At 72.7% G+C, this 57,671-nt stretch carries 47 protein-coding genes (1 of these 47 running past the window's edge); 25 read left to right on the top strand and 22 right to left on the bottom strand.

Annotation, left to right across the window (positions count from 1 at the left end):
• From ACZ4O3_RS26475 to ACZ4O3_RS26465, 3 genes are all read left to right on the top strand, one after another.
• On the top strand, positions 1–580 hold the 3' portion of the coding sequence (locus ACZ4O3_RS26475; RefSeq protein ID WP_362721998.1) for an acyl-CoA dehydrogenase family protein. Its footprint begins 593 nt before the window's first position; the window shows 580 of its 1,173 coding nt (coding positions 594–1,173); its start codon lies off the left edge, out of view; it ends in the stop codon at positions 578–580.
• Between the two features lie 358 nt (positions 581–938).
• A complete protein-coding gene (locus ACZ4O3_RS26470) occupies positions 939–2,036 on the top strand; it encodes an Rv3169 family protein (RefSeq protein WP_467724600.1) in 1,098 nt (365 codons plus the stop codon).
• A 14-nt stretch (positions 2,037–2,050) separates the two neighbouring features.
• Entirely contained in the window at positions 2,051–3,154 is a 1,104-nt protein-coding gene (locus tag ACZ4O3_RS26465; RefSeq protein ID WP_467724598.1) for a phosphotransferase family protein, read from the top strand.
• A 1-nt stretch (position 3,155) separates the two neighbouring features.
• On the opposite strand, the gene ACZ4O3_RS26460 is transcribed toward ACZ4O3_RS26465, so the two are convergent.
• Positions 3,156–3,617 (bottom strand): uroporphyrinogen-III synthase, encoded by a 462-nt coding sequence (locus ACZ4O3_RS26460; protein WP_362722006.1) that lies wholly within the window; start codon positions 3,615–3,617, stop codon positions 3,156–3,158.
• 266 nt (positions 3,618–3,883) lie between these two features.
• On the opposite strand from ACZ4O3_RS26460, the gene ACZ4O3_RS26455 reads away from it, so the two are divergent.
• From ACZ4O3_RS26455 to fxsA, 4 genes are all read left to right on the top strand, one after another.
• Positions 3,884–4,324 (top strand): Lrp/AsnC family transcriptional regulator, encoded by a 441-nt coding sequence (locus tag ACZ4O3_RS26455; RefSeq protein ID WP_053759891.1) that lies wholly within the window; start codon positions 3,884–3,886, stop codon positions 4,322–4,324.
• Positions 4,325–4,452: 128 nt separating this feature from the next.
• On the top strand, positions 4,453–6,060 hold the full coding sequence (locus tag ACZ4O3_RS26450) for an amidohydrolase (protein ID WP_467724596.1): 1,608 nt from the start codon (positions 4,453–4,455) through the stop codon (positions 6,058–6,060).
• Between the two features lie 557 nt (positions 6,061–6,617).
• Positions 6,618–7,433: a polyprenol monophosphomannose synthase gene (locus ACZ4O3_RS26445; RefSeq protein WP_362731643.1), complete on the top strand. Its 816-nt coding sequence runs from the start codon at positions 6,618–6,620 to the stop codon at positions 7,431–7,433.
• A gap of 47 nt (positions 7,434–7,480) precedes the next feature.
• Positions 7,481–8,050, top strand: a complete 570-nt coding sequence (gene fxsA / locus ACZ4O3_RS26440; RefSeq protein ID WP_467724593.1) for an FxsA family membrane protein — start codon at positions 7,481–7,483, stop codon at positions 8,048–8,050.
• Between the two features lie 97 nt (positions 8,051–8,147).
• Here fxsA and ACZ4O3_RS26435 read toward each other — a convergent pair whose 3' ends face one another.
• The 4 genes from ACZ4O3_RS26435 to yczE all read right to left on the bottom strand — a co-directional run bounded on the left by ACZ4O3_RS26435 (position 8,148) and on the right by yczE (position 11,665).
• Entirely contained in the window at positions 8,148–8,522 is a 375-nt protein-coding gene (locus ACZ4O3_RS26435; protein ID WP_010046329.1) for an RNA polymerase-binding protein RbpA, read from the bottom strand.
• Positions 8,523–8,815: 293 nt separating this feature from the next.
• Positions 8,816–10,171 (bottom strand): MFS transporter, encoded by a 1,356-nt coding sequence (locus ACZ4O3_RS26430; RefSeq protein ID WP_384993989.1) that lies wholly within the window; start codon positions 10,169–10,171, stop codon positions 8,816–8,818.
• Between the two features lie 40 nt (positions 10,172–10,211).
• A complete protein-coding gene (locus ACZ4O3_RS26425; RefSeq protein WP_467724591.1) occupies positions 10,212–10,979 on the bottom strand; it encodes a glycerophosphodiester phosphodiesterase in 768 nt (255 codons plus the stop codon).
• Complete coding sequence (gene yczE, locus ACZ4O3_RS26420; protein WP_467724589.1) at positions 10,976–11,665, bottom strand: membrane protein YczE; 690 nt, start codon at positions 11,663–11,665, stop codon at positions 10,976–10,978. The genes ACZ4O3_RS26425 and yczE overlap by 4 nt, the downstream gene beginning before the upstream one ends.
• Positions 11,666–11,729: 64 nt before the next feature.
• Between yczE and ACZ4O3_RS26415 the strand changes: the two genes are divergently transcribed.
• Positions 11,730–13,229: an SCO1417 family PLP biosynthesis transcription factor gene (locus ACZ4O3_RS26415; RefSeq protein WP_467724587.1), complete on the top strand. Its 1,500-nt coding sequence runs from the start codon at positions 11,730–11,732 to the stop codon at positions 13,227–13,229.
• 160 nt (positions 13,230–13,389) lie between these two features.
• On the opposite strand, the gene ACZ4O3_RS26410 is transcribed toward ACZ4O3_RS26415, so the two are convergent.
• A complete protein-coding gene (locus ACZ4O3_RS26410; protein WP_467724586.1) occupies positions 13,390–14,970 on the bottom strand; it encodes an ATP-binding protein in 1,581 nt (526 codons plus the stop codon).
• A 37-nt stretch (positions 14,971–15,007) separates the two neighbouring features.
• On the bottom strand, positions 15,008–15,202 hold the full coding sequence (locus ACZ4O3_RS26405) for a hypothetical protein (RefSeq protein WP_046731976.1): 195 nt from the start codon (positions 15,200–15,202) through the stop codon (positions 15,008–15,010).
• 310 nt (positions 15,203–15,512) lie between these two features.
• On the opposite strand from ACZ4O3_RS26405, the gene ACZ4O3_RS26400 reads away from it, so the two are divergent.
• Together ACZ4O3_RS26400 and ACZ4O3_RS26395 are read left to right on the top strand one after the other, a co-directional pair.
• Positions 15,513–15,905 (top strand): ankyrin repeat domain-containing protein, encoded by a 393-nt coding sequence (locus tag ACZ4O3_RS26400; RefSeq protein ID WP_467724584.1) that lies wholly within the window; start codon positions 15,513–15,515, stop codon positions 15,903–15,905.
• A 301-nt stretch (positions 15,906–16,206) separates the two neighbouring features.
• Positions 16,207–17,625, top strand: a complete 1,419-nt coding sequence (locus ACZ4O3_RS26395) for a HEAT repeat domain-containing protein (RefSeq protein ID WP_467724583.1) — start codon at positions 16,207–16,209, stop codon at positions 17,623–17,625.
• A gap of 63 nt (positions 17,626–17,688) precedes the next feature.
• On the opposite strand, the gene ACZ4O3_RS26390 is transcribed toward ACZ4O3_RS26395, so the two are convergent.
• Positions 17,689–18,009 carry a hypothetical protein gene (locus tag ACZ4O3_RS26390; protein WP_467724745.1) on the bottom strand — a complete coding sequence of 107 codons (321 nt, stop codon included), beginning with the start codon at positions 18,007–18,009 and terminating at the stop codon, positions 17,689–17,691.
• Between ACZ4O3_RS26390 and ACZ4O3_RS26385 the strand changes: the two genes are divergently transcribed.
• From ACZ4O3_RS26385 to ACZ4O3_RS26375, 3 genes are read left to right on the top strand one after another with little or no spacing between them, the layout of a single operon-like run.
• Positions 17,911–19,041: a glycosyltransferase family 4 protein gene (locus ACZ4O3_RS26385; RefSeq protein ID WP_467724582.1), complete on the top strand. Its 1,131-nt coding sequence runs from the start codon at positions 17,911–17,913 to the stop codon at positions 19,039–19,041. The two genes, ACZ4O3_RS26390 and ACZ4O3_RS26385, sit on opposite strands and share 99 nt — an antisense overlap.
• A complete protein-coding gene (locus tag ACZ4O3_RS26380; protein WP_467724580.1) occupies positions 19,038–20,243 on the top strand; it encodes a glycosyltransferase in 1,206 nt (401 codons plus the stop codon). Before ACZ4O3_RS26385 ends, ACZ4O3_RS26380 begins: the two co-directional genes overlap by 4 nt.
• Positions 20,240–21,091, top strand: a complete 852-nt coding sequence (locus ACZ4O3_RS26375) for an SGNH/GDSL hydrolase family protein (RefSeq protein ID WP_362732682.1) — start codon at positions 20,240–20,242, stop codon at positions 21,089–21,091. The genes ACZ4O3_RS26380 and ACZ4O3_RS26375 overlap by 4 nt, the downstream gene beginning before the upstream one ends.
• A 53-nt stretch (positions 21,092–21,144) precedes the next feature.
• Here the strand turns inward: ACZ4O3_RS26375 and ACZ4O3_RS26370 are convergent, their stop codons facing one another.
• From ACZ4O3_RS26370 to ACZ4O3_RS26350, 5 genes are read right to left on the bottom strand one after another with little or no spacing between them, the layout of a single operon-like run.
• Positions 21,145–22,014 (bottom strand): 5-oxoprolinase subunit C family protein, encoded by an 870-nt coding sequence (locus tag ACZ4O3_RS26370; RefSeq protein WP_467724578.1) that lies wholly within the window; start codon positions 22,012–22,014, stop codon positions 21,145–21,147.
• Entirely contained in the window at positions 22,011–22,628 is a 618-nt protein-coding gene (locus ACZ4O3_RS26365) for a 5-oxoprolinase subunit B family protein (RefSeq protein WP_467724576.1), read from the bottom strand. The genes ACZ4O3_RS26370 and ACZ4O3_RS26365 overlap by 4 nt, the downstream gene beginning before the upstream one ends.
• Positions 22,629–22,660: 32 nt before the next feature.
• Complete coding sequence (locus tag ACZ4O3_RS26360) at positions 22,661–23,419, bottom strand: LamB/YcsF family protein (protein ID WP_467724575.1); 759 nt, start codon at positions 23,417–23,419, stop codon at positions 22,661–22,663.
• A gap of 19 nt (positions 23,420–23,438) precedes the next feature.
• On the bottom strand, positions 23,439–24,260 hold the full coding sequence (locus ACZ4O3_RS26355) for a putative hydro-lyase (protein ID WP_362729761.1): 822 nt from the start codon (positions 24,258–24,260) through the stop codon (positions 23,439–23,441).
• Entirely contained in the window at positions 24,257–25,576 is a 1,320-nt protein-coding gene (locus ACZ4O3_RS26350) for an MFS transporter (RefSeq protein ID WP_467724574.1), read from the bottom strand. Before ACZ4O3_RS26350 ends, ACZ4O3_RS26355 begins: the two co-directional genes overlap by 4 nt.
• Positions 25,577–25,730: 154 nt before the next feature.
• Here ACZ4O3_RS26350 and ACZ4O3_RS26345 point away from each other — a divergent pair, with 154 nt between their 5' ends.
• The 4 genes from ACZ4O3_RS26345 (at position 25,731) to ACZ4O3_RS26330 (ending at position 33,729) form a co-directional block, all read left to right on the top strand.
• Positions 25,731–26,432, top strand: coding sequence for a GntR family transcriptional regulator (locus ACZ4O3_RS26345; RefSeq protein ID WP_384994025.1), 702 nt, complete (start codon positions 25,731–25,733; stop codon positions 26,430–26,432).
• Positions 26,433–26,582: 150 nt separating this feature from the next.
• Complete coding sequence (locus ACZ4O3_RS26340; RefSeq protein WP_467724572.1) at positions 26,583–28,109, top strand: hypothetical protein; 1,527 nt, start codon at positions 26,583–26,585, stop codon at positions 28,107–28,109.
• 106 nt (positions 28,110–28,215) lie between these two features.
• The gene (locus ACZ4O3_RS26335) at positions 28,216–29,079 is read left to right on the top strand and encodes a hypothetical protein (protein ID WP_384994029.1); all 864 of its coding nucleotides are present in this window, start codon (positions 28,216–28,218) and stop codon (positions 29,077–29,079) included.
• Between the two features lie 54 nt (positions 29,080–29,133).
• Positions 29,134–33,729 (top strand): coiled-coil domain-containing protein, encoded by a 4,596-nt coding sequence (locus ACZ4O3_RS26330; protein ID WP_467724570.1) that lies wholly within the window; start codon positions 29,134–29,136, stop codon positions 33,727–33,729.
• A gap of 15 nt (positions 33,730–33,744) precedes the next feature.
• Here ACZ4O3_RS26330 and ACZ4O3_RS26325 read toward each other — a convergent pair whose 3' ends face one another.
• Positions 33,745–34,293 carry a hypothetical protein gene (locus ACZ4O3_RS26325; protein WP_467724568.1) on the bottom strand — a complete coding sequence of 183 codons (549 nt, stop codon included), beginning with the start codon at positions 34,291–34,293 and terminating at the stop codon, positions 33,745–33,747.
• A gap of 436 nt (positions 34,294–34,729) precedes the next feature.
• Between ACZ4O3_RS26325 and ACZ4O3_RS26320 the strand changes: the two genes are divergently transcribed.
• The 5 genes from ACZ4O3_RS26320 to ACZ4O3_RS26300 are packed head-to-tail and all read left to right on the top strand — an operon-like array spanning position 34,730 to position 42,628.
• Positions 34,730–37,564 carry a nitrate- and nitrite sensing domain-containing protein gene (locus ACZ4O3_RS26320; protein ID WP_467724567.1) on the top strand — a complete coding sequence of 945 codons (2,835 nt, stop codon included), beginning with the start codon at positions 34,730–34,732 and terminating at the stop codon, positions 37,562–37,564.
• Positions 37,561–37,995, top strand: coding sequence for a roadblock/LC7 domain-containing protein (locus tag ACZ4O3_RS26315; protein WP_362726795.1), 435 nt, complete (start codon positions 37,561–37,563; stop codon positions 37,993–37,995). Before ACZ4O3_RS26320 ends, ACZ4O3_RS26315 begins: the two co-directional genes overlap by 4 nt.
• Positions 37,996–38,004: 9 nt before the next feature.
• A complete protein-coding gene (locus ACZ4O3_RS26310) occupies positions 38,005–38,400 on the top strand; it encodes a DUF742 domain-containing protein (protein ID WP_362726792.1) in 396 nt (131 codons plus the stop codon).
• 24 nt (positions 38,401–38,424) lie between these two features.
• Positions 38,425–42,042, top strand: a complete 3,618-nt coding sequence (locus tag ACZ4O3_RS26305) for a hydantoinase B/oxoprolinase family protein (RefSeq protein WP_467724566.1) — start codon at positions 38,425–38,427, stop codon at positions 42,040–42,042.
• On the top strand, positions 42,023–42,628 hold the full coding sequence (locus ACZ4O3_RS26300; RefSeq protein WP_362726787.1) for a GTP-binding protein: 606 nt from the start codon (positions 42,023–42,025) through the stop codon (positions 42,626–42,628). The genes ACZ4O3_RS26305 and ACZ4O3_RS26300 overlap by 20 nt, the downstream gene beginning before the upstream one ends.
• A 62-nt stretch (positions 42,629–42,690) precedes the next feature.
• On the opposite strand, the gene glpK is transcribed toward ACZ4O3_RS26300, so the two are convergent.
• The 5 genes from glpK to ACZ4O3_RS26275 form a co-directional block, all read right to left on the bottom strand.
• A complete protein-coding gene (gene glpK / locus ACZ4O3_RS26295; protein WP_467724565.1) occupies positions 42,691–44,208 on the bottom strand; it encodes a glycerol kinase GlpK in 1,518 nt (505 codons plus the stop codon).
• Positions 44,209–44,277: 69 nt separating this feature from the next.
• Positions 44,278–45,015: an MIP/aquaporin family protein gene (locus tag ACZ4O3_RS26290; RefSeq protein ID WP_362727319.1), complete on the bottom strand. Its 738-nt coding sequence runs from the start codon at positions 45,013–45,015 to the stop codon at positions 44,278–44,280.
• Between the two features lie 306 nt (positions 45,016–45,321).
• A complete protein-coding gene (locus ACZ4O3_RS26285) occupies positions 45,322–46,965 on the bottom strand; it encodes a GGDEF domain-containing protein (RefSeq protein WP_362727321.1) in 1,644 nt (547 codons plus the stop codon).
• Between the two features lie 112 nt (positions 46,966–47,077).
• Complete coding sequence (locus ACZ4O3_RS26280) at positions 47,078–48,268, bottom strand: lipid-transfer protein (protein ID WP_467724563.1); 1,191 nt, start codon at positions 48,266–48,268, stop codon at positions 47,078–47,080.
• Positions 48,265–48,696 (bottom strand): Zn-ribbon domain-containing OB-fold protein, encoded by a 432-nt coding sequence (locus ACZ4O3_RS26275; protein ID WP_467724561.1) that lies wholly within the window; start codon positions 48,694–48,696, stop codon positions 48,265–48,267. The genes ACZ4O3_RS26280 and ACZ4O3_RS26275 overlap by 4 nt, the downstream gene beginning before the upstream one ends.
• Positions 48,697–48,896: 200 nt before the next feature.
• Here ACZ4O3_RS26275 and ACZ4O3_RS26270 point away from each other — a divergent pair, with 200 nt between their 5' ends.
• On the top strand, positions 48,897–49,430 hold the full coding sequence (locus ACZ4O3_RS26270) for an NUDIX domain-containing protein (protein WP_362732311.1): 534 nt from the start codon (positions 48,897–48,899) through the stop codon (positions 49,428–49,430).
• Between the two features lie 10 nt (positions 49,431–49,440).
• Here the strand turns inward: ACZ4O3_RS26270 and ACZ4O3_RS26265 are convergent, their stop codons facing one another.
• On the bottom strand, positions 49,441–51,801 hold the full coding sequence (locus ACZ4O3_RS26265; protein ID WP_467724560.1) for a glycoside hydrolase family 31 protein: 2,361 nt from the start codon (positions 51,799–51,801) through the stop codon (positions 49,441–49,443).
• A 212-nt stretch (positions 51,802–52,013) separates the two neighbouring features.
• Here ACZ4O3_RS26265 and ACZ4O3_RS26260 point away from each other — a divergent pair, with 212 nt between their 5' ends.
• The gene (locus tag ACZ4O3_RS26260; protein WP_467724558.1) at positions 52,014–53,981 is read left to right on the top strand and encodes an acetoacetate--CoA ligase; all 1,968 of its coding nucleotides are present in this window, start codon (positions 52,014–52,016) and stop codon (positions 53,979–53,981) included.
• Positions 53,982–54,078: 97 nt separating this feature from the next.
• Positions 54,079–54,972 carry a hypothetical protein gene (locus ACZ4O3_RS26255; protein WP_467724557.1) on the top strand — a complete coding sequence of 298 codons (894 nt, stop codon included), beginning with the start codon at positions 54,079–54,081 and terminating at the stop codon, positions 54,970–54,972.
• Positions 54,973–55,043: 71 nt separating this feature from the next.
• On the opposite strand, the gene ptsP is transcribed toward ACZ4O3_RS26255, so the two are convergent.
• Both ptsP and ACZ4O3_RS26245 read right to left on the bottom strand, forming a co-directional pair.
• The gene (ptsP, locus tag ACZ4O3_RS26250) at positions 55,044–56,714 is read right to left on the bottom strand and encodes a phosphoenolpyruvate--protein phosphotransferase (protein WP_467724555.1); all 1,671 of its coding nucleotides are present in this window, start codon (positions 56,712–56,714) and stop codon (positions 55,044–55,046) included.
• A gap of 95 nt (positions 56,715–56,809) precedes the next feature.
• Positions 56,810–57,259, bottom strand: coding sequence for a PTS sugar transporter subunit IIA (locus ACZ4O3_RS26245; protein WP_362720691.1), 450 nt, complete (start codon positions 57,257–57,259; stop codon positions 56,810–56,812).
• Between the last annotated feature and the right edge of the window lie 412 nt (positions 57,260–57,671).

Raw genomic sequence — 57,671 nt, 5'->3', positions numbered from 1 at the left:
GGGCCTGAGCGCCGCGGCGCCCGAGAAGAAGATGGGCATGAAGGGCTCGCCCACCGCCCAGGTGCACTTCGACGACGTCCGGGTCCCGGACGAGCGGCGGCTCGGCGAGGAGGGCCAGGGCTTCGCCATCGCCCTGTCCGCACTGGACTCCGGCCGGCTCGGCATCGCCGCCTGCGCCATCGGCCTCGCCCAGGCGGCCCTGGACGAGGCGGTCGCCTATGCCACCGGACGGCGGCAGTTCGGCCACCCGATCTCCGACTTCCAGGGCCTGCGTTTCATGATCGCCGACATGGCCACCCAGATCGAGGCCGGCCGGGCCCTCTATCTCGCGGCGGCCCGGCTGCGCGACGCCGGCCGGCCGTTCGCCAAACAGGCCGCCATGGCCAAGCTGCACTGCACCGACACCGCGATGAAGGTGACCACCGACGCGGTCCAGATCCTGGGCGGCTACGGCTACACCGCCGACTTCCCGGCCGAGCGCTACATGCGCGAGGCCAAGGTCCTGCAGATCGTCGAGGGCACCAACCAGATCCAGCGGATGGTCATCGCCCGTCATGTGGCGGGGCCGGAAAGCCGCTGAACTGCCCGCGTGAGACCGTCGGAGCCGCCAGCCTGACCCACTCGGGGTCGTGGCGGCCCGGCAGGGTGCGGCCCCGGTCGGCCCAGGTCCGCATCAGATCACGGTAGATCGGCGGATCCTGCGGTGCGGGCGGCGGAGCCGGGGCCGGTGCCGTGGGCGGGGGTACGAAGATACGGCGCTGACGGCCGAGGGCGGTGTAGGTGGTCGTCATGCCCGGCCAACGCGGCGGTGGCCGCCCTGGTCACCGATCGCCCGAATCGTGCGTGAGTTCGTGGACGTCCGGTCCCGGATCTGGCCACTCCCGACTTTCTGACATACCGTCAGCCGGACCGTCTCCAGCCCTCCGGGGAGGCCCGCCATGGCCGACGACCGTCCCGTACCGCTCGACGAGTACCCGGTGCACCAGGTCCCGCTCTCCATGAAGCACGTCGCCAGCGGGGACCGGAACGCCTACGACCGTTGCATCTTCCACGTTCTCGACCACGACGGCCGCGCCCTGCTCATCCTCGGCCTCGGCGTCTACCCGAACGTCGGAGTGATCGACGCCTACGCCACCCTGCGCACCGGGGACACCCTGCACGCGGTACGCGCCTCGGACGCGCTCGGCGACGACCGGATGCGGCTCGTGGTCGGACCCCTGCGCATCGAGGTCGAGGAGCCGCTGCGGCGCTTCCGTCTGACCTGCGACGACTCGATCTCCTGCGACCTGACCTGGACCGCCGGCTTCCCGGCCCTGTGGGAGCCGCACCACCTGCAACGCCGGGGTGACCGGCTGACGTTGGAGGGGCGCAGGTTCGTGCAGGCCGGGGGAGTGTCCGGGGTGATCCGGGCCGGCGGCGAGGAGTTCCGCGTCGACCCCGCCGGCTGGAGCGGCACCCGGGACCGCAGCTGGGGCGTCCGCCCGATACCGGGGGAGGACGGCGGACGGCTCGCCCAGGAGAACCCGGCCGAGGGGTTTCACTGGATCTGGTGCCCGGTCCGCTTCGAGGACCGCTTCCTGATGGTCATCACCCAGGAGGACGCCGACGGCTACCGCACCCTGAACGACGCCACCCTGGTCCGGCCCGGCCATCGCGACCGCCAACTCGGCTGGCCGCGGTCCGAGATCAGCTACCGCTCCGGCACCCGGCACCCGGAGCGCGCCGTCGTCCACCTCGGCGACCCGCGCAAGCCCCTGGAACTCCAGGTGGAGTTCCTCGCCTCCTCGCCGCTGGCGATCGGTGCCGGCTACCCGCCGGCGGACGACTGGCAGCACGGCACCTGGCAGGGCCGCGCCTGGACGGACCGCCGTACCTACGACATGACCGCACCGCACCCGCGCGCGGCCTACGGGGTCACCGACCACTCCGCACGCTTCCGGCTGGACGGCCGGACCGGCCACGGCATCTTCGAGCACGGCTCGTTCGGCAGGCACGATCCGAGCGGCTTCACCGGCTTCGACTCGGTGGCGCCCTGAGGGAGGAGGCCGGGATGACGACGGCACCACGCCCACGCACCACCACACGCGACCCGGAGGAGCTCGGCCGCCGGCTGACCGCCTGGCTGGACGCCCGGCTCCCCGGCGCCCGGGCCGTCGGCATCACGGTCCCCGCCTCCAACGGCATGTCCAGCGAGACCCTGCTGTTCGACATCGAGCACCCTCACCCGCCGCTGCGCGCCTGCGCGTTGAGGCTGGCGGCCGACCCCTCGGCGTACACGGTCTTTCCCACGTACGACCTCACCCGCCAGTACCGCACCATGCGGCTGGTCGCCGAACACACGGACGTGCCGGTGCCCCGGGTCCGGTGGCTGGAGGAGGATCCAGGGCCGCTCGGCGCGCCCTTCTTCGTCATGGAACGGGCCGAGGGCCGTGTCCCACCCGACGTCATGCCCTATACGTACGAGGGGAATTGGCTGCACGCGGCGAGCGATGCCGAACGCGAGCGCCTCGAAGCGGCGTCCGTCGGCCTTCTGGCCAAGCTGCACGACCAAGTCCCCCTCGAAGAGGCGGAGTTCCTGGCGCTGCCCGGGGACGGCGACACCCTGCGCCGGCACGTCGAGTCCCAACGCGCCTACTACGACTGGGTGGTGGACGGACTCGCCCGCTCACCCCTGATCGAGGCCGCGTTCGACCGGCTGGCCGAGCTGTGGCCGGCCGAGCCCGGCACCCCGGTCCTCAACTGGGGAGACGCCCGCATCGGGAACGTGGTCTACGACGGCTTCGACCCCGTTGCCGTACTCGACTGGGAGATGGCCGCGCCGGCCCCGCGCGAGGTGGACCTCGGCTGGACCGTCTACCTGCACCGCTTCTTCCAGGACCTCACGGCCGGCTCCGGACAGCGGGGACTGCCCGGGTTCATGCGCCGTGAGCGGGTCGAGGCCCGCTACGCCCGGCTGACCGGCCACGTCCCGCGGGACATGGACTTCTACACCCTGTACGCCGCCCTGCGGCACGCGATCGTCATGCTGCGCATCGCCTACCGCCAGGTGTACTTCGGTGAGGTCGCCGTCCCGGCGGATCCGGACACACTGATCCTGCACCACGGCAGTCTGCGCGCCATGGTGCAGGGCAGCTACTGGGATGCGGTGCGGTGACTCAGGCGGCCTGACGACCGAGGTCACTGCCGCCGAGGCGGCGCATCGTCGGTACGCGCATCGGGCGCGAGCCCGGGCCGCCGACGTGCGAGAAGGGCTGCGTCCGCCAGTCCAGACCCTGCGGGAGGGTGAGCAGGAGGGCGGTGTCCTGCTCCTGCGGCTCGACCGACTCGTCCGCGGACGAGGCCTCGGCCGAGGCACGGCCCGTCCCGGCACAGACGGTCAGGCCGAACGGGTTCCACGGGGAGGCGCACAGCGCGTGCTCCGGCAGGAACTCCTCGTCCGCCAGCAGGGCGATCGGCTGCGCGCAGTCCGGGCAGATCACCCGGTACATCTCGAAGGTGTCGTACGCGTCCAGTTCGTCGGCCTCGTAGAGGTCGGGTTCGACGCCCTCCGGCTCGGGCTCGACGACCAGCTGCGGGCGCTTGGACGTGGGACGACCAGGGCGCTTAAGACTCTGCATGGGTAACTCCCCCTCGGGCTGGGCCGTATCGGCGCTGCGGCCTCGACCACAGCAAGCACTTCCCGTCCGGTCCTGGCGGTAATCACGAGACCATCACGGAGCCCGCCGAAGAGCTGTGGCGTTCGTCACATGCCGCCCGCAGGTGCCCGGTGCGGTGGTTTTGTCCCTCGGCGGGCCCGCAACCTGCCCTCCGGGACATCACGAACCGGCCGTGAGCCGGGTGGCCGAGGTATCCCAGAGATCAGGTGCACGGTAGCTTTTGCGCCATGGAGGAGCTGGACCGTCAAATCGTGCAGCTGCTCGTCAAGGACGGGCGGATGAGCTACACCGACCTGGGCAAGGCCACGGGCCTTTCCACGTCGGCCGTGCACCAGCGGGTGCGCCGGCTGGAGCAGCGCGGCGTCATCCGCGGCTACGCCGCGGTCGTCGACCCGGAGGCCGTCGGGCTGCCCATGACGGCGTTCATCTCCGTGAAACCCTTCGACCCCAGCGCCCCCGACGACATCGCGGACCGGCTGGCCGGCGTCCCCGAGATCGAGGCCTGCCACAGCGTGGCCGGCGACGAGAACTACATCCTCAAGGTGCGGGTGGCGACCCCGCACGAGCTGGAGGAGCTGCTGGCCCGGCTGCGCGGGCTCGCGGGGGTGTCCACCCGGACGACGGTGGTGCTGTCGACGCCGTACGAGGCACGGCCGCCCCGGATCTGAGCACCGCCGCGCGGTCGGTGGTGCCGTCGATCGCGGTGGGTGGGACTGTGCACCACGCCGCGCCCCTGACGGGCCTCCGGGGCACCCTCTGTCCAGGGGTGCCGGTGGCAGGGGTGAGACTGTTCCTCATGAGTGATCGAGCCTCCCAGCCCCAGACCGTCCTGCTGCGCCGCGGCGAGGTGCACAGTCCCGCCGATCCGTTCGCGACCGCGATGGTCGTGGAGCGCGGACAGGTCGCCTGGGTCGGGTCCGAGGGGGCCGCCGACGCCTTCGCGGACGGGGTCGACGAGGTCGTGGACCTGGACGGGGCCCTGGTCACCCCCGCCTTCACGGACGCCCATGTCCACACCACGTCCACCGGACTGGCGCTGACCGGGCTCGACCTGTCCGGGGCCGGCTCGCTGGACGCGGCGCTCGCGCTGGTACGGGACTTCGCCGCCGCACGCCCGGACGACCGGGTGCTGCTCGGGCACGGCTGGGACGCCTCCCGCTGGCCGGACGGCCGTCCGCCGGCCCGCGCCGAGCTGGACGCGGCCACCGGGGGGCGCCCGCTCTATCTCTCCCGCATCGACGTCCACTCGGCCGCCGTGAGCACGGCCCTGCTGGACCTGGTCCCCGGTGCGGTCCCCCGGGAGGACGCTCCGCTCGCCGGCGACGCCCACCACGCCGTGCGCGCCGCCGCGTTCGCGGCCGTGACGCCCGCCCAGCGCGCCGAGGCCCAGCGCGCCGCCCTCGCGCACGCCGTCTCCCTCGGGATCGGCACCGTCCACGAGTGCGGCGGACCGAAGATCTCCTCCGAGGACGACTTCACCGGCCTCCTGCGGCTGGCCGCGCAGACTCCCGGCCCGCGGGTGGTCGGCTACTGGGCGGAGGAGGACGCCGACAAGGCGCGCGAGCTGGGTGCCCTCGGCGCCGCCGGAGACCTCTTCGTCGACGGGGCGCTCGGCTCGCACACCGCCTGCCTGCACGAGCCCTACGCCGACGCCGGCCACACCACCGGCTCCGCCTACCTGGACGCGGCCGCGGTCGCCGCCCACGTCACCGCGTGCACCGAAGCCGGACTCCAGGCGGGCTTCCACGCCATCGGGGACGCCGCCGTGAGCGCGGTGGTGGAGGGCGTGCGAGCCGCCGCCGAGAAGGTCGGCCCGGCCCGCGTCCGTGCCGCCCGGCACCGTGTCGAGCACGCCGAGATGCTCACCCCCGAGCACATCGCCGCCTTCGCCGAGTTCGGGCTGATCGCCTCCGTGCAGCCCGCCTTCGACGCGCTGTGGGGCGGCGCCGACGGCATGTACGCCCAGCGGCTCGGGGCCGAGCGGGCCCGCACCCTCAACCCCTACGCGGCCCTCCTCAAGGCCGGGGTCCCGCTCGCCTTCGGTTCCGACAGCCCGGTCACCCCGCTCGACCCCTGGGGGACCGTGCGCGCCGCCGCCTTCCACCGCACGCCCGGGCACCGGGTCTCGGTGCGCGCCGCGTTCACCGCGCACACGAGGGGCGGCTGGCGGGCGACCGGCCGGGACGACGCGGGTGTCCTGGTGCCGGGCGCGCCCGCCGACTACGCGGTCTGGCGCACCGAGGAACTGGTGGTGCAGGCCCCGGACGACCGGGTCGCCCGCTGGTCCACCGACCCGCGCTCCGGCACCCCCGGCCTGCCCGATCTGACCCCCGGCCAGGAGCTTCCGGTCTGTCTGCGCACCGTGGTGGGCGGCCGGACCGTGTTCGTACGGCCGGGCGAGTGATCTCCCGGGGTGGCGTGGTCGTCATCGACGGTCGCCGCTCCGTCGCGCGACCTGCGCATCCTCCGCTCTGACCAGGGGTTTGATGTCGTTTGCGCAGGTCAGACGGCTGTTGACAGCCAGCGGCAGCGGGCCGGTAGGTTCGGCCGAGTCCACCACCGGACGCCCGACCGGGGAGCAGTTCGCGCACTCGTCGCAGCGCCGCTGGGTCAGGGACGGGGCCCCGCACCGGGGTGCCGCCACTGGGAGCCAGGCTCAGCGCCCGCGCCGACGAGGGAACGTTCCGGCCGGTCGGGAGGTGTGACCCGGGTGGGGCCCGGACGCTCAGTAGACAACGGCTTTCGGTCGACCCGCAGCCAGCGGGTCCCAGGTCGGCCCGAAGGGCGCCGGGCCCCCATCCGCAGCCGAACGGGCCGGCGGAATCATGGATGAACGGCACCCGAAACGGGCATCCTTACCCCGTTCTTGCGGAATCGACACCACCACACGCTCGAGCTGTCACGTCAGTGCAGGCGGTGGCCACTATGGTGGTCCCCTGCGTACGACATGAAGGGGCAGCAGTGAACGACGGCGACGGGACCCTCGCGGCACAGGCCCAGGAGAGGCGGTTCGGCCCGCTCGGCACGGCCTTGGTGATCATCCCCACGTACAACGAGGCGGAGAACATCAAGTCCATCGTCGGCCGGGTACGCCGGGCCGTCCCCGAGGCGCACGTGCTGGTGGCGGACGACAACAGCCCCGACGGCACCGGAAAGCTCGCCGACGAACTGGCCGCCGAGGACGACCACGTCCAGGTGCTGCACCGCAAGGGCAAGGAGGGCCTCGGGGCCGCCTATCTCGCGGGCTTCCGCTGGGGCATGGACAACGGCTACGGCGTACTCGTCGAGATGGACGCCGACGGCTCCCACCAGCCGGAGGAGCTGCCCCGGCTGCTGACCGCCCTGAAGGGCGCCGACCTGGTGCTCGGCTCCCGCTGGGTGCCCGGCGGCCGGGTGGTGAACTGGCCCAAGTCCCGCGAGTTCATCTCCCGGGGCGGTTCCCTCTACTCCCGTCTCGCGCTCGACCTCCCGCTGCGTGACATCACCGGCGGCTACCGCGCCTTCCGGCGCGAGACCCTCGAGGGCCTGGGACTCGACGAGGTGGCGTCACAGGGCTACTGCTTCCAGGTCGACCTGGCGCGCCGTGCGATCAAGGCCGGCTTCCACGTGGTCGAGGTGCCCATCACCTTCGTCGAGCGGGAGCTGGGCGACTCCAAGATGAGCCGCGACATCATGGTGGAGGCCCTGTGGCGGGTCACGTCGTGGGGTCTCACCGAGCGGATGGGCAAGATCACCGGCAAGGGCAGGCCGGCTTCCCGGACGGACGATTCCCGCTGATCATCCCCCTTATCCCGCACTGAGCCGGGCCCAGGCACACTGGGAGCATGACGACTGGCGCGCAGCCCCCTCCGCAGACCACCACCCGGCCCCGGCGTTCCCGGCTCGGCAGATATCTGCCGCTGGGGCTCGCCGCGTGGCTGGTGCTGGAGATCTGGCTGCTGACGGTCGTCGCGGGCGCGGCGGGCGGCATGGCCGTGCTCCTGCTGCTGGTGGCGGGCTTCGTCGCCGGGGCCGTGGTCATCAAGCGGGCCGGACGCCGCGCCTTCCGGAGTCTGAACGAGGCGATCCAGCGCGGCGGCTCACCGGAGCGGGGCGGCGGCAACGGCCTGATGATGCTGGGCGGCCTGCTCCTCATGATCCCCGGCCTGGTCTCCGACGCACTCGGCCTGCTGCTCCTGCTGCCGCCGGTGCAGAAGGCGGTCTCCCGCCTGACCGGACGCACCCTCGACCGCAGACTCCGCGCGTCCGCCCCCGGCACCCTGGGCGACGCCTTCCAGCAGGCCCGTATGCACCGCCCCGACGGCAAGGTGGTCCAGGGCGAGGTGATCATCCGGAACGACGGTCGGCAGCGGGGCGACGAGCCGACGGGGGAGCGGCCGCCGCTGACGCGCTGAGCCCGCGGACACAGCACCGGAAAACCGAGGGCGCCCTACGTTCACCGAACGTAGGGCGCCCTCGGGTTTTGTTATGTCGGATTCCCGTGACACGGGACTATGCGGACTTACGGCTGTCCCGCGGATGAATCGCGATGTTCATCGCGCCGGAGCGCAGAACCGCCAGACGCTCCTCGAGGACCTCTTCGAGCTCCTCACGGGTGCGCCGCTCCATCAGCATGTCCCAGTGGGTACGCGCGGGCTTGGCCTTCTTCTCTTCAGGGCCGTCGCCGTCCACGAGGAGTGCCTGGGCCCCGCAGACCTTGCACTCCCACTCCGGCGGGATCTCCGCCTCGACCGAGAAGGGCATCTCGAACCGGTGCCCCTTCTCGCATGCGTACTCCACGGCCTGGCGCGGAGCCAGGTCGATACCGCGGTCCGTCTCGTAGCTGGTCACTACGAGGCGTGTACCGCGAAGAGCTCGCTCACTCATGAATCGTGCCTCCCGGGCTTGTCGCCCACAGGACAGGTGTCGCTGTCGTCGTCATCCGGTCAACGTCCGGTCGGCGGTAAAGATTCCCGTTCCGGGCCATGCGTCGCCGTCGTAGCCGCCCCTTGTTGTACCCACCCGCGCCCGGTTTGTCACATCTGCTAGCAGATGTCACCCAGCGTTTCTGCATCTTTGACGCGCAGTAACGGTCCGCCTGGCAGGCCAAACGCGTACACTACCGCTCTTCGGCGTTGAACGCTAAATCTTCCCGCGGGCCCCTCGTGCCGGATCCTCCGCTAGACCTTCTGCGGAACCGGATTGCCGGCCTCGCCGATCGCCTGCCGCACCGGCACCCGCGCGAGCAGCGCGAACCCGATGACGAAGAAGACCACCAGCGAGATGATCGCCGAGCGGTAGCTTCCGGTCAGCTGGAAGGTGATCCCGAACAACAGGGGCCCCAGCCAGCTCATCCCCCGATCGCTCATCTCGTAAGCCGCGAAGTACTCGGCTTCCTTGCCGGGCGGTACCAGATGCGAGAACAGCGAGCGGGACAGCGCCTGGCTGCCGCCGAGGACGAGACCGATGCCGGCCGCGAGGACGAAGAACCACACCGGGGCCCCGGCCGGCAGGAAGTAGCCGGCCGCCAGCGTCACCGTCCACGCCACCAGCGACCCGAGGATCGTGCGCTTCGCGCCGTACGTCCTGGCCAGCCGCCCCATCGTCAGGGCGCCGGCCACCGCCAGCACCTGGACCAGCAGAACGGCCCCGATGAGCGTCGACTGGCCGAGCCCGAGCTCCTCGGAGCCGTAGACGGACGCCTGGGAGATCACGGTCTGGATGCCGTCGTTGTAGACTAGGTACGCCAGCAGGAAGGACAGCGTCAGCGGATGGCGGCGCATGTCCCGGGCGGTCGCCGCGAGTTGACGCAGCCCGGGCGCCGTCGCCCCGGCCGCGCCGCGCCCCCTGCCGCCCCGGTCGCGCAGCCGCCGCAGCGGTACGAGGGTGAAGGCGCCCCACCACAGACCCGCCGCGGCCAGACAGACGCGGACCGCCTCCGTCTCGGAGAGACCGAAGGAGTCGTGGGCGGAGTACAGGACCAGGTCGGCTATCAGCACCAGGGAACCGGCCGCGTAGCCGAAGGCCCAGCCCCGGGAGGAGATCGTGTCGCGTTCCTCGGGCGGGGCGATCTGGGGGAGGTAGGAGTTGTAGAGCATCAGGGCGACCGACTGGGCCGCGTTCGCCACGACCAGCAGCAGCCCGCCGAGCAGGTAGCGGTCGCCGTCGAGGAAGAACATGCCCGTGGTCGCGACGGCCCCGGTGTACGCGGCCGCGCCGAGCAGCTGCTTCTTGCGGCCCGTACGGTCGGCCAGGCTGCCCACCAGGGGCATCAGCACGACCGCCACGATCACCGACAGGGAGACCGAGTAGGCGAAGAAGGAGCCCGAGCGGACCGGGATGCCGAGCGGGTGCACATAGCCGTCCGCGTCGGCCGCGTGGTCGGCGACCGACGTGAGGTACGGGCCGAGGAACACGGTGAGCACGCTCGTCGAGTAGACCGAGCACGCCCAGTCGTAGACGTACCAGCCACGCTGTTCGCGCCGCAGCTCGGTGACCTCGTCCGAGGCCTCCGTCCGCACGGTTTCGGTGCCCACCCGTGCCCTCGCCTTTCCCGCAGCAGTCTCGTCGCGCGTCTCAGACCCAGACGCCGCGGTCCTGCATGACCTCACGCAACGTGTCGATGTGATCGGTCATGATGCCATCGACTCCCAGGTCCAGGAGCCGGTGCATCCGCTCGGGTTCGTTGATGGTCCACACGTGGACGTGCAGCCCGCGCGCGTGGGCGGCGCGGACGAAGCGCCGGTCGACGACCGGGACGCCCGACTGCGACTCGGGTACCTGCGCGGCGACCGCCGACCGGCGCACCGAGGCGGGCAGCCCCCAGGAGCGCAGCCGCAGTCCGACCACACCGCGGGTGCCGAACGAGGTGGCCAGCCGCGGCCCGGCGATGCGCTGCGCCCGCAGCACCCGCGCCTCGGAGAACGAGCCGACGCAGACCCGGTCGTAGGAGTCCGTGCGGTCGATCAGGTCCAGCAGGGGCCGCAGCGCGGGCTCCGCCTTGGCGTCCACGTTCCAGCGGACGTCCGGGAACTCCTCCAGGAGTTCCTCGAAGAGGGGGAGTGGCTCGCGGCCCGCCACGCGCGCGTGCCGTACGTCCTGCCACGGCAGGTCGCCGATCCGGCCCGCCCCGTCGGTGACCCGGTCCAGGGTGTCGTCGTGGAAGGCGACGAGCCTGCCGTCCGCCGTGGCGTGCACATCGGTCTCGATGTACCGGTAGCCCAGCTCGACGGCGCGCCGGAACTGCGCCACGGTGTTCTCCAGGCCGTCGGCGGCCCCGCCGCGGTGGGCGAAGGCGATGGGGCCCGGGTGGTCCAGGTACGGGTGGCGTATCAGCGTGCTCACGGGCGAAGTATGGCCTGCTCCGATGACCCCCTGGCAACGACCGTGCTGCCTGCGGATGCCGGCGGAACGGCGAACACCTTCAGGAACAGCTGGGCCAGGGGCCCGATGGACAGGGCGTACAGCAGGGTCCCGGCACCGATGGTCCCGCCCAGCGCGAAACCCGTGACGACCACCGCGACCTCGATCGCGGTCCGGATCAGCCGGATCGACCGTCCGGTGCGCCGGTGCAGACCCGTCATCAGACCGTCCCGGGGGCCGGGCCCGAAGTCCGCCGCGATGTACAGCCCGGTCGCCGCGCCGTTGACTACGATCCCCGCCGCCATCAGCGGTATCCGCACGGCGAACGTGTGTGCGCCGGGGAGGACGGCGAGCGTGGCGTTCATGGCGAGGCCGATGACGAACACGTTGGAGACCGTGCCGAGGCCCGGGCGCTGGCGCAGCGGTATCCACAGGAGCAGCACGGCCGCGCCCACGATGATCGACACCGTGCCGATGCTCAGCCCGACGTGCTCGGCGAGCCCCTGGTGGAGCACGCCCCAGGGCTCAAGACCCAGGCCCGCCTCGACGAGAAGCCCGGAACTCACGCCGTACAGGGTGAGCCCCGCGTAGAGCTGGAACAGCCGCCGCCGGAACCGGCCTCGTGTGGACAAGAGGTACCCCCTGCTGGTGATGGTGGACTGGCCCATGTCACTCTGTGGCTTGGGAAGAAAAGGCATCCATGGCCAATTCGGGGAAGGTGGACTGATTCTCATGGCGCAGTGGACCTCGGCAGTGGGCGCCGCACAGCTCGCCCGGCTGCTCCACTCGCAGCAGGACCGTCCGGCCGGCCCCGGCACCCGGCGCCCGCCCGCCTACCGCGCGCTCGCCGACGGTGTCCGCCTGCTGGTCCTCGAAGGACGCGTCCCGGTCGCCGCCCGGCTGCCCGCCGAACGCGAACTGGCCCTCGCGCTGTCCGTCAGCCGTACGACCGTCGCGGCGGCGTACGAGGCGTTGCGCGCGGAGGGATTCCTGGAGTCCCGGCGGGGCGCGGGCAGCTGGACCGCCGTCCCGGCGGGCAACCCGCTGCCCGCCCGCGGCCTCGAACCGCTGCCGCCCGAGGCGCTCGGTTCGCTCATCGATCTGGGCACCGCCGCCCTGCCCGCCCCCGAGCCGTGGCTGACCCGCGCGGTCCAGGGCGCCCTGGAGGAACTCCCGCCGTACGCCCGCACGCACGGCGACTACCCGGCCGGACTCCCGGTGCTGCGCGCGATGATCGCGGAGCGCTACACCGCGCGCGGGATCCCCACGATGCCCGAGCAGATCATGGTCACCACCGGTGCGATGGGCGCGATCGACGCGATCTGTCATCTCTTCGGCGGGCGCGGTGAGCGGATCGCCGTCGAGTCACCCTCGTACGCCAACATCCTCCAGCTGATGCGGGAGGCGGGCGCCCGGCTGGTTCCCGTGGCGATGGCGGAGGGCCTCACGGGCTGGGACCTGGACCGCTGGCGCCAGGTGCTGCGGGAGGCGGCGCCCCGGATCGCCTACGTCGTCGCCGACTTCCACAACCCCACCGGGGCCCTGGCCGACGAGGACCAGCGCCGCCGGCTGGTCGACGCGGCCCGCTCGGCGGGCACGGTGCTGGTCGTCGACGAGACGATGAGCGAGCTGTGGCTGGACGAGGGCGTGGAGATGCCGCGCCCGGTCTGCGGCTTCGACCCGGCGGGCTCGACCGTGGTCACCGTCGGCTCCGCCAGCAAGGCGTTCTGGGCGGGCATGCGCATCGGGTGGGTGCGCGCGGCCCCGGACGTCATCCGCAGCCTGGTCGCCGCGCGCGCCTACGCGGACCTGGGGACGCCGGTGCTGGAGCAGCTGGCGGTGAACTGGCTGTTCGGCACGGGGGGCTGGGAGCAGGCGGTCGAGGTGCGCCGCGCACAGGCCCGCCAGAACCGGGACGACCTGCTGGCCGCGGTACGGCGGGAGCTGCCGAGCTGGGAGTTCGAGGTGCCGCGGGGCGGGCTGACGTTGTGGGTCCGGGCGGGCGGGCTGTCCGGGTCGCGGCTGGCGGAGGCGGGGGAGCGGGTGGGGGTGCGCGTCCCGTCCGGGCCACGGTTCGGGGTGGACGGCGCGTTCGAGGGTTATGTGCGGCTTCCGTTCACCGTGGGGGGAGCGGTGGCGGAGGAGGCGGCGAGCCGACTGGCCGCGGCGGCTCGGCTGGTGGAGGCGGGCGCCTCCGGCGGCGGCGAGGCGCCGAGGACGTTCGTGGCGTAGGAGCGGTCGGGCGGTGGTCGGACGGGCCGGTGAGGGCGCCGGGCGCCGCTGGTTCCCCGCGCGCCTTGCGGGGCTCTCGGTGACCGCATCGCGTCTTCAGGGGCGCGGGAACCGCGCGATCAGCCCCCCGCGGCCCGCAGCCGGACGACCGCCTCCTGCCTCAGGCTTCGGAGACGGCCACTTCCATCGGCGCCGCCTCCACCGGGTCCGGCTGCTCCGCCGGCTCGGAGGGGCCGCTCCGCGGCGGCAGCAGGTCCAGTACCGCCTGCCGGTCCGTGTCGCTGGTCGCGTCGTCGTACGGGTCCGGTGTGGAGGGTACCTGGAGCCGCAGCACCGGGCCGTGGCCCAGCCGGGCGTAGCCCCGGCCCGGCGGCATGTGGGCCAGCGGTGTCGTGTGCGGCGGCGCTCCCAGCGCCGCCTCCAGTTCGTCCGGCAGCGCCGGCCCGAGCACGACACGCGCGCGTGTGTGCTGCCGCAACGCCTCGCTCACCGCGTCCGTGCTGTCGAGGTGCTCGGCGACCACCACGGTGACGTTCGCCGCGCGGCCGTGCCGCAGCGGGGTCTGGAGCAGGGTCTGCGGGTCCTTGTGGCCGTTCGCCGAGGCCAGGTGGACGAAGGAACCGGGACGGTCCAGCAGGATCCACAGCGGACGCCGGCAGTCGTCCGGCGGCGGATAGCCGGCCTGCCGCGCGCGGTTGACGGCGATGAGCCGCCGTTCCGTCTCGTGCGCGGCCCATTCGAGGCTGGCGAGAGCCCCCGCGAGGCCGCACTCCACGGCGAGGACACCGTCCCGGCCGGAGAGACACGCGTACTCGCCGGTGCCGCCGCCCTCGATGATCAGCACGTCGCCGTACTGGAGGGCCTGGAGGGCGACCGAGCGCAGCAGGGTCGAGGTGCCGCTGCCGGGGCGGCCCATGACCAGCAGATGAGGTTCGGTGGAGCGGGCGCCGGTACGCCAGACGACCGGCGGGACGTCGCGTTGCTCCTCGCCGTAGGTGAGCGGGAGCGTGCGCTGGACCTCGCTGGGGTCGGTGAAGCCCAGGACCGTCTCGCCCGGCGACGTGACGAACCGCTGGGCGGCGATGTCGGTGGGCAGCGGGGCGAGGACGGTCACCGTGAGCCGGTTGCCCTCCTCGTCCCACGCGAAGTGGTACTCGCGGCCGCGCCCGGACTTCGCGGTGAGCAGGTACTCGATCCGTGCGCGGGCCCCGGGCTCGCCGTCCGGGAAGTACGCGGGGTAGCGGATCAGCAGCTGCCGGACGCGGCCGGCCTCGTCGAACTCGTGGGAGAGGAAGGCCTTCTCCCACTCCCCGCCGTGTGCGTACAGCGGCGCCGGGTCCTCGGCGGCCGAGAAGTACGGCACCAGGGCCTCGTACAGGGACTGGAGCCGCTGGGTCTGCGACTCGTCGGGGCCCTCCGGCGGGGGCGGGGTGCGGTCGCGGCCGTGCCAGGCACTCGCCGCCATCAGGGTGATGACGGCGAGCAGCGGTCCGTACGGCACCAGGGCCACGACCAGGACGACCGAGGCCACCAGGAACAGCAGCGGGCCACGCTTGTCCTTGGGGGTCTCCGTCCACTTGCGCCGGCCGGCCGAGGCCAGCCGGCGCAGCCCACGTGTGACGGTGATGAGCGGATGGAGGACGTCGGTGGCGTTGTCGGCAGCCGTCCGGGCCAGCTCCCTGCTCCGGGCGAGCTGCGCGGTGCCGTTGCTCAGAATGCGGGGGAGAGGGCGCCGGACCACTGCTGCCTCCTGAAGGTGCGTAGGGACGGGAGGGACGTCAGAACTTGATGCCGCCGAGCAGGCTCGCCAGGCTCTCGCCGCCGGCCTTGATGCTCGGTGCGATCGCCGTACTGGCGAGATAGAAGCCGAAGAGCGCCGAGACCGTGGCGTGCGACGGCTTCAGTCCGTCCTTGCGGAAGAAGAGGAAGACGATGATGCCGAGCACGATGACGCCTGAGATGGAGAGGATCATTTGCGATCTCCTGGTGTCGAGGGGGGACAGTCACCATGAGTTCTTCCAGCATCACAGAAGGTATCTATACGATTAAAGGTGCGAATGGGTGAAATCAAGTCGATTTCACTCGACCGGCGGATCGTTCCGGCCTCTGGCGACCGGACGGACGGCGCGGCCGCGGTGATCTTCCCTCGGGCGGTTCCGGTCGTGCGCACCCTGAAGCCAGTACGCTGGCGATTCACTCGTACGGCCGCGCGGCCCGCCCGTTGCCGTACGCTCCCCCCGTCCGCGGAAGTCCCCGCAGCACACAGGAGAGGCGGTCCGTTCGATGAGCGAAGCCCCCGACCCCGAGGTCGTGGAGCTGGCGACCAAGATCTTCGATCTGGCCCGGCAGGGACGGACCGAGGCGCTCGTGGCGTATCTCGACGCGGGCGTTCCGGCCAACCTCACCAACGACCGCGGTGACTCCCTCGTGATGCTCGCCGCCTACCACGGGCACGCCGGCGCGGTGCGCGAGCTGCTCGCCCGCGGTGCCGACGCGGACCGGATCAACGACAGAGGCCAGACCCCGCTCGCCGGCGCGGTCTTCAAAGGTGAGACCGAGGTCGTCGAGGCGCTCATGGCGTTCGGCGCGGACCCCGCCGCGGGTACTCCGTCGGCCGTCGACACCGCTCGGATGTTCGGCAAGGCAGAACTTCTCGAGTTGTTCGGTATCAGCTGAACCATCCCTTCCGACCAGCGAAAACACACAAAACGGGGGAGGCGGTACAGGGCCGCCGAAATTTCGGTCGCGGCAGGTCGAAGTGCCGAGTCATCATGACGTCGTGATTCATGGACGCGATGGCTGGGCAGGTGATGCCGCACCGCGCGGGCCGTGACGCGGCCCGCATGGGCCACTGACGAGAGGCAGAGAGAAATGGTCTACAGCGAGCAAGAGACGGCGGGCGCTCCGACGTTGTGTCACGCGGCCAGGTAGTGCGTGTTCTCCGGTTGCGTCGACGCTTGATGTGAGGCTGTTTCCCATGTTCGATCCGGTCATAGCGCCCAGCGGTACGCTGCTCGGCCTGCTCCAGCGGGGCCGTGGCGACGGCACGCTGCACGCGCTCACCGCCCCGCGCGCCGAAGCGCTCGCGGCACTGAACCACTGCGTGCTCCGCGATCCCCGCCACGACTGGCAGGTGGAGAACCGCTCCCTTTACTACGCCCGCTTGTATCTCGACCTGAACGGCGAGCTGGACGCCATCGAGGCGCATCTCTTCGACCCCGACGACGTCCTCGACACCGAGGAGTCCCGTACCGGCCTGGCGCTGGCCGTGCTCGGGCACCTCGCCTCCTACGGCAGGCGGGACGCCCTCGTGCTGCTGCGCAGGTACGCCGCCACCGGCACCAACTGGGCCTGGGCGCTGGACGAGCTGGCGCTGCGCGACGACGACGCGGGCCTGTGCGCGCTGGCCGCGCCGGTGCTCGCGCGGTTCACCACGGACGCCGAGGGCGAGGCCGAGCTGGCCACCGCCGTACGGGACGCCTTCGAACCACGGCCCTGGCGGCTGTGGGCCGAGGATCCCCGGGAATCGATCGCCACGCGCGTGCGTGCCGCCCAGGAGACCGGCTGTTTCGACCGCTGGCAGCGCCAGATGCGACCTACCGGGCCCCGTCCGGGGTGGAGCGTGCGCGCGGTCTTCGAGTGGGCCCAGCAGGGCGTCGAGCGGGGCGCGGCCCTGCACGTGCCGGCCGCCCGCTGCCTGGTCGCCGTAGCCGGTCCCGAGGACCGGCCGGAGATCCTGCAGGCGGCCAAGGACGGCACCGACGGGGCCCGCTGCACCGCGTTGCGCTACCTCGCCGACAGCAACGACCCCGACGCCCTGCGCCTGATCGAGGCCGCCGTGGCCGACGGCACCGCCGCCGTCGTGGAGGCGGCCGTCGACGCCTTCGAACGCATGCGCAGCATCGCCGCCGTCGACCGCGCCCGGGGCTGGGCCCGCCGGCCCGACGCCCTCGGCGCCGCCGCCGGACGGATGCTCGCCTGCCGGGGCGGCGCCCAGGACGGCGAACTTGTCCTCGCGGCGCTCCGGGAGGCCGTACGCGGCGAAGGCCCGGACGCACCGACCCTGTGGACCCTCGTCGACGGCACCGGACGCCTCGGCATCGCCTGCGCCGCGCCCGTCCTGCGGCACGTCTACCGCGAGACCGCCTCGTCACATCTGCGAGGCCGCGCCGCCCGCGCCCTGGCCGCCACCGATCCCTCCTTCGCCACCGGATTCGCCGTCGAATGCCTCTGGGACTGCGAGGAGACCACCCGCGAGATCGCCGCCCGGCACGCCGAGACCGCTGACGCCCGGGTCGTCGAACAACTCCGCCGGCTCGCCGCGGACCCCGCCGAGGAGGACGAGGTCCAGACGGCCGTCCGCAGCCGTATCGGACCGGACACACCCGCCGTGTGAGGCATCGCCACGGGGGATCACGGCTTCATCCCGGGACCACGGCTTCATCCCGGGACCACGGCTTCATCCCGGAACTACGGCTTCGTCCCGGGAACCACGGAGGGTCCCGCACACGTTCCCTTCACGGAAGTCCGCCCGCCAAGTGAACCAGCGGTGACCGACAGACCAGCCGGGCATGGACACCGGCTGGCCCGCTCTGGTGTGCAGGGCAACGCTCATGGGACGTTTAACATTCGGAAAGATCCACTTTGACGCGGCCACGTCCAGCGCGGCGACAACACCGGTATGCGTGTCGTCATCGTGACCGAATCCTTTCCCCCCGATGTGAACGGCGTGGCCCACTGCGCGCTCCAGACCGCCCGACACCTCGTCGATCGCGGTCACGCGCCCCTCGTCGTCGCTCCGGCTCCCGCCCCCGGAAACAGGCTCGCGGCGGCCGCCGCGCCGTGCCCTGTCGTCCACGTCCCCTCCCTCCCGCTCCCGGGCTATCCCCAGGTCCGCGTGGCTCTCCCCAGCCGCAAACTCGCCGCCGCACTGATCGAGCACCGCGCGGACGTCGTCCACCTGGCCAGCCCCTTCATCCTCGGTGTCCGCGGCATGGCCGCCGCCGCCCGGCTCGGTGTCCCCGCCGTCGCCGTCTACCAGACGGACCTGGCCGGATACGCCCGTACCTACGTGGGCGCCGGGGAGGCGGCCGCCTGGCGGCGGATACGGTCCGTCCACGGCGCGGCCGACCGCACCCTGGCTCCGTCCACCGCCTCGATCAGCGACCTGGAGTCGCACGGGGTGCCCCGGATCCAGCTGTGGCAGCGCGGTGTGGACACCGTCCGCTTCCGCCCCGAGTTCCGCGACGAGGGGCTGCGCCGCGAGATCGCCCCGAACGGCGAGGTCGTCGTCGGCTACGTCGGCCGCCTCGCCCCCGAGAAGCAGATCGAACTCCTCGGCGGGGTCTGCGGCCTGGAAGGCGTCAAGGTCGTGATCGTGGGCGACGGTCCCAGCCAGCCCCATCTCACCGAGGCGCTGCCCGGCGCCGTCTTCCTCGGCCGCCGCACCGGCCACGACCTGGCCCGGATCTTCGCCTCGTTCGACGTCTTCGCGCACACCGGCCCCTTCGAGACGTTCTGCCAGACCGTCCAGGAGGCCATGGCCAGCGGCGTCCCGGTCGTCGCGCCCGCGGCCGGCGGCCCGATCGACCTGGTCGACCACGGCCGCACCGGCTTCCTGGTCCCGCCGCGCGACGCGGGTGCCGTCCGTGAGGCCGTGGCCTCCCTGGTGGCCGACCCCGCGATGCGGGCCGCCTTCGGCGCCGCCGCCCGCGCGACCGTCGAGGGCCGCACCTGGGCCGCGGTCGGCGACCAGCTGATCCAGCACTACGAGGACGTACTCGCGGCACGCCGGCCGGTGGTGGCGGCATGAGCGTCTCCTCGTCCGCGCCCCTGCGCATCGTCCGGCTCGCCAACTTCGTCGCGCCCTCCTCCGGCGGCCTGCGCACCGCCCTGCGCGAACTCGGGAAGGGCTTCGTGGCCGCCGGTCACGACTCGGTCCTGATCGTGCCCGGCGAGCGTTACTCGGACCGGGTCGAGGAGCAGGGCCGGGTCATCACCCTGCCCGGCCCGGTGCTGCCCGGCACCGGCGGCTACCGCGTCCTGGTCGACAAGACCCGCGTGCAGACCCTCCTGGAGCACCTCGCCCCGGACCGCCTGGAGGTGTCCGACCGCACCACCCTGCGCTGGACCGGCCGCTGGGCCCGGCGCGCCCGGATCCCCGCCGTGATGGTCTCCCACGAGACCGCCGACGGTGTCCTGCGCACCTGGGGCATGTCGGAGAACATGTCCCGGCGCACCGCCGACGCGCTCAACATCCGTACGGCGCACACCTACGCGCGCGTGGTGTGCACCACCGAGTTCGCCGAGCGCGAGTTCATCCGTATCGGCGCGCGCAACGTCGTACGCGCCCCCCTGGGCGTCGACCTCACGGGCCGCCACCCCTCGATGCGCGACCTCGACCTGCGGGCCCGGTACGCGAGCGAGGACGAGGCACTGCTCGTGATGTGCTCGCGGCTGTCCGTGGAGAAGCGGCCCGGCACCGCCCTCGACGCCGTGGAGGCGCTGGTCGGACGCGGCCGCCGGGTGGTCCTGGTGGTGGCCGGCGACGGGCCGCTGCGGGCGCGGCTGGAACAGCGCGCGCGGGAGCGCAGGCTGCCGGTGACCTTCCTCGGGCACGTCTCCGACCGGGACACCCTGGGCGCACTGCAGGCGTCCGCCGACGTGGCCATGGCGCCCGGACCCGCCGAGACCTTCGGGCTTGCCGCCCTGGAGGCCATGGCCTGCGGGACGCCCGTGGTCGCCAGCGCCTCCTCCGCGCTGCCCGAGGTGATCGGGTCCGCGGGGGCCACCGCCGCCGACCGCGGCGACGCCTTCGCCGACGCGGTGGAGCTGCTCCTGGAGCGGCCCGGTCCCGAGCGCCGGAAGGTGGCACGCGCGCGTGCGGAGTGCTTCGGCTGGGGGACGGCGGTGGAGGCCTTCCTCGCCGCGCACGACGCGCCGGTGCTGTGCCGTCACCAGGAGAACGCGACGCCGGAGCCGGTCCGTCGTGTCGTGCCGGAGGGCGTGGCATGAGAGCGGTTCGGTTCGTGGCACTGGGCGACTCGCTGACCGAGGGCGTGGGCGACCCCGCCGGCGACGGGTGGCGCGGCTGGGCCGCGCTGCTCGCCGGCGGACTCGCCGCGAAGGACGTGGATTTCACCAATCTCGCGGTCAGCGGGGCGCAGACCCGGGACGTCCTGGAACGTCAGACCCAGGCCGCACTGGACCTGCGCCCCGACATCGTCGCCGTCGTCATCGGCGTCAACGACACCCTGCGCTGCACCTTCGACATCCACGCGGTGGCCGAACGGCTCGACAAGGTCTACGCGGCCCTGACGGCGCAGGGTGCGACCCTGCTCACGGCGTGCCTGCCCGACCCCGGTTCGATGTGGGGACTGCCGGGCGCACTGGCCCGGCCGCTGGCCCGCCGGGGGCGTGCGGTCAACGCGGTGGTGCACGCCCTGTCCGAGCGGTACGGAGCGGTCCATCTGCACGCGGCGGAGGGCGCCTGGCTCACCGACCGGGCGATGTGGAGCGCGGACCGGTTGCACCCGTGCGAGCGGGGGCACCGGCAGCTCGCCGTCCGCTTCCACGCCCTGCTTGCCCCGCTGGGCATGGCGACGGGGACGGCACCGTCCGCCGAGCCCGAGTTCCCGGCGCCGACGAAGAGGGCGAGTCTCCTCTGGCTGGCCACGGCCGGCACCGCCTGGGTGATCAGGCGCTGCCGGGACCTGCTGCCCCAGCTGCTGCGGCTGGCCGTCGACGAGATGCGGCACCGCCGCAGGGGCACCAGCGCCCGACTGGACCTGAGCGCGTCCGCCGCCGTGTCCGCCGCGCTGGCTGCCCTCCAGGCGCCGGAGCGGCCCGCCGACGCCGCGTGAGGACGATGACGGCACGCGCGGGCGGACGGTGCCGGACGCGGCCGCCCGGCGGCTCAGCGACGGCTCACGGCCGTGAAGCGGACCGGGACGCCCGGGACCGCCTGGGCGGCCGCCGGCAGGTCGGCGGCGCGGACCACCGCGATCACCGGATAGCCGCCGGTGGTCGGATGGTCGGCCAGGAACACCACCGGACGGCCGTCCGGCGGCACCTGGACGGCGCCCAGGACCATGCCCTCGCTGGGGAGTTCACCGGGACGGGCCCGCTCCAGGGCGGGCCCCTCCGTGCGCAGCCCGATGCGGTTGCTCGCCGACGACACGCGGTACGCGCGCGAGGTGAAGGCCCGGACGGCCGCGGGCGTGAACCAGCCGGCGCGCGGTCCGAGCGTCACCCGCAGCACGAGCTCGCTGGGCGGGGACGGCTGCGGTACGACGTCCACGCGCGCGCGGGGGCCCGCCGGAGCGCCCAGCGGCAGCACCGCGCCGTCCGCCAGCGGGGCCGGTCCCAGGCCGGACAGCAGATCAGTGGCCCGGCTGCCCAGCACCGGCTCCACGGCGATCCCGCCCGAGACGGCCACATAACTGCGTACGCCGGACCGGGCCGCTCCCACCTCCAGCAGTTCCCCGGCCGCGACCGCCACGGGCGCGCCCCACGCGGCCGGGCGGCCGCCCACCGTGACCGGACCCGGCGCACCCCCGACCGCGACCACCACCGGCGAGCGTGGCCGGACGGCACACCCGGTGAGGGTCGTCTCCAGGACGGCCGCATCGGGGGAGTTGCCCACCAGCCGGTTGACGAGCGCCGCGGCGGGCGCGTCCAGCGCCCCCGAGCGGGGCACGCCGAGATGCGCGTACCCCGGACGTCCGCGGTCCTGCACGGTGGTCAGCGCCCCGGCCCGTACGACGACGAGCGCTCGGTCGGTCATGCGTCCCCCACCGGCACGAACCGCACCCGCGTACCCGGGGTCAGCAGCGCGGCCGGCACGCGCGCGTGGTCCCACAGCACCGCCTCCGTCGTCCCGATCAACTGCCAGCCACCCGGCGAGGAACGCGGGTACACGCCCGTGTACGGCCCGGCCAGCGCCACCGCGCCCGCGGGCACCGCCGTGCGCGGCGTGGCTCGGCGCGGCACGGTGTACCGGCCGGGGAGTCCGGTGAGGTAGCCGAAGCCGGGCGCGAAACCGCAGAAGGCGACGGTGAACTCGGTCGCCGCGTGGATGCGGGCCACCTCCCGCTCGGGCACCCGCCAGTGCGCGGCGACGTCGGCCAGGTCCGGGCCGTCGTAGCGCACCGGCAGCTCGACGGCCGCACGCGTGCGTGGGGGAGTGAAGGGGATCTCTGCGGCGGCCAGTTCGGCGGCCCGGCGGGCCGGGTCGTCGAGCCCGTCGAGCAGGACCGTGCGGGCGGCCGGCACGATCTCGGCGACCCGCAGCGAGCCCTCCGCGCGCCGGCGCGAGAGCTCCGCGTGCAGGGCCTGGGCCGCCGCGCCGGAGCCGACCTCGATCAGGAGGGCGTCGTCTCCGACGAGGTGTGTGGTCATGGGCGAGGAGGTCTGAGAATTCGTGTCCATGCTCATGCGAAGGCCGTCACGGTCACGCCCGCCTCGGTGAGCCGCGTGCGGACCCTGCGTGCCAGCTCCACGGCGCCCGGGGTGTCACCGTGCAGGCAGAGGGATCGGGCGCGTACGGCGATGCGCGTGCCGGAGTGCGCGGTGACCGCGCCGGAGCGCGCCAGCTCCACCGAGCGCTGCATGACCGTCTCCGGGTCACTCACCACCGCACCCTCGCGCCCGCGCGGGACGAGCCTGCCTTCGTCGGTGTAGGCGCGGTCCGCGAACGCCTCGGCGACGGCGGGCAGTCCCGCCGTCCGGGCCAGCGCCAGCAGCCGTGAACCGGGCAGCCCGAGAACGGGCAGCGAAGCGCTCGCGAGAAGCACGCCGTCGACCACCGCCGCGGCCTGCTCCTCGTCGTGCACCACCCGGTTGTACAGCGCGCCGTGCGGCTTCACATACGCCACCCGGGCGCCGGCGGCGCGCGCGAAGACCTCGAGCGCACCGATCTGATAGGCCACCTCGGCCGCCAGCTCGGCGGGCGGCACGTCCATCGCGCGCCGCCCGAACCCCGCCAGGTCCCGGTAGGACACCTGGGCGCCGATCGTCACCCCGCGCACGGCCGCCAGCTCGCAGACCCGCCGCATGGTGGCCGCGTCCCCCGCGTGGAAGCCGCAGGCCACGTTGGCGCTGGTGACGACGGACAGCAACTGCTCGTCGTCGGTGAGCCGCCAGCGGCCGAAGCCCTCGCCCAGGTCGGCGTTCAGGTCGATCGAGATCATGGATCAGCTGTCTCTCGTGTCAGGCGACGCGGTACTGCTCGTCGCGGGCGTCGCTGATGAACATCTGGCCCGGTGCGTGGGTGAGGGCGAAGGGAGGCCGGGAGGCCATCACCGCGGCCTGCGGGGTCACCCCGCACGCCCAGAACACCGGGATGTCGTCGGGGCCGGCGTCCACCGGGTCGCCGAAGTCGGGCCGGCCGAGATCGTGGATGCCGAGTGCCGAGGGATCGCCGCAGTGCACGGGGCCGCCGTGCACCGCCGGGAGCCGGCTGCTCTCGCGGATCGCGGCCGACAGATGCTGCGGCGGGACCGGGCGCATCGACACCACCACCGGGCCGCTCAGCCGGCCGGCCGGGCGGCACGGGCGGCTGGTCACGTACATGGGCACGTTCCGGCCCTGCTCGACATGGCGGATCGGGACCCCCGACTCGGTCAGCGCCCACTCGAAGGTGAAGCTGCACCCGAGCAGGAACGTCACCAGGTCGTCCCGCCAGTAGGGGGTCGCGTCCGTCGGCTCGTCCACCAACTCCCCGTGCCGCCACACCCGGTAGCGCGGCAGGTCGGTGCGCAGGTCCGCGCCCTCCGCCAGCACGGTGGCCGTGCCGCCGGCGTCGGTGACGTCGAGCACCGGGCAGGGCTTGGGGTTGCGCTGGCAGAACAGCAGCATCTCGTAGGCCCAGTCGGCGGGCACCGAGATCAGGTTGGCCTGAGTGCGACCGGCCGCGACCCCGGCCGTGGCGCCCGTGAGGCCCTGCCGGAACCGGGCCCGGGCGGATTTCGGACTCCACGCGTGCGCGTGCTCGTCGACGAGGGTGACGGGGCGGTCTTCCGTACGGTTCACGCCAGTTCCTTCCCGCGCGTCTCCGGCAGTCCGAACAGGGCCAGGGCGGCGAGCCCGTACCCGGCCGCGCCGAAGACCAGCGCACCTCCCACGCCCCAGCTGTCGGCCAGGAAGCCCACCAGGGTCGGGAAGACCGCGCCCACCGCGCGGCCCGCGTTGTACGTGAAGCCCTGCCCGGTGCCACGCACCGCCGTCGGGTACAGCTCGCTGAGGTAGGAACCGAACCCGCTGAAGATCGCCGACATGCAGAAGCCGAGCGGGAAACCGAGCACCAGGAGCGTGGCGTTGGCGCCGTCCGGGATGTTCGCGTACGCGAGCACACAGACCGCCGACAGCAGCGCGAACAGCCAGATGTTGCGGCGGCGGCCCAGCCGGTCGGTGAGGTAACCGCCGGTCAGATAGCCGAGGAAGGCCCCCGAGATCAGGAAGGTCAGATAGCCGCCGGTGCCGACGACCGACAGACCGCGCTCGGACTTCAGGTACGTGGGGACCCAGGTCGCCAGCGTGTAGTAGCCGCCCTGGACACCCGTGGACAGCAGGCCCGCGAAGACGGTGGTGCGCAGCAGGCCCGGCGCCTCGGCCGTGCCCGGACGGAAGATCGCGGCGAACGAGCCGCGTCGTGGACTCCGTTCACGTACCGCGACCGCCTGCGGGGCGTCGTGCACACGGCGGCGCAGCCATACCACCAGCAGCGCGGGCAGCGCGCCGGTCCAGAACATGACCCGCCAGGCGAAGTCGTCGCCGGCGAACGAGAAGACCAGGGTGTAGACGAGCACGGCGAGGGCCCAGCCGACGGCCCACGAACTCTGGATCGCGCCCAGGGTGCGGCCGCGGTGCCGGGCGCTCGCGTACTCCGCGACCAGGATCGCGCCGACCGCCCACTCGCCGCCGAAGCCGAGGCCCTGGAGGGCCCGGAACACCAGCAGGGTCTCGTAGTTGGGGGCGAAGCCGCAGGCCACCGTGAAGACGGCGTAGGTGATGACCGTGATCATCAGGGCGCGGACCCGGCCGACCCGGTCCGCGACCACGCCCGCCGCGGCGCCGCCGACCGCGGAGACCACCAGGGTGACGGTGGTGAACAGGCCGGTCTGGCCGCTGTCCAGGCCGAAGTACGCCGCGAGCGCGACCATGCTCAGTGGCAGGGTGAAGTAGTCGTATGAATCCAGGGCATATCCGCCGAAAGCTCCGGCGAACGCGTGCCGGCCGCGCGGGCCGAGGGCGCGCAGCCAGCCGAACGCGCCGCCATCGGGAGCGCGTTCGCCCGCGCCGGGCTGTGTGTCGGAGGCCAGGGACTGCGGTGGAGGGGTCGTGCTCATGAGCACCTCGCAGAAGAAAGGGGGGACGAAGGGTGCGGGGCTGAGCGATGCGGTGCCGTGCGGAGATGAGCGTGTTGAGCACCGTAGGGGATCGTTCAACGATCCTTCAATACCCACGTTGTTTCGTCCCGGTGTCTGCGGTTGAATTCCGGGCATGGCAGAGCAGCTGTCGGGACTGACCGACGACCGTGCCCTCCTCGGGCGCACCAGCACCGCGGAGCGGGTCTCCGACATCCTCAGGAGCCGCATCGCCGACGGTTACTTCCCGCCAGGCACCCGCCTGTCGGAGGACGGCATCGGCGGCGCGCTGGGCGTCTCCCGAAACACGCTGCGCGAGGCGTTCCGGCTGCTCACCCACGAGCGCCTGCTGGTCCACGAACTCAACCGGGGCGTCTTCGTCCGGGTCCTGACCGTCGAGGACGTCGAGGACATCTACCGCACCCGCTCCCTGGTCGAGTGCGCCGTCGTACGCGGTCTCGGTGAGCCCCCCTACGCCCTTGACGGACTCTCGGCGGCGGTCAGCGAAGGCCGGCAGGCGGCGGCCGGAGATGACTGGAAAGCAGTGGGTACGGCCAATATCCACTTCCACCGGGAACTGGTCGCCCTGGCCGGCAGCGAACGCACCGACGAACTCATGCGCAGCGTCTTCGCCGAACTCCGCCTCGCGTTCCACGTGGTCGACGACCCACACGCCCTGCACGAGCCGTACCTGGCCCGCAACCGGGACATCCTCCAGTGTCTGGAGGGCGGCGACAGGCGCGGCGCGGAACAACTCCTTGAGACCTACCTCACGGACTCCCTGGAACGAGTGGTCGAGGTCTACCGCCGCCGGGTCGGCGAGGATCTGACTCCTTAGGCAGCGGCGTCCCGCCAGGGGTGCGGGGAACTGCGCGGTCGGCCCCCACCGGCCCCGCCCGAAGAACCGCCCTGACGTCACCCCGGTGCCACCGGGGAGCGTCCTGCGTCGTTTGGGCCGATGTCAGACCCAGGACCTAGTCTGTGCACCGTGACTTCGCCTGCGACGACGGACAGCGTTCCGCCCCAGCTCAGCGCGGGGCCGCGCCCCGCACCGGGGCCGGCCGCCGACGAGGGGCTGGCGCGGCGGCTGCGCGCGCTCGCCTGCACCGCGCCGTTGCACGACCTGGACACGCGCAAGGCGAACCTCGCGGGCGAGTACTCGGTGTACGGCATGGCCGAGGTGGCCCTCTCCGCCATCGACCTGGTCACGCTGAACATGGACTTCGACACCGGCGCCGACCACGAGCAGATCGTCGCCCGGCTGATCCCCCGTATCTCCGCCCAGACCCCGCACCGCCCCGTCGCCGAGCACGAGCGCGTGGCCCGCTGGGTCCTGGAGAACCTGATCAACGTCGGCAGCGTCGACCGCGGCTTCCGCGCGGTGTACGGCACCTTCGCGCCCGACGGGTCGTACGTCCGCCGGGACTACGACTTCAAGCTGATCGAGGAGGTGCCGGGCCCCGGCGGCACGGTGTACCTGCGGACGACCGACGAGGCGGTCAACGTCCTGGTCGGGGCCCTGGACACGGACGTCACCAGTGCCCAGATCGCCGCCGAGGTCAAGCTGGAGGTGCTGATCAGCCGAGGTCGCCTCGCCGACGCCCAGCTCGCCGCCGAACAGGCCCGCTACCGGACCGTGCAGTACTCGGAGACCCTGCGCCGCGCCCTGGACGCCACCCGCCGCAATGTCCGCGCGGTCGACTGGCTCGACGCCGTCCCCGACATGATCGCCGAGGCCCTGGACCACGTCGCCGACCGCTACCGGCACGAGAACGCGATCCTCACCAACATCCGCAAGGCCCGTGACGAGACCGAGGAACCGGAGAACAAGCGGCGCGCCGCCGAACTGGTCGACATCGTCAAGGACTGCATCCGACGCCACACGCAGTTGCAGTCCCGTCTCCTGGAGGCCGGGCCGCTGTTCCGCGCGGAGCAGGACCGGCAGGCGTTCGCGACGCCGATGACGACGTCCGGAACCGACCTGTACGGACACCTGCTCGCGCCGCTGCTGCCGTTGCCGCTGGAACAGGCCGGGCGGGTCACCGGGGCGTTCTTCGCCCGCGGGACCGGGCTGCGGACACCGGTGTCGGTGCGGGTGGGCGACCTTGTCGACATACTGCTGACGCCGCCCGTGGAGCGGGAGCACCTGGGTGCGGAGATGCCGGAGCCGGACCTGATCGCCACGCCGGACGACAGCCGGTTCAGCGAGGAGCAGCTCGCCGCCGCCATGGAGCTTCTGGACCTTCCGGCGGACGCGCCGCGGCGGTTGTCGGGGTTGCTCGCCGAGGCGCGCACGCGGGACCCCGAGCTGCCCTACCTGGTCGCCCTGCTGGCCGTGCACGCGGCCAGTCCCGCGGTCGGTACGGCGTATCGGCAGGGTGAGGAGAAGCTGCTGTTCGCCGTGGACGACGGGACGGAGCTGGACGATCCCGAGTTCGGCGGGGCGGATCTGATCGTGGGGACCGCGCTGCTGGACGCGGCGGGGATGGCCGCGGACCGGACCGAGGCGGCTTGATGTCGTGTGCCGGATGCGGCGCCGTGGTGGCTGGTCGCGCAGTTCCCCGCGCCACTTTCGGGGCGCTCGCCCGCCACCGTGTCGCAGAGAATGAGGAGTGGTCGTCGTGAGCGAGTACGTCGAGGCCGAGGCGCCCGCCGGGTCGGCGCATGCCGCCGTCACCCCGGCCGATGCCGCCGATGCCGCGCGACTCGTCGCCTTCGGGCTGCAGCCCAAGCTGCAGCCCGCGCGTGATCAGGAGTACACCGAGCTGCTGCGGCGCTACCGGGAGGACCCGGCGTTCGCGCGGCTCGCGGACGCCGTGGCCGCCGGGCTCGGACTCGTGGTGCTGGAGGTGTCGCCCCGCGCCGGGATGGCCGTGACCGCCGCCGAGGACTCGGTGTTCGCCGTACGCATGGGCGACTACGCGCGCCGGACCTCCGCCGACGGCGGCGACCGGTTCCTGCACGGGCTCGCGCACCTCGCCGTCGCCGCGCTGGCGTTCCCGCGCCCCGAGGACCTGGCCGACGACGGCTACATCGGACGGATCACGGTCAACGGCGTCGACACCTTCGTCCGGCAGGCCTGCCGCCGCCTGGAGGAGCGGGCCGACGAACTGGGGGAGAACACCGACCCGGCCACCGACGCGCCCGGCCTGGAGGCCGCCTGGCGGATCTGGGCCAGACGCAGCGCGACCGGCGCCACCAAGGACGCCCGCAGGCTGGCCGGATCCACCACCGGCATCATCGGCAAGGCCGTCGTCTTCCTCACCGACTCGGGGTTCCTCCAGCGCACCGGCGACGACCAGGGCGGCACCTACCGCACCACGGCCCGCTACCAGCTCCAGGTGCGGGACATGGCCGGCAGCGCCGCCATGGCCGAACTGCTGGAGCTCGGCGTCGTCCCGGTCACCGACGGCACGGCCAGCCTGCTGCCCGCCGACGACGGCGACGACCTGGTCGCCGACGCCGGGCTGCCGTTCCACTCCTGAAGCCCCTGACCGTCAGAACCACCGCACCTTTCCCCAGACTTACGAGAGTCCGCCATGTACGAGCTGTCCCGGGTCCGCCTCTACTCCATCGGGCCCGCCGGTGCGCGCTACGCCGACACCGTTCTGGACCTGCGGGGCGTCGGCCGGCCCGTTCCCGACCCGGCCCCCACCCAGGCGGAGTTCTTCGAGGAGGAGCCGGCCGGCCCGCCGCGCAGGCCCGCGCCGGCCGGCGTGCTCTTCCTGGAGAACGGCGGCGGCAAGTCCGTCCTGCTCAAGCTGATCTTCTCGGTGATGCTGCCGGGTCACCGCAACACCCTCGGCGGCGCCAGCTCCGGCGTGCTGCGCAAGTTCCTGCTCGCCGACGACTGCGGGCACGTCGCCCTGGAGTGGCAGCACACGCTGACCGGTGAGTGCGTGGTGGTGGGCAAGGTGAGCGAGTGGCGGGGACGGCAGGTCTCCAACGACCCGCGGAAGTTCGCGGAGGCCTGGTACTCGTTCCGGCCCGGACCCGGGCTCGCCCTGGACAATCTGCCGGTCGCCGAGTCCACCGCCGTACGCCCGCCCGTGGAGGGTTCCTCCGGAGCGCAGGGCCGGCGGCGCACCATGAAGGGCTTCCGGGACGCCCTCACCGAGGCGGGCAAGGCGTACCCGCATCTGGAGGTGCACTGGGAGGAGATCCACGACCGCTGGATCGAGCATCTCGGCGACCTCGGTCTCGACCCCGAACTCTTCCGCTACCAGCGGGAGATGAACGCGGACGAGGGCGAGGCCGCCGGACTCTTCGCGGTCAAGAAGGACTCCGACTTCACCGACCTGCTGCTGCGGGCCGTGACCGACACCCGGGACACCGACGGACTCGCCGACCTGGTCGGCGGCTTCGGCAACAAGCTGGGGCGCCGCGCCGAGCTGATCGCCGAACGGGACTTCACCGCCGGGTCGGTGGACCTGCTGGGGCGGATCGTCGAGGCGGCCGAGGCGCGGGGCCGCGCGCGTGACATCCACACGGGCGCCGAGCGCCGTACCCGCACGATCGCGCGTCGGTTGTCCGCCCGGGGCGTGCGGGAGCGGGTACGCGCCGCCGACCTCGCCCAGCGCGTCACGGCCGCCGCGTACGCCGTCACGCACTCCGAGGGCGCCCGCGAGCGCAGTGCGCTGATCGCCGCCGAACTCGCCTACCGGCACGCCTCGCTGGCCCTGGCCGCCGGTGAGAAGTCCGCCGCCGCGCAGAAGCGCGAGCTGGCCGACGCCCGCACCCTGCACTCCGCCTGGCAGGCCGCCGAAGCCGTGCTGCGCCACCGCGCCGCCGCCGACCGCGTCGCGCGCGTGGCCGCCGCCATCCAGGAGGCCGAACGGGACGCGGCGCCCGCGCTCGCCGCCCGCGCCAAGGCCGCCGTCGACCTCGTACGGGCCCTGCACGCGGCCGCCCAGAGCGCGGAGCACCTCGCCAACGAGGAGGAGGAGCGGTCCGCCGCCCTCCAGGAGGTCAGCGACCGCGCGCACCGGGACTCGACCTCCGCCGCCACCGAGGCGCAGCGCGCCCGCAGCGAGGTCGGGCATCTGCGCCAACGCCTCGGCGAGGTCGAGCAGGAGACCGCCGAGGCGGTCCGCGCCGGCTGGCTCGACGACAGCGCCCCGGACGCCGACCCGGCCCGGGCCGCGCTCGCGGCCAGCGACGCCGAGAAGACGGCCGTGGCCGCCTGGGACACCGCACGTGAGGCCTCCCGCAAGGCATCCGAGCACGCGCGCGAGGCGGCCTCCGCCGAGTCCCGCGCCGAGCTCACGGCCGCCCGCGCGGCAGACGCCGCGACGGCCGCCGAGCGGACCTACGACGCCGAGAAGCGCCTGGCGGAGACCCTGGCCGCGGAGGAACGCCTCACCGAGCTGCTGGGCCTCACCGGTTCCCGCACGACCATCCCGCGGCCCCGGGGCGAGGGCACCGACGAGGGCCTCGGCGCCGAGGAACTCGACCGGTTCGCCGACGAACTGCGCGAGCTGCTCGACGACGCCGTCGGCTCCGCCGAACGGCATCTGTTCGAACTGCGCACCGCGGCCGCCGACGACTCCCGGATCCTCGGCGCCCTCGGCGACGGCGGGCTGCTGCCGCCCGGCCCCGACGTGCTGGCCACCGTCGAGTACCTCGGCGAGCACGGCATCCCCGCGCTGCCCGGCTGGCGCTATCTCGCCCAGGCCGTCGATCCGACGGACCACGCGCGCGTGCTCGCCGCCCGTCCCGAACTGGTCGACGGCGTCATCATCACCGACCCGGACACCCACGCACGGGCCCGCGAGGCGCTCGGCGAGGCCGCCCTGCTGCCGCGCTCCGCAGTCGCCGTCGGTACGGCCGCCGCCCTGCTCGCACCGGCCCCGGCCGCCGACGCCACCCCGGGCGACGTGTTCCTCGTACCGCCGAACCCGGCCATGCACGACGAGCACGCCGCCGACGAGGAGCGACAGGCGCTGCGCGCCCGGGCCACCGAGCGGGACGACGAGATCCGCGGCCTCGCCGCCCGGCTCGGCAAGGACCGTGAGCTGGCCGCCCGGCTCGCTTCCTGGCGCACCGGCTGCCCGGCCGGGCGGCTCGGGGAGCTGGCCCTGGCCGCGCGGGAGGCCCGCGCCTTCGCCGAGGAGTCCGAGGCCGAACTGGCCGAGGCACGGACCGCGCGGGCCGAGGCCGAGGAGACGGCCGCCGAGACCGCCCAGGTGCGCGACGAACGGCAGGAGGCCGCGCAGAAGGCCCGCCGCGCCGCCGACGCCCTCGCCGGCCTCGCGTTCCGGCTGCGCGAGCGGGCCGGCTGGCAGGTCAGACTGCGGGAACTCGCCGACGAGGCCGCCGAGTCGGAGGCCCGCGCCCAGTCCTGCCTGGAGCGCGCCCGGGTCGCCGACGAGGACCGGCGCGGCGCCCAGCGCGCCGCCGACGACGCCCGCCGCACCGCCCGCGCGCTGCGCGCCGAGCGAGCGGAGATCGCCGGCGCCCCCGACGACGTCCCGGAAGCCGACGAGGACGGCCCCAAGTCCTCGCTGCCCGCACTCCGTGAGGCCTACCGGGCCGCCTCACAGGTGTACGAGAAGGTCGGCGTCGGCGCCGACCTCCGCGCCGAGCAGGCCCGTTCGGAGAGCGACGAGAGCACCGCGCTCACGGAGCTGGAACGGCTGACCAACAAGGTCCGCACCCGCGCGGAGCAGCTGCTGCAGTCGCCCGACGGCTCCGACGGGCCGTCCCGGCAGGCCGCCGCCGCCCGCGCGGAGGAGCTGGTGCAGCTCCTGGAGACCCGGATGTCCACCGCGAGCGAGCAGCTCGGCCGGCTGCGCGGCGAGGCCGAACGGCACGCCCCCGAGGACGGCGAGGCGCACACCGAGCTGTCCGAGGAGCTCCAGCCGCGCGACGCCGAGCACGCGCAGGCCCTGCTGCGCACCGCGACCGCCGAACTCGCCACCCGCACCGAGGCCCTGGCCCAGGCCCGCGAGGCACACGCCGAGCTGCTGGCCGCCCATCGCGCGGCCGAGGACGCGGCCGGCGGCTTCGACGAGATCGCCGCCATGCTCCGCGACCTGCTGCGCGAACACGTCACCGAGGAGGAGCAGGAGGAGCCCGAGCCCTACTCCGGCACCCTGGAGGAGGCCCGGCAGTCCGCCGCCGAGGCCCGCCGGTCGCTGCGCGGCTGCGCCGGTGATCTCTCCGCCGCCGAATCCGCCGTGCGCGAGGCGAGCGACGTACTCGTGCGGCACGCCAACTCCACACGGTACGAGGCCGTCCGGACGCCCGCACGGCAGCAGATCCGTGAACTGCCCGCCTCCGCCCTGCCCGAGCACGCCCAGAAGTGGGCGGACGCCTTCGCGCCCCGACTGCGGGTGCTGACCGACGAGCTGGCCCAGCTGGAACGCAACCGCGATTCGATCGTGGACCGGCTGCGCGGGCTCGTCGAATCGGCCCTCGCGACCCTGCGGTCCGCCCAGCGGCTGTCCCGGCTGCCCGAGGGGCTCGGCGAGTGGTCCGGCCAGGAGTTCCTGCGGATCCGGTTCGAGGAACCCGACCAGGCCACGCTCGCGGAGCGGCTCGGCGAGGTCGTCGACGAGGCGACCCGGGCCGCCGTGAAGAAGAACTCCGACCTGCGGCGGGACGGAATGTCCCTGCTGCTGAGGGGGGTTGCGGCGGCCCTGCAGCCGAAGGGGGTCGCCGTCGAGATCCTCAAGCCGGACGCCGTGCTGCGCGCGGAGCGGGTGCCGGTGGGGCAGATGGGGGACGTGTTCTCCGGGGGGCAGCTGCTCACCGCCGCCATCGCCCTGTACTGCACGATGGCCGCGCTCAGGTCCAACGACCGCGGGCGCGACAAGCACCGGCACGCGGGGACGCTGTTCCTCGACAACCCCATCGGACGGGCCAACGCCACCTATCTGCTGGAGCTCCAGCGGGCCGTGTCGGACGCTCTGGGCGTACAGCTGCTCTACACGACCGGGCTGTTCGACACCACCGCGCTGGCCGAGTTCCCGCTGGTCATCCGCTTGCGGAACGACGCCGACCTCAGGGCAGGACTGAAGTACATCAGCGTGGAGGAGCACCTGCGCCCCGGGCTGCCGCAGCAGCCGCAGGCGGGGGAGGCCGGGCACAGCGAGATCACGGCGACCCGCATGTTCAAGAGGCCGTCGGCCTGACGCCGCGCCCCGGTCTCAGAGGTGGGACAGCTGCCCGGCGCTGCCGCCCCGTCGCCGTATCCGCTCCTGCTCGCGCTCGGCGGCCCGCTGCCGCCGCCGGGCCGCGCGCCGCTCGCGGCGGAGCGAGCGCGCCGTGCTGCTCGGCTCCGAGACCACGCCGTTGCGCTGGTTCCACACCTGGCGGGTCACCAGGACGTCCACCGCGCCCCAGGTGGCCACCACCGTGCTCGCCACGCTGCTGATCACCATCGGGAACGCCAGCCAGGACTCCGCCATCGTGCACAAGAACGCCACCATGGCCTGGATCAGGGTGACGGCGATGATGATCAGCGCCCGCACCGCCGACGTACGCACCGGATCCGGCATCCGGTACCGCTTGGCCGGCTCTTCGACCCACAACGGCCGGTACTGTGCCTGCTGTTGTGTACGCGCCCGCGCACCGGAGGGCTCCTCGTCGCCACCCCGTGGCGAAGGGCCACCGTCCGGAGCCCCGGGTCCCTGGCGCACCGCCGTACGTGCCGCCGTGCCGTCCTCGGACGCCAACTGCCGTTGAGCCGTCCCCATCAAGGTGTCACTCCCCACCGCCGACAGTCCCCCTCGCGCCGGTGTCCGATGACCCCGGCTCCCCAGTGGCTGCCCGGCTTGCGCTGTTTTACGCCGCACGGGCGCGAGATACGTCTCCTGTGGCCGATTTCGCACCCATCGCCCATGAACAAGGACGAACGAACTCGCCCGAAGATTCCCCGGCAGTGAAAATTTCCGGCCAACTGATCCTTCGTGTCGTTCCCGCCCTCACACACGCGAAGTCGGCGTGATGGCGGTGGCAATCTCCCGCAATGCCCGGACATCTCGCCCTGCCGGTTCCCCATGTCCCGGCAGCGGGGCGGAGGTTCACCGTCGGGACGCGTCTTCGAGTTATCCATGTGGCGGTAGTAGGCTCGCGCCGTTTGTTGACGTACACGTGTACCCCCGGCCGGCGGGGGTCGAGCTGGGGGAGGCCATGCGCTTTCGCGGGAAGTCGATCCGCCGGAAGATCGTGGCGCTGCTTCTCGTGCCGCTCGTGTCCCTGACGGCCGTCTGGGGCTTCGCGGCCGTGCTCACGGGGCGCGAGGTCACCCAGATGTTCCACGAGTCGAACCTCGTCGAGGACATCGCCTACCCCACGGAGGACACCACCCGGGTCCTCCAGCAGGAACGCCGGCAGACCCTCGTCTATCTCGCCGACCCGCGCGCCGCCGACGCACTCGCCGCCCTGCACCGCACCCGCACCGCCACCGACGGCGCCGTCGCCGAACTGCGGAAGAACGCCGGGAAGCAGAGCACCCGTGACGACATGGGCGCCGACGACGCCGAACGGCTCACCGCCGTGCTCGACGCGTTCGAGGGCATCGAGGCCCTGCGTCACAGCGTCGAACAGGGCACCGTCAGCCGCGCCCAGGCCCTCGACCTCTACAACCGCGTGGTCGACCCCTGCTACACGCTGCTCGCCTCCCTCGGCGGGATCGACGACGTCGAGATGGACAAGCAGGCCCGCGCCCTCGTCAACATCACCCGCGCCCGCGAACTCCTCTCCCGCGAGGACGCCCTGCTCGGCTCCGCCCTCGTGGTCGGGAAGCTCACCCGCGGCGAGACCCGGGAGATCTCCGACCTCGTCGCCCAGCGCACCCTCCTGTACGACATCAGCCTGCCGCTGCTGCCGTCCTCGGAACGCGACCGGTTCGACCGCTTCTGGAAGAACGCCACCACCGCCCCGCTGCGGACCGCGGAGCAGTCCGTGACCGACGCCGGATCCGGTGTGCCGAACGACGTCAGCGCCAAGAGCTGGGACACCACCGCCGGCACTGTGCTCGAGGAACTGCGCGCCCTCGACGACCAGGTCGGCGACCGCTACCAGGACCGCATCCGGCCCGTCGCCGTCGGCGTGATCGTCCAGGCGGCCGTCGTCGGTGTCCTCGGCCTGGTCGCCGTGCTCTTCTCGCTGGTCGTCTCGGTCCGGGTCGGCCGAAGCCTCATCCGCGACCTGCGGCTGCTGCGCCAGGAGGCGCACGAGGCCTCCGGGATCCGGCTGCCGAGTGTGATGCGCCGGCTGTCCGCGGGCGAACAGGTCGACGTGGAGACCGAGGCCCCGCGCCTGGAGTACGACAGGAACGAGATCGGCGAGGTCGGCCAGGCGCTCAACACCCTGCAGCGCGCCGCCGTGGAGGCCGCCGTCAAACAGGCCGAACTGCGCTCCGGCGTCTCCGAGGTCTTCGTCAATCTCGCCCGCCGCAGCCAGGTACTGCTGCACAAGCAGCTCACCCTGCTCGACACCATGGAGCGCAGGACCGAGGACACCGACGAACTCGCCGACCTCTTCCGCCTCGACCACCTGACCACGCGCATGCGCCGGCATGCCGAGGGCCTGGTGATCCTCTCCGGCGCCGCCCCCTCGCGGCAGTGGCGCCGCCCCGTCCAGCTGATGGACGTGGTGCGTGCCGCCGTGGCCGAGGTCGAGGACTACGAGCGCATCGAGGTCCGCCGGCTGCCCCGCGTCGCCGTCACCGGCCCCGCGGTCGCCGACCTCACCCACCTCGTGGCCGAACTCCTTGAGAACTCCACGGTGTTCTCGCCGCCGCACACCGCCGTCCAGGTCCTCGGCGAACGGGTCGCCAACGGCTTCACCCTGGAGATCCACGACCGTGGTCTCGGCATGGCGGCCGAGGCGCTCCTCGACGCCAACCTGCGGCTCGCCGAGACCCCCGAGTTCGAGCTCTCCGACACCGACCGGCTCGGCCTGTTCGTGGTCAGCCGCCTCGCGCAGCGCCAGAACGTCCGCGTCTCGCTCCAGCCGTCCCCCTACGGAGGCACCACCGCAGTCGTCTTCATCCCCGACCTGCTGCTGACCGACGACATCCCCGACACCAACGGGATCGGGTTCCGCCTCGACCGCCCCCGGCCCGCCACGGAGACCGAAGCCGAGGAGAGCCGCGCCACCACCCTCACCCAGGTGCCGGCGCAGCGCCCCGGGCTGCCGGCCGCTCTCCTGGGCGGACCGGTCGAGCTGGAGGCACCGGTCGACCTGGACGCGTTCGACGACTTCCCGGGCGCCCTCACCGAGGAGGACAGCGAGCGCGGCGGCCTGTTCCGCCCCGGCCGCTCCCTCGCCCGCGCCGACGACGACACCGCGCCCGTCGTGAGCGAGCTGCAGCAGTCCACCCCGGACCCCGCGGACGGCTTCCGCGACGAACGGCCCGGCGGCCCCGTACCGGTGTCCCGGCGGGGTACCCCCAAGCTGGTCAGCTCGCACGGCAAGCCCGTCAGCGAGCAGCGCTCCCGCCGCGCAGGGCCGGACGAGCGGGACCCGGCGGACACGGGCCGGCCCGAACCGCACGGACTCGCCCCGCTGCCCTCCCGCCGCCGCACCGACCCGTCCCCGCAGCGCACCGGCGGGCCGGCCGGCCACGACGAGCGGCGCACGGCACCCGAGGCGGCCGGCCCGGCCGAACCCGCCGGGCCCCCCGCCCTGCCGCGGCGCACCCGCCGCCCCGAGACCGCCTCCGCCAGCGGTACCGACGACTCCGTCCCGCCTCTCGGCACTACACCCCCGGAGGCCGCACCCGGCACCCGGCCGCTGCCCAGGCGGGTACGACAGGCCAACCTGGCCCCACAGCTGCGACAGGACCCGGCCCGACCCGCCGGGCACGAGCCGGAACCCGTCGAGCGTGACGCCGACGAGGTCCGCAGCCGCATGGCCTCGCTCCAGCGCGGCTGGCAGCGGGGCCGGGCGGAGAACACCGCGGGCGACAGGTCCGGGGACGGCACAGCACAAGGAACGACTAAGGGGGACGGTCGATGACCGATCCGAAGGCGACCGGCCGCACGGCGACGACCAAGGGCGAGCTGAACTGGCTCCTGGACGACCTGGTCGACCGGGTCGCCAGCATCCGCAAGGCCGTGGTGCTCTCCGGCGACGGCCTGGCCACCGGTGTCTCCAAGGACCTCACCAGAGAGGACGGCGAGCACCTGGCGGCCGTCGCCTCCGGCTTCCACAGCCTCGCCAAGGGCGTGGGCCGCCACTTCGAGGCGGGCAGCGTCCGGCAGACCGTCGTCGAGCTCGACGACGCCTTCCTGTTCGTCACCGCGGCCGGCGACGGCAGCTGCCTGGCCGTCCTGTCCGACGCCGACTCCGACGTGGGCCAGGTCGCGTACGAGATGACACTCCTGGTCAAGCGGGTCGGCGCACATCTGGTGTCCGCCCCACGCACCGATCTGCCCTCGGGCGGGTAGTGGGATGACATGAGCGGAGACGGTCAGGGAAGAAGTCACTGGTTCGACGACGAGGCCGGACCGGTCGTCCGTCCGTACGCCATGACGCGGGGGCGCACCACCAGCGCGGCCCAGCACCGCCTCGACCTGATCGCGGTGGTCGTCACGGAGCCGCACGCGGACGACCCGGAGGACGACCGGATGCTGTCCCCGGAGCACGTGGACATCGTCGAGCTCTGCCGTGACACCCCGCAGTCGGTCGCCGAGCTGGCCTCCGGACTCGATCTGCCCATCGGAGTGGTCCGGGTCCTCGTCGGCGACCTGGTCGCCGGGGAACTCGTCCACGTCAACCGCCCGGTTCCCCCGGCCGAGCTGGTGGACGAGAGTATCCTTCGCGACGTGATCAACGGCCTCCGGGCGCTGTGACCGGCGCGGATGCGGAGAAGTGACGTGACAGGCTGGCAGTTCTGGGTCGACCGCGGCGGTACGTTCACCGACGTCGTCGCGCGGCGCCCGGACGGCCGGCTGCTCACCCACAAACTGCTCTCCGACAACCCCGCGCGGTACGCCGACGCCGCGGTGGCAGGCGTACGCGAGCTGCTCGAGGGCGCCGACGAACAGGTCGACGCCGTCCGCATGGGCACCACGGTCGCCACCAACGCACTGCTGGAACGCAAGGGCGAGCGCACCCTGCTCGTCATCACCCGCGGCTTCCGCGACGCCCTGCGCATCGCCTACCAGAACCGGCCCCACATTTTCGCCCGCCGCATCGTCCTGCCCGACCTGCTCTACGAACGGGTCGTCGAGGCCGACGAGCGCATCGCCGCCGACGGCACCGTCCTGCGCGCACCCGACCTGGACGCCCTGGCGGACCCGCTCCAGGAGGCGTACGACCAGGGGATCCGCGCCGTCGCCGTCGTCTGTCTGCACAGTCATCTGCACCCCGCCCACGAGCAGGCGATCGGCGAGCTGGCCGCCCGCACCGGCTTCCCGCAGATCTCGCTGTCCAGCGAGGTCAGCCCGCTGATGAAGCTGGTCCCGCGCGGCGACACCGCCGTCGTCGACGCCTACCTGTCGCCCGTCCTGCGCCGCTACGTCCGCCATGTCGCCGACGAGCTCGAAGGCGTGCGGCTGATGTTCATGCAGTCCAACGGCGGGCTCGCCGAGGCCGGTCAGTTCCGCGGCAAGGACGCCGTCCTGTCCGGGCCGGCCGGCGGGATCGTCGGCATGGCCCGGATGTCGCAGCTCGCCGGCTTCCACCGGGTCATCGGCTTCGACATGGGCGGCACCTCCACCGACGTCTCCCACTTCGCGGGCGAGTACGAACGGGTCTTCACCACCCGGATCGCGGGCGTCCGGCTGCGCGCCCCCATGCTGGACATCCACACCGTCGCGGCGGGCGGCGGCTCGGTGCTGCACTTCGACGGCTCCCGCTACCGGGTCGGCCCCGACTCGGCGGGCGCCGACCCCGGGCCGGCCGCCTACCGGGGCGGCGGCCCGCTCACGGTGACCGACGCCAACGTCATGCTCGGCCGGATCCAGCCCGCCCACTTCCCCCATGTGTTCGGACCCGACGGCGACCAGCCCCTCGACGCCGGCCTCGTGCGCGGCCACTTCACCGGCCTCGCGCGGGAGATCCGCGCGCGGACCGGCGACGACCGGACCCCGGAACAGGTCGCCGAGGGCTACCTGAGCATCGCCGTGGCCAACATCGCCAACGCCGTGAAGCGGATCTCCGTCCAGAAGGGCCACGACGTCACCCGCTACGCCCTCACCACCTTCGGCGGGGCCGGCGGCCAGCACGCGTGCATGGTCGCCGACTCGCTCGGTATCCGCACCGTCCTGGTGCCGCCCATGGCGGGTCTCCTGTCCGCGCTCGGCATCGGCCTCGCCGACACCACCGCCATGCGCGAACAGTCCGTCGAGGTCCCCCTGGAGCCCGCCGCCATGCCCGGCGTCCGCAAGACCGCCGACGACCTGGAGGCCGCGGCCCGCGCCGAACTCCTCGCCGAGGACGTCCCCGAGGACCGCATCGACGTCACCCGCCGCGCCCAGCTCCGCTACGACGGCACCGACACCACCCTCACCGTCGAACTCACCGAACCCGACGCGATGAAACACGCCTTCGAAGAACGTCATCGCGCCACGTACTCCTTCACGCTCGACCGCCCGGTCGTCGTCGAAGCCCTCTCCGTGGAAGCCACCGGCATCACCCGACCCCCCGATCTCTCCGCCCTCGCCCCGTACGAAGGCCGCCGCGTCGCCCCGGAAAGCGTCCGCCTGCACACCGGCGGCGCCTGGCGCGACGTACCCCTCCACCGCCGTGAGGGCCTTCCTCCCGGCGAGTCCGTCACCGGCCCGGCGATCATCACCGAGGCCGGGGCCACGACCGTCGTCGACGACGGCTGGCGGGCCGCGGCGACCGACGACGGGCATCTGGTCATGGAACGCGCGGCGGTCACGCAGAGTTCCGATCTCGACACGCAAGCCGATCCGGTTCTGCTGGAGGTCTTCAACAACCTCTTCATGTCGATCGCCGAACAGATGGGCGCCCGGCTGGAGTCGACGGCCCAGTCCGTCAATATCAAGGAACGCCTTGACTTCTCCTGCGCCCTGTTCGACCCGGACGGGAACCTGGTGGCCAACGCCCCGCACATCCCCGTCCACCTGGGCTCCATGGGGACCAGCGTGAAAGAGGTCATCCGCCGCCGCGGCACCTCGATGCGCCCGGGCGACACCTACGCCGTCAACGACCCGTACCACGGCGGTACCCACCTGCCCGACGTCACCGTGATCACCCCCGTCTTCGCCACGCAGGGTGACCGGATCCTCTTCTACGTCGCCTCCCGCGGCCACCACGCCGAGATCGGCGGTATCGCCCCCGGTTCGATGCCCGCCGACAGCCGCACCATCGAGGAGGAGGGCGTCCTCTTCGACAACTGGCTGCTCTCCGAGAAGGGCCGGTTCCGCGAGACCGAGACCCGCCGGCTGCTCGCCGGGGCCCGATACCCCTCCCGTAACATCCGCACCAACCTCGCCGACCTGCGCGCCCAGATCGCCGCCAACCGCAAGGGCGTCGACGAAGTCGGCCGCATGATCGAGGAGTTCGGCCTCGACGTCGTCCAGGCCTACATGCGGCACGTCCAGGACAACGCCGAGGAGGCGGTCCGCCGCGTCATCGACGCCCTGGACGACGGCGAGTACGCCTACGAGACCGACTCCGGGGCAGTCATCCGGGTACGCGTGCGCGTGGACCGCGGCAACCGGAGCGCGACCGTCGACTTCACGGGCACCTCGGCGCAGCTGGACACCAACTTCAACGCCCCGTTCGCCGTCGTCAACGCGGCCGTGCTGTACGTCTTCCGCACCCTGGTCGCCGACGACATCCCGCTCAACGACGGCTGCCTGCGACCCCTGGACATCGTCGTACCACCCGGGTCGATGCTCGCCCCCGAGCCGCCGGCCGCCGTCGTCGCGGGCAACGTCGAGACCTCCCAGGCCATCACCGGCGCCCTCTACGCGGCGCTCGGGGTCCAGGCCGAGGGCTCCGGCACCATGAACAACGTCACCTTCGGCAACGACCGTCACCAGTACTACGAGACGGTCGCCGCCGGATCCGGAGCGGGCGACGGCTTTCCGGGCGCGAGCGTCGTACAGACCCACATGACCAACTCCCGGCTCACCGACCCGGAAGTCCTGGAGTGGCGGCTGCCGGTCCGCCTCGACGAGTTCGCCGTTCGGCGGGGCAGCGGCGGCACCGGCCGCTGGCACGGCGGGGACGGCGCGGTGCGCCGCATCCGCTTCCTCGAACCCATGACCGTCTCCACCCTGTCGCAGCACCGCCGTGTCCCGCCGTACGGCATGGCCGGCGGTGCACCCGGCGCGCTCGGTGCCAACCGGGTGGAGCGGGCCGACGGGACGGTCACCGAACTCGGCGGCAGTGACAGTGCGGACGTCGGCGCCGACGACGTACTGGTCATCGAAACCCCAGGTGGCGGCGGATACGGAAGCCCGTCACCCGACACCCATCAAGCAGGAGAAGAGATCGATGATCTTCGGGCGATCTGAGCGCGGCAAGCCCCCGGTCGAGCCCGTCACGCTCAAGATCCTCGTGGCCGGCGGCTTCGGCGTGGGCAAGACGACGCTGGTCGGCGCGGTGAGCGAGATCAGACCGCTGCGCACCGAGGAGGTGCTCACCGAGGCCGGGCGACCGGTCGACGACACCAACGGCGTCGAGGGCAAACACACCACCACCGTCGCCATGGACTTCGGCCGTATCACCCTCCGCGAGGACCTGGTGCTGTACCTGTTCGGCACGCCCGGGCAGGAGCGGTTCTGGTTCATGTGGGACGAGCTGTCCGAGGGCGCGCTGGGCGCTGTCGTGCTCGCCGACACGCGCCGCCTGGAGGACTGCTTCGCCGCCGTCGACTACTTCGAGCGGCGCTCCATACCGTTCCTGGTCGGTGTCAACTGCTTCGAGGACGCGGACCGTTACCCGGCCGAGGAGGTCCGCAAGGCCCTCGACCTCGACCCGGACGTACCGGTCCTGCTGTGCGACGCCCGGGACCGCGAGTCGGTCAAGCAGGTCCTCATCGGTGTCGTCCAGCACGCGATGGCGTACGCGGCGGGCCGACGCCGGACCGTCAGCACCTGACGCGCGGGTACGGCCCGTACCCCCGCCGACCGGGGTACGGGCCGTGGTCCGGGGGCGGGCGGCTACGCGCCGTCCTCCAGCCAGCCGAAGCTCTTCTCCACCGCCCTGCGCCAGTTCGCGTACTCCCTGTCGCGCACCGACGCCTCCATGGCCGGCCTCCACTCCATGTCCTTCTGCCAGTGCGACCTGAGCTCGTCGAGGTCGTTCCACACGCCGGTCGCGAGACCCGCCGCGTAGGCGGCGCCCAGGCAGGTCGTCTCGGAGACCCGGGGCCGGATGACCGGCACCCCGAGGACGTCGGCCTGGTGCTGCATCAGCAGGTTGTTGCCGGTCATGCCGCCGTCCACTTTGAGGGTCGTGATCTGCACCCCGGAGTCCTGGTACATGGCGTCCACGACCTCCCGCGTCTGCCAGCTGGTCGCCTCCAGCACCGCGCGCGCGAGATGCGCCTTCGTGACGTACCGGGTGAGGCCGGTGACGACCCCGCGCGCGTCCGAGCGCCAATAGGGCGCGAACAGGCCGGAGAAGGCGGGCACGATGTAGGCGCCGCCGTTGTCGTCGACGCTCGCGGCCAGGGTCTCGATCTCGTCGGCCGAGCGGATGATGCCCAGCTGGTCCCGGAACCACTGGACGAGCGCGCCCGTGATGGCGATCGCCCCCTCCAGGCAGTACACCGGCGCCTCGTCGCCGATCTTGTAGCCCATGGTCGTCAGCAGCCCGTTCTTGGACGGCACCGGCCGGTCACCGGTGTTGAGCAGCAGGAAACTGCCGGTCCCGTAGGTGTTCTTCGCCGTGCCGACGTCGTAGCAGGCCTGCCCGAAGACGGCCGCCTGCTGGTCGCCCAGCGCGGACGCCACCGGCACCCCGGCGAGCTGCCCCACGGCGGTGCCGTACACCTCGGCGGAGGACCTGATCTCCGGCAGGACCGCCGCCGGGATGTTCATCGCGGACAGGATGGAGGCGTCCCACTGGAGGGTCTCCAGGTTCATCAGCATGGTCCGCCCGGCGTTGGTGACGTCGGTGACGTGCCGGCCGCCGTCGGTGCCGCCGGTGAGATTCCAGATCAGCCAGGAGTCGATGGTCCCGAAGGCGATCTCGCCGCGCTCGGCCCGGTTCCGGAGGCCGGGCACGTTGTCCAGCAGCCAGGCCGCCTTGGGGCCGGAGAAGTAGCTGGCCAGGGGCAGTCCGGTCTGGTCGCGGAAGCGGTCCTGGCCGTCGCTGCCGCCGAGTTCGGCGCACAGGGCCGAGGTACGGGTGTCCTGCCAGACGATCGCGTTGTGCACGGGCTTGCCGGTCGCGCGGTCCCACAGGACCGTCGTCTCGCGCTGGTTGGTGATGCCGAGCGCGCTCAGCTGGTCCGGGCGCAGTCCCGCGTTGGCGAGCGCCCCGGCCACCACGGCCTGCACCTTGGACCAGATCTCGGTGGCGTCGTGCTCCACCCAGCCCGGCTTCGGGAAGATCTGGCGGTGCTCGCGCTGGTCGACGGCGACGATCGCGCCGCCGTGGTCGAAGATGATGCAGCGGCTCGACGTGGTGCCCTGGTCGATCGCGGCGACGTACCGCTCGGCGGTGTCCGTCATGGCTACCCCTTGGTCGCTGGGTCGGAAGGCTGCGTGGGATCGGAGGGCCGCGGTTGAGGAGGCCGTGTCTCAGAAGGCCACGTTGTAGATGAGGCCCGCGAGCGCCCCGCCGACCAGGGGCCCGACGACCGGGATCCAGGCGTAGCCCCAGTCGGAGGTGCCCTTGTTCGGGATCGGCAGGAAGGCGTGCACGATCCGGGGGCCGAGGTCGCGCGTCGGGTTGATGGCGTAGCCCGTCGGCCCGCCCAGGGACAGCCCGATCCCGACGACGAGCAGCGAGACGATCAGCACGGTGGTGCCGGACTCACCGAGCCCCTTGGTCAGTCCGAACGCGAGGATCGGCAGGACCAGCGCGATGGTCGCGATGATCTCGGTGATGAGGTTGGCCACCGGGTTCCGGATCTCCGGGATGGTGGCGAAGATGCCGAGTGTCGGGGTCGGCTCCTCCGCGGTGTCCTCGTCGGGCACGTTGGCCTGGAACTGGGCCAGATAGACCAGATACGTCAGAACGGCGCCCAGGATCGCGCCGACGAACTGACCGAGCAGGTAGACCCAGACCTTGCCCCACTCGCCGGTGTCGACGGCGATGCCGAGGGTGACGGCGGGGTTGAGCTGGCCGCCGGAGAGGGGAGCGGCGGTGTAGGCGCCGGCCAGGACGCCGAAGCCCCAGCCGAACGCGATCACCACCCACCCCGCGGCTCTCGCCTTGGAGTGCCTGAGGGTGACGGCGGCGCAGACACCGGCACCGAAGAGGATCAGGATGGCCGTGCCGATGACTTCGCCGACGAATATGTCTCCGTTGCTCATGGCGGCTCCTAGGGCGCTGGCCGGAGGATCTTCCCCGGCGCATTGAGCAGGAACGGTTCCCTGGGCGACGTCAGCCGAAGGCAGGGAAGGTCCCGCGCCCCGCCCGGCGTCAGTGACGAGCGTGCCGTAGCAGCCGAATCGCCCATGGGGAACGGGTCGCGGGACAGGAGCGGCCCGTGGCGCAGTGCCTGATTACGCCGAGAATGTACGGCGATGTCGACCGACACCGGAAGTTTTCACCGGCACTCAGGGAGCGTCAAGGTCGCCGACGGCAACGATGACAGGCAACTCACCGGAGGGCGGCCTTCACGGCTCCACCGTCGCATAGCCGGCCTGGGCCGGATACGTGCCCGAGCCGCGCCGGATCTCGTGCCCGGGCAGTCCCGCCCGCCCCAGCACCCAACTCGCCCCGTTCAGCGCCTTGGCCGCCTTCTTGAGCGGCGCGAGCGACGAGGCCGCCTCCCGGTGGTCGGCCACACCGCCGGGGCCGCACACGACGGTGGCCAGGGACAGCGTGACCGGACGGCCGCCCGCGGACCAGGGCGCGTCGAGCACGTCGGTCACCAGCCGGCCCAGCCCCTCCTCGTCGGCGAGGACCAGGAAGTCGTCGCCGCCGATGTGCCCCACGCGTGCGTGCCCGGCCACCGCGTGCTGGAGCGCCTGTGCCACCGCCCGGATCAGCTCGTCGCCCGCGGCGAACCCGGCGGCGTCGTTGACCTGCTTGAAGTGGTCGATGTCCAGCCAGCTCAGGGCGAAGACACGGCCTTCCGCGATCCACCGGTCCGTCTCGCCGGTGATCGCGTCCGAACCGGGCAGCCGGGTCAGCGGATTGAGCCCGGCCGCCTCCTCGACGCGCGTCTCGGCGAGGGCGCGTACCAGGTCGGCGAGGCGTACGACGCCCACGCAGCGCCCGAGCCGGTCGACCACCGCCACGTCGTCCGAGGTGCGGTCCCGCCCGCCGACGGCCACCACGTCCAGGACCTCCCACGCGGTGGCGTCGACACCGACCGTGCGCGGGGCGTCGCCCAGCTTGAAGGCCGGGCGGTCGGCGTACAGGGCGTGCCCGTAGCGGCCGGACATCGACAGCAGGAAGCGGGAGCGGTGCACCGAACGGACCGGCGCGCCCGCCTGGTCCACCAGGAGGACACCGGAGACCTCCGGGGAGCCGGTCAGCAGGGCCCGCACCTGCAACGCGGACGCGGTGACCGGCAGCAGGGCGGCGGGCCGGATGAACTCCCGCACGGACGGCCCGGAGCGCGGCGGGAGCACGGCGGCGGCCGAACGCGGCGGAAGGTACACGTCCGCCACCGGGATCCGGGCCGGGGGCGCGAACAGCTCGCCCTGGCCCAGCTGGGCCCCGGCCGACAGCGCGGCCGCGTACTGGACCTCGGTCTCCACGCCCTCCACGGCCAGCAGGGCGCCCAGTTCCTCGCACAGGGTCCGCATGGCCCGCACCGCGGCCGGCCGGCCGAGCAGCGAGGCGTCCAGCTTGATCAGGTCGGGGGAGAGGTCGGTGAGCAGCCGCAGAGGTACGTCCCCGTCGCCGATGCCGTCGGCACTGATCCTGAAGCCCTGGCCGCGCAGCGTCGCCACGGCCTCCAGCAGGGCCCGGTGCGGCACGTGCGTGTACGGCGGCACGATGTCCAGGGTCACCTCCCAGGGCATCCGTCCGGCTTCGCGGACGGCCCCGGGCAGCGGGCCGATGCAGCCCAGGTCGGCGAGCGTGGCCGCGAACACGTTGATGTGCAGCGGCAGCAGCGCCTCCTGGCGGGCCGCCGCCCGGAGCGCCAGCACGGCCAGTCCGGCGTCGCGTTCGGGGTCGCGGCGGGCTTCGGCGAGGATGTCGCCGGTCTCGGGGCGGGCGAGGATCTCCAGTGCGGCGATCCCGCCGGTGGTCAGATTGACCACCGGCTGGAAGGCGAAACGGAGAGCATCCGTCCAGGAGCGCACGGGAGCATGATGACGCCATCGGCGTACGCCCAAGGGCAGTTCATAAGACGTTCACGCACCAATGCGACGCGATCACACGGTGTGTGCGAACCCCGCTGTCGCACCCGTGCCGTCAGCGCACGGCTATCACGGACGAGCCGTGTCCGAACAGCCCTTGGTTGGCCGTCATCCCCACGCGCGCGTGCGCCACCTGCCGGTCGCCCGCCGCGTCTCTCAACTGCCAGGTCAGCTCGCAGACCTGGGCGATCGCCTGGGCCGGCACGGCCTCCCCGAAGGAGGCGAGCCCGCCGCTGGTGTTGACGGGTGTCCGCCCGCCCAGGGCCGTCGCACCCTCGCGCAGCAGCTTGGCCGCCTCGCCCTCGGCGCACAGTCCCAGATCCTCGTACCACTGCAACTCCAGTGCGGTGGACAGGTCGTACACCTCCGCGAGGGAGAGCTCCTCGGGGCTGATGCCCGCCTCCTCGTAGGCGGCCCGCGCGATCGACGCCCGGAAGGACTCGGCCGGGGGCTCGACCGCGGCGGCGGAGTCGGTGGCGATGTCCGGGAGGTCCAGCACCGTGCTCGGGTAGCGCGGGGTGACCGTCGACACCGCCCGGATCCGCACCGGCCGCAGGGCACCGTGCCGGCGCGCGAACTCCAGGCTGGACAGCACCAGCGCGGCCCCGCCGTCGGAGGTCGCGCAGATGTCCAGCAGCCGCAGTGGATCGGCGACCACCTGGGAGGCGGCGACCTGCTCGGCGGTGACCCGCGCGCGGTAGCGGGCGTACGGATTGAGTGCGCCCAGGGCCGCGTTCTTCACTTTGACCAGTGCGAAGTCCTCCGGGGTGTCCCCGAACACGGCCATCCGCCGGCGCGCGTACAGCCCGAAGTACGTGGGGTTGGTCGCGCCCAGCAGCCGGAAGCGCAGCCAGTCGGGGTCCTCGGGGCGGTCTCCTCCGGCGGGCCGGAAGAAGCCCTTGGGCGCCGCGTCCGCGCCCACCACGAGCACCACGTCGGCGAGCCCCGCCAGGATCTGCGCCCGCGCCGCGGCGACCGCCTGCGCCCCTGACGCGCATGCCGCGTACACGCTCGTGACCCGTGCTCCCTGCCAGCCCAGCGCCCTGGCGAAAGTCGCGCCCGCGACATAGCCGGGATACCCGCCGCGCACCGTGTCCGCGCCCACGACGGAGCCGATGTCCCGCCACCGGAGTCCCGCGTCGGCCAGGGCCGCGCGGGCCGCCGCCGTCCCGTACTCGACGAAGCCGCGCCCCCACTTGCCCCAGGGGTGCATACCCACGCCGAGCACCGCCACGTCCGCCGTCATGCCGTCACCCCCGCCGGCCGCCAGTGCCAGGTCGTCCAGGCCGTCTCCGCGTCCTCGCCCAGCACTCCGGGGACGACCTCGACCTCCATGCCCACCGCCAGGTCGGCGACGGTGATCCCGGGAACCGCCTGTCCCAGCACCACGATCCGCTCGGACTCCAGTTCCACGGCGATCAACGCGTACGGCTCCCAGGGAAGTTCCGGATCACTCACGTAGGGTGACGGCGGCCGGTACCGGCTGTCGGTGTACGACCAGATCCGCCCGCGCCGGGAGAGTGGGACCTCTTCGAGATCACCGCCCGCGCATCCGGGATTGCGGCAGTGGGCGTCCTCGCGCGGGAAGAAGACCGAGGCGCAGGCCGCGCAACGGGTGCCCAGGAGTCGGAACCCGTCCCCCTCGCCGGTGAACCAGTCCTCGACCGCAGCCATGCGTGTGCGCGACAAAGCTCCTCCAGGGCATGAGAACTGACGGCTCGTCAGAAGTGTGCCACGGGCCGCCGCGATTGGGCAGGCTGCGCCCCGGAACGCATCCCGCTGTCCGGTCGCGGCCGCGGGCGTCGGTTCACTTCCGGAACGAGGCGTTCCCATGACCGTGAGACGTCGCTCCCGTGATCGGATAAAGTCCGCGCGTGTCCGAAAATCAGCACCCAATTGCCAACTCCGCTCCGGACTCGCACTGTTCGAGTTGCGGAGCGCCCTACGGAGCGGGAGTCTCCGGCTGGCCGCGCACCTGCCCGGCCTGCGGTCACGTCGCCTACCGCAATCCCCTGCCGGTGGCGATCGCCCTCCAGCCCGTGTACGACACGAAGGGCACCGCCCTGGTCGTCATCACCCGGACCGTCGCCCCCGCGCGCGGAGGCATCGCGCTGCCCGGCGGCTTCGTGGACGACCGCGAGGACTGGCGGCACGCCGTCGTACGCGAGCTCAAGGAGGAGACCGGCATCGACGCGGCGGCACGGGACGTACGGCTCGTCGACGCCATGAGCTCCCCCGACGGGCACCTGCTGCTGTTCGGGCTCCTCCCGGAACGTCCCGCGGAAGGACTCCCGCCGTCCGGGGCGACCAACGAGACGGAGGGCTGGCACCTGCTGCGCAGGCCCGACGAACTCGCCTTCCCGCTGCACAGCGTGGCCGTACGCGCGTGGTTCGAGGGCCGCTACTGAGCCCCGCGGCTCACCCCAGCCCCCGCACGCGCACCGGATACGGCGGTTCGCTCACGCCGTCGTCCCCCTCCCGCCTCACCACCACCCGCCGGCCCTCCCAGCGGGCGACGAAACGCTCGATCTCCGGCTCGTCCCAGCCGTCGCCCGCGTCCGGCACGAACAGCCCGCCCCCGGTCCGTCCCCGGGCGGGCGCCCACACCTCAAGCCGCACACTCCCGTCGTCGTCCCGCACGGGAAGGACGGCACCCGCGCGCGCGAGCACCGGGATCCGTGACAGCGGGGCGTCCACGAGCACCTGCCCCGGCCCCTCGTACACCCGCTCCGTCAGCATGTCGTACCAGCGCCCCCGGGGCAGCTGCACCGCACGCCGGTCGGCGCCCGGATCCAGCACCGGAGCCACCAGCAGCCCGTCGCCGAGCAAGAACGCGTCCTCACAGTCGCGCAGCGCCCGGTCCTCCGGCGCCCCCCACCACAGGGGCCGCACATAAGGCGCGCCGGTCCGCCGGGCCAGGTGCGCCAGCGTCATGAAGTACGGCAGCAGGCGCCGCCGTTCCAGGAGCGCCACGCGCGCGTGCTCCAGCACCTCGGCCCCGAACTCCCACGGCTCCCGGCGCCCCGCCCGCATGCTCGCGTGCGTGCGGAACAGCGGCAGGTAGGCGCCCAGCTGGAACCAGCGCAGGAACAGCTCGGGCGACGGGCTCCCGTCGAAACCGCCCACGTCCGGCCCGGAGTACGGCACTCCGCACAGCCCGAGCCCCAGTACCAGGGACAGGGACGCGCGCAGCCCCGGCCAGCCGGTTGCGACGTCACCCGACCAGGTGCCCCCGTACCGCTGCATACCGGCCCAGCCCGCGCGGGAGAACAGGAACGGCCGCTCCCTGGGGGCCAGTTCACGCAACCCCTCGTAGGCCGCCCGTGCCATGCACAGCGCATAGACGTTGTGCGCCTCCCGGTGGTCCCCGCCACGCCCCTCCAGGGCGTGCCGCGCGGCACGCGGCAGCGTGGACTCACCGAAGGCGGTGAAGGACGTCGGCTCGTTCATGTCGTGCCAGAACCCGGCGAACCCGAGCGCGAGCCGCTCCTCGTACAGCCCGCCCCACCACTTGCGCACGCGCGCGTGCGTGAAGTCGGGAAAGACCGCCTCGCCGGGCCACACCACGCCCTCCACCGGCCGCCCCGACGGATCCCGGACGAAGGCGTCGACGCCCGTCCCGCTGTCGTAGACCGCGTTGCCCGGCGCTGCCTTCACCGCCGGGTCGACGATCGACACCAGCCGGATCCCGTCCCGCCGCAGCTCCTCCGCCAGCGTCGGCAGCTTCGGGAAGCGCTCGTGGTCCACGGTGAACACCTGATGGGCGTCGTAGTGGTCGATGTCCAGATGGACGGCGTCCAGCGGCAGCCCGCGCTCCTGGTACCCGCCGACGATCCGCCGCACCTCCTGCTCGCTGCCGAACCCCCAGCGCGCGTGGTGATGGCCCAGCGCCCACGCCGGCGGCAGCGCGGGCGCGCCGGTGAGCGAGGCCCACGCGTGCAGCACGCGCGCGGGCGTGCCCGCCATCACCCAGCAGCGCAGCGGACCGCCGTCCATCCGCACCTCGCACCGCCCGGTCCGGTCATGACCGGAACCGGCACCTTCCTCACCCTCCCGGAGGCTCACCGTGCCGTCCCACGAGGTGTCGTGGAACACCAGATGCGCGCCCGCGTCCGCCACCACCAGCTGCACCGGCATGGTGACGTACAGCGGATCGTCACCGGGCCCGAAGGCACGGCCGGGATCGGTGTTCCACAGCCGGTACGTGCCGTCGCGCAACCGCGGCCCCCCAGCGCGCCCGCCGAGACCGAAGAACCGCGCGTCCGCGGCGACCTCCGACCGCTGCACCCACCGGGCCGGCCCCCCGTCCACCGGTTCCCACCAGCGGGGCGGCAGGTCCCGCCGCAGCATCACACCACCGGGCGTGCACACCTCCACCGCCCCGTGCCGCGAGACGCTGACCGTCACCCGCTCCGCCACCACCCGCCAGCCGCCGTCCGTGTCCGGTTCGAGGACCGCCCGCGGGTCCGGCTCCGGACAGCGCCCCGCCAGCGCGTACGACGGCTCCGGAGCCGCCCCGTCCCAGCCCCAGAAGACCGCGCCGTTGACCGCGACCGTGATCCGCAGCTCGGACCGGCTGAAGCGGATCACACCGCCGCCCGGCCCCGGCACCGCCTCCTGCACCGGCCCCGGCACCCGGGCCCGCTCGACCCCCCGCGAGGGCAGCCCGGCGGCGTCGATCCGCCTCCTGCGCCATGCCGCCCGTACGGTACGCAACCCCTGAGCCGCATTCCTCGAACCGACCACTCTCACCGAACGCACCAGGTCACGACCGTCCATGCTGCTCACCCTGCCACTCAGCGCTCCACACGCGTGTGCCGTTCAACTGCCGTTCACCCGTGCCGGGACCACATCTTCACGACACGGACCATGTGGAGCGCACCCTGGTGCAGAAGTCGATCACATGGCATCGTCCCTGTCAGCCGCGTACGCGCACACCCCAGCCCGTGCGCGCCCGACGCACACCAGCGCAGAAGCCCGGGAGCCGCCCCATGTCGACCGCGAACCCCAAGCCGCTCTGGCAGCCCGATCCGCAACGGATCGCCCAGGCGCACATCACCAGGTTCCAGTCCTGGGCGGCGGAACACCACGGAGCCCCCGCCGAGGGCGGGTACCCGGCCCTGCACCGCTGGTCCGTCGACCACCTGGAGACGTTCTGGAAGGCCGTCACGGAGTGGTTCGACGTCCGGTTCGCCACGCCCTACGCGCGCGTGCTCGGCGACCGCGCGATGCCCGGCGCACGATGGTTCCCCGGCGCGACGCTGAACTACGCCGAGCACGCCCTGCGCGCCGCCGCCACCCGCGCGGACGAACCAGCGCTCCTGTACGTCGACGAGACCCATGAACCGCTCCCGGTCACCTGGTCCGAACTGCGCCGCCAGGTGGGCTCGCTGGCGGCCGAACTCCGCGCCCTCGGCGTCCGCCCCGGCGACCGCGTCAGCGGCTACCTACCGAACATCCCGCAGGCCGTCGTCGCCCTCCTCGCCACCGCGGCCGTGGGCGCCGTCTGGACCTCCTGCGCGCCCGACTTCGGCGCCCGCAGCGTCCTGGACCGCTTCCAGCAGGTCGAACCCGTCGTCCTGTTCACCGTCGACGGCTACCGCTACGGCGGCAAGGAACACGACCGCCGCGAGACCGTCGCCGAACTCCGCCGCGAACTGCCCACCCTGCGCGCCGTCGTCCACATCCCGCTGCTCGGCACCCCCGCCCCCGAAGGCGCCCTCGACTGGTCGGCCCTGACCTCCGCCGGCACCGAGCCCGAGTTCGAACAGGTGCCCTTCGACCACCCGTTGTGGGTGCTGTACTCCTCCGGCACCACCGGCCTGCCCAAGGCCATCGTCCAGTCCCAGGGCGGCATCCTGGTCGAACACCTCAAACAGCTCGGCCTGCACTGCGACCTGGGCCCCGAGGACCGGTTCTTCTGGTACACCTCCACCGGCTGGATGATGTGGAACTTCCTCGTCTCCGGCCTCCTCACCGGCACCACGATCGTTCTGTACGACGGCAGCCCGGGATACCCCGACACCGGCGCCCAGTGGCGGGTCGCCGAACGCACCGGAGCAACTCTCTACGGCACCTCCGCCGCCTACGTGATGGCCTGCCGCAAGGCCGGCGTGCACCCCGCCCGCGACTTCGACCTGTCCACGGTGCAGTGCGTCGCCACCACCGGTTCACCACTGCCCCCGGACGGCTTCCGCTGGCTGCACGACGAAGTCCGCGACGACCTGTGGATCGCCTCGGTCAGCGGCGGCACCGACGTGTGCTCCTGCTTCGCGGGCGCCGTCCCCACCCTCCCCGTCCACACCGGCGAACTCCAGGCACCCGGCCTCGGTACCGATCTCCAGGCCTGGGACCCGGACGGCAACCCCGTCATCGACGAGGTCGGCGAACTGGTCGTCACCAACCCCATGCCCTCCATGCCGGTCCACTTCTGGAACGACCCCGACGGCAGCCGCTACCACGACAGCTACTTCGACATGTATCCCGGGGTCTGGCGGCACGGCGACTGGATCACCGTCACCTCCCGCGGCTCGGTGGTCATCCACGGCCGTTCCGACTCCACGCTCAACCGCCAGGGCGTACGGATGGGCTCGGCCGACATCTACGAGGTCGTCGAGCGGCTGCCCGAGATCAGGGAATCCCTCGTCATCGGCATCGAACAGCCCGACGGCGGTTACTGGATGCCCCTCTTCGTCCATCTGGCCCCGGGCGCAGTCCTCGACGAGGCCCTCCTGAACCGCATCAAACAGGCCATCCGCGAACAGCTCTCGCCGCGCCACGTCCCCGACGAGGTCATCGAGGTCCCCGGCGTCCCGCACACCCTCACCGGCAAGCGCATCGAGGTCCCGGTCAAGCGACTCCTCCAGGGCGCGCCCCTGGACAAGGCCGTCAACCCCGGCTCCATCGACAACCTCGACCTGCTGAACTTCTACGAGGAACTGGCCCGCAAGCGCGCCTGACCTTCCCCGGGGCCCCCACCCGCTGTCACCCCTCATCGATTGTCAGTGCCGCTGGTTACTGTGAGTGAGCATTGATCGACTGCTCACAGGGGGAAACATGGCGCACACCGACCACCGGGCCATGCGACGCGTCCTGCGCCGCGAGATCGCCGGCACCATCGGCCTGCTCACCGACGAACACGACTTCAGCGCCATGCGGCGCTACCGCACCTTCACCTTCGACGACCATCCCACCTACCTGGAACAGATCGAGGCCCTCCTCCGGACCCGCGCCGCGGAGGGCACCCACACCACACTCGCCCTCTTCGACCCCGAGGAGTACGCCGAGTTCTGCACGGACACCGGACTCGACCCGGACAACCCCGCGACCCGCACCCGCTTCACCGCCGGGCTCGCGGCCACCGGCGCCACCGTCCCCTACGACGGCCGCCCCCTCACCGACCTCGTCCCCGACCTCATCGACGAAGCGGTACGCCAGGCCACCTGGGAGTACGCCAGCACCCTCCTGGCCCGCCTGGGCCCCTGCCCCACCTGCGGCGAGGACATCGGGCGCGCGGCCTTCGCCCGTGCCTCCCACCTCCTCGCCCGCATCCTGAACACCGCCCCGGCAGGCGACCGGCACCTCGTGTGCAGCGTCTCCGGAGCAGCCGAAACGCTGGTCACCGTGCTCCACGCCGACCAGGACAGCGAGGGCACCACCCGCCTCGACGAGGCGGAAGTCCTCGAATTCACCAGCGTCCTGGCCCTCGGCCTCGCCACCCGCAGCCCCGGCGGACTCGTCATGCGCACCAGCGCACCCGGCACCGCCGACCGCGTCTACGGCTGGCGCGTGCGCGGCGACCGCCTCGTCCCCCTCTCCGCCGCCGAGGTCTTCGACGCCTACTGCACCGACGTGGAATCAGGTGACCTCGTCTCCCCGGAATCCGGCGTCGACTACTGCGCACCACCCGACCTGGGCGACCAGGAGACGGCACCGGGCCACCACCACTGAAACGCAGCGGGGGCGCCCCACCCGCAGGTGGAGCGCCCCCGGAAGGACAGACCGATCAGGGCCGCGCCCGGCTACTCGCCGGACAGCACCGCCTGGGCCGCCGCCCGGGCCTCGTCCGCGCTGTCCGCGGCACGCGCGGCCGAAGCGGCCCGCTCGCACTGGGCCAGCGTGTACTTGGCCAGGGTCGCCCGGACGTAGGGAATCGACGCCGCACCCATGGAGAGAGAGGTGACACCCAGACCCGTCAGCACACACGCCAGCAGCGGATCGGCCGCGGCCTCGCCACAGACACCACAGCTCTTGGCCTCGGCCTTCGCCGCCTCGGCGGACAGCGCGACCAGGTCGAGCAGCGCGGGCTGCCACGGGTCCTGCAGCCGGGACACCGCACCGACCTGGCGGTCCGCGGCGAACGTGTACTGCGCCAGGTCGTTCGTGCCCAACGACAGGAACTCGACCTCCTGGAGGATCGAACGCGCCCGCAGCGCGGCCGACGGTATCTCCACCATCGCGCCGAACTTGGCCCGCAACCCCGCCGCACGGCAGGCGTCGGCGAACGCCTTGGCGTCGGTACGGTCCGCCACCATGGGCGCCATGACCTCGAGGTAGACGGGCAGCCCCTCGGCCGCCTTCGCCAGCGCGGTCAACTGTGTGCGCAGCACGTCGGGGTGGTCCAGCAGCGTCCGCAGACCACGCACGCCCAGTGCCGGGTTGGGCTCGTCCGCCGGAGTCAGGAAGTCCAGGGGCTTGTCCGCACCCGCGTCCAGCACCCGCACGACGACCCGGCCCTCCGGGAACGCCTCCAGGACCTGGCGGTAGGCCTCGACCTGCTTCTCCTCCGACGGCGCGTTCTTGCTGTCGTCCAGGAACAGGAACTCGGTGCGGAACAGACCCACACCCTCGGCACCCGCCGCCACGGCCGCCGGCACATCAGCCGGTCCACCCACGTTGGCCAGCAGCGGCATCTTGTGCCCGTCGGCGGTGACACCCGGACCGGTCGAGGCGGTCAGCGCGGCCTTGCGTGCGGCGGCCGCGGCCTCCAGTTCGGCCTTCTTCTCCGCACTCGGGTTCACGAAGACGTCGCCGGTGCTGCCGTCGACGGCGATCACCGTGCCCTCGACAAGCTCACCGGCACCGGGCAGCGCCACCACGGCCGGCACCCCGAGCGCCCGAGCCAGGATCGCGCTGTGACTGGTCGGCCCGCCCTCCTCGGTCACGAAACCGAGCACCAGGGTTGGGTCCAGAAGAGCGGTGTCCGCCGGCGCCAGATCACGCGCGACCAGCACGTACGGCTCGTCGCTGTCCGGCACACCCGGCATCGGAACCCCCAGCAGCCGGGCGACGATACGATTCCGCACGTCGTCCAGGTCGGCCACCCGGCCGGCCAGGTACTCACCGGCTCCGGCCAGCAGTTCGCGGTACGCGGCGAACGCGTCGTACACAGCACGCTCGGCGGTGCTGCCGACGGCGATCCGGCGCTCCACGTCGGCCATCAGCTCGGGGTCCTGGGCCATCATGGCCTGCGCCTCGAGCACCGCCTGGGCCTCACCGCCGGCCAGGTTGCCGCGCGCCATCAGGTCGGCGGCCACCGCGTCCACGGCCTGCCGGGCACGCGCGGGCTCGCGCTTCGCCTCTTCCGCCGGGATCTGCTTGGCAGGCGGCTCCAGCACCGCCGTTCCCATGTGCCGAACCTCGCCGATCGCCACACCGTGGCTCACGCCGACGCCTCGCAGCGTTGTCTCCATCTCACCCGTCTCCGAATAGGTGCGGCGGGTCCCGCCGCCGCGGTGGTTGTCTGGTCGCCGTTGCCTCCGTCGTGCGACGGGACGGCGTGGGGGCGTCAGTTCCAGACGAAGAGGCTGTCGCCGGCCTTCACGTCCCCGTCGTCACGGACGTGGGAGAGGGAGTCGGCCGTGGCCTCCAGCGCCACGACAGGGCACACCGGGGACTTGCCGGCGGCTTCCACCTCGGCCGGGTTCCAGCGGATGACGCCCTGGCCGCGGGTCACGGTGTCGCCCTTGTTGACGAGAAGCTCGAAGCCCTGACCGTTGAGCTGCACCGTGTCGATACCGAGGTGGGTGAGCACACCGTGGCCGCTGTCGTCGACGACGACGAACGCGTGCGGGTGCAGGGAGACGATGACACCGTCCACCGGTGCCACGACCTCGGAAGGCTCGCGCGCGGGGTCGATGGCTGTGCCCGGGCCGACCATGGCCCCGGAGAAGACCGGATCCGGCACGGCGGCCAGTCCGATGGCGCGTCCTGCCAGAGGGGACGTCACGGTGGTCATGGGAAGCCTCCCGGAGATGGCGCTGCTCATGGGCCGTCACTGCCTGTTCCGGACGGCACTGAGCAGCAGCGTATGTCAGATGAAGTGGCGGTTCCGCATGGAAGCTACCATCAAGTGGTCTAGACCACCAGCCAAATCGATTTGCACGCCCTCCGAACCTCCGTGTACAGTCGTACCCCTGCCTGAGACCGAGCGGCGCGATAGAGCGTTCTCGGTGGGCAGCACCCAAATTCGTCAGATCCTCAACTCGGGATCATCTTCCGCATGTCTGCGGGAGGGTGGTCAGGGGGCCGGGAAAACACTGATAGAGTTTGGAGCACCGAAGGGAAGCCCGGAGGAAAGCCCGAGAGGGTGAGTACAAAGGAAGCGACCGTTCCTTGAGAACTCAACAGCGTGCCAAAAGTCAACGCCA

The sequence above is a fragment of the Streptomyces sp. NPDC026515 genome, from assembly GCF_055567595.1.
Note: the sequence above shows the minus strand (reverse complement) of the source record. Positions and strands in the feature narration are given on the sequence as shown.

Coding starts and splice junctions, on each gene's coding strand:
- ACZ4O3_RS26470 (WP_467724600.1), top strand. CDS start 939: ATGGCCGACGACCGTCCCGTACCGCTCGACGAGTACCCGGTGCACCAG.
- ACZ4O3_RS26465 (WP_467724598.1), top strand. CDS start 2,051: ATGACGACGGCACCACGCCCACGCACCACCACACGCGACCCGGAGGAG.
- ACZ4O3_RS26460 (WP_362722006.1), bottom strand. CDS start 3,617: ATGCAGAGTCTTAAGCGCCCTGGTCGTCCCACGTCCAAGCGCCCGCAG.
- ACZ4O3_RS26455 (WP_053759891.1), top strand. CDS start 3,884: ATGGAGGAGCTGGACCGTCAAATCGTGCAGCTGCTCGTCAAGGACGGG.
- ACZ4O3_RS26450 (WP_467724596.1), top strand. CDS start 4,453: ATGAGTGATCGAGCCTCCCAGCCCCAGACCGTCCTGCTGCGCCGCGGC.
- fxsA (WP_467724593.1), top strand. CDS start 7,481: ATGACGACTGGCGCGCAGCCCCCTCCGCAGACCACCACCCGGCCCCGG.
- ACZ4O3_RS26435 (WP_010046329.1), bottom strand. CDS start 8,522: ATGAGTGAGCGAGCTCTTCGCGGTACACGCCTCGTAGTGACCAGCTAC.
- yczE (WP_467724589.1), bottom strand. CDS start 11,665: ATGGGCCAGTCCACCATCACCAGCAGGGGGTACCTCTTGTCCACACGA.
- ACZ4O3_RS26415 (WP_467724587.1), top strand. CDS start 11,730: ATGGCGCAGTGGACCTCGGCAGTGGGCGCCGCACAGCTCGCCCGGCTG.
- ACZ4O3_RS26405 (WP_046731976.1), bottom strand. CDS start 15,202: ATGATCCTCTCCATCTCAGGCGTCATCGTGCTCGGCATCATCGTCTTC.
- ACZ4O3_RS26400 (WP_467724584.1), top strand. CDS start 15,513: ATGAGCGAAGCCCCCGACCCCGAGGTCGTGGAGCTGGCGACCAAGATC.
- ACZ4O3_RS26395 (WP_467724583.1), top strand. CDS start 16,207: ATGTTCGATCCGGTCATAGCGCCCAGCGGTACGCTGCTCGGCCTGCTC.
- ACZ4O3_RS26385 (WP_467724582.1), top strand. CDS start 17,911: ATGCGTGTCGTCATCGTGACCGAATCCTTTCCCCCCGATGTGAACGGC.
- ACZ4O3_RS26380 (WP_467724580.1), top strand. CDS start 19,038: ATGAGCGTCTCCTCGTCCGCGCCCCTGCGCATCGTCCGGCTCGCCAAC.
- ACZ4O3_RS26375 (WP_362732682.1), top strand. CDS start 20,240: ATGAGAGCGGTTCGGTTCGTGGCACTGGGCGACTCGCTGACCGAGGGC.
- ACZ4O3_RS26370 (WP_467724578.1), bottom strand. CDS start 22,014: ATGACCGACCGAGCGCTCGTCGTCGTACGGGCCGGGGCGCTGACCACC.
- ACZ4O3_RS26365 (WP_467724576.1), bottom strand. CDS start 22,628: ATGACCACACACCTCGTCGGAGACGACGCCCTCCTGATCGAGGTCGGC.
- ACZ4O3_RS26360 (WP_467724575.1), bottom strand. CDS start 23,419: ATGATCTCGATCGACCTGAACGCCGACCTGGGCGAGGGCTTCGGCCGC.
- ACZ4O3_RS26350 (WP_467724574.1), bottom strand. CDS start 25,576: ATGAGCACGACCCCTCCACCGCAGTCCCTGGCCTCCGACACACAGCCC.
- ACZ4O3_RS26345 (WP_384994025.1), top strand. CDS start 25,731: ATGGCAGAGCAGCTGTCGGGACTGACCGACGACCGTGCCCTCCTCGGG.
- ACZ4O3_RS26330 (WP_467724570.1), top strand. CDS start 29,134: ATGTACGAGCTGTCCCGGGTCCGCCTCTACTCCATCGGGCCCGCCGGT.
- ACZ4O3_RS26325 (WP_467724568.1), bottom strand. CDS start 34,293: ATGGGGACGGCTCAACGGCAGTTGGCGTCCGAGGACGGCACGGCGGCA.
- ACZ4O3_RS26320 (WP_467724567.1), top strand. CDS start 34,730: ATGCGCTTTCGCGGGAAGTCGATCCGCCGGAAGATCGTGGCGCTGCTT.
- ACZ4O3_RS26315 (WP_362726795.1), top strand. CDS start 37,561: ATGACCGATCCGAAGGCGACCGGCCGCACGGCGACGACCAAGGGCGAG.
- ACZ4O3_RS26310 (WP_362726792.1), top strand. CDS start 38,005: ATGAGCGGAGACGGTCAGGGAAGAAGTCACTGGTTCGACGACGAGGCC.
- ACZ4O3_RS26300 (WP_362726787.1), top strand. CDS start 42,023: ATGATCTTCGGGCGATCTGAGCGCGGCAAGCCCCCGGTCGAGCCCGTC.
- glpK (WP_467724565.1), bottom strand. CDS start 44,208: ATGACGGACACCGCCGAGCGGTACGTCGCCGCGATCGACCAGGGCACC.
- ACZ4O3_RS26290 (WP_362727319.1), bottom strand. CDS start 45,015: ATGAGCAACGGAGACATATTCGTCGGCGAAGTCATCGGCACGGCCATC.
- ACZ4O3_RS26280 (WP_467724563.1), bottom strand. CDS start 48,268: ATGACGGCGGACGTGGCGGTGCTCGGCGTGGGTATGCACCCCTGGGGC.
- ACZ4O3_RS26275 (WP_467724561.1), bottom strand. CDS start 48,696: ATGGCTGCGGTCGAGGACTGGTTCACCGGCGAGGGGGACGGGTTCCGA.
- ACZ4O3_RS26265 (WP_467724560.1), bottom strand. CDS start 51,801: ATGGACGGTCGTGACCTGGTGCGTTCGGTGAGAGTGGTCGGTTCGAGG.
- ACZ4O3_RS26260 (WP_467724558.1), top strand. CDS start 52,014: ATGTCGACCGCGAACCCCAAGCCGCTCTGGCAGCCCGATCCGCAACGG.
- ACZ4O3_RS26255 (WP_467724557.1), top strand. CDS start 54,079: ATGGCGCACACCGACCACCGGGCCATGCGACGCGTCCTGCGCCGCGAG.
- ptsP (WP_467724555.1), bottom strand. CDS start 56,714: ATGGAGACAACGCTGCGAGGCGTCGGCGTGAGCCACGGTGTGGCGATC.
- ACZ4O3_RS26245 (WP_362720691.1), bottom strand. CDS start 57,259: ATGACCACCGTGACGTCCCCTCTGGCAGGACGCGCCATCGGACTGGCC.